The sequence below is a fragment of the Enterobacter sp. RHBSTW-00175 genome (assembly GCF_013927005.1).
GTDB lineage: Bacteria > Pseudomonadota > Gammaproteobacteria > Enterobacterales > Enterobacteriaceae > Enterobacter.
Map to the genome: position 1 here is coordinate 1,210,554 of NZ_CP055930.1, position 57,671 is coordinate 1,268,224.

General features: G+C 51.4%; 54 protein-coding genes (2 of these 54 cut by a window edge). 19 read left to right on the forward strand and 35 right to left on the reverse strand.

All coding sequences use genetic code 11. From position 1 onward, the window contains the following. From HV107_RS05685 to HV107_RS05725, 9 genes are all read left to right on the forward strand, one after another. Positions 1-769, forward strand: partial view of a hypothetical protein gene (locus tag HV107_RS05685; protein WP_182062398.1) — the 3' portion only. It extends 167 nt beyond the left edge of the window; the window shows 769 of its 936 coding nt (coding positions 168-936); its start codon lies beyond the left edge, outside the window; the stop codon is at positions 767-769. Between the two features lie 492 nt (positions 770-1,261). Further along, a complete protein-coding gene (gene radC / locus HV107_RS05690; RefSeq protein ID WP_052367192.1) occupies positions 1,262-1,696 on the forward strand; it encodes a RadC family protein in 435 nt (144 codons plus the stop codon). Positions 1,697-1,846: 150 nt separating this feature from the next. Further along, on the forward strand, positions 1,847-2,017 hold the full coding sequence (locus HV107_RS05695) for a helix-turn-helix domain-containing protein (protein WP_257589969.1): 171 nt from the start codon (positions 1,847-1,849) through the stop codon (positions 2,015-2,017). Positions 2,018-2,042: 25 nt separating this feature from the next. After that, the gene (locus HV107_RS05700; RefSeq protein WP_182062399.1) at positions 2,043-2,381 is read left to right on the forward strand and encodes a hypothetical protein; all 339 of its coding nucleotides are present in this window, start codon (positions 2,043-2,045) and stop codon (positions 2,379-2,381) included. 195 nt (positions 2,382-2,576) lie between these two features. Continuing rightward, entirely contained in the window at positions 2,577-3,587 is a 1,011-nt protein-coding gene (locus HV107_RS05705) for a DNA cytosine methyltransferase (RefSeq protein WP_106994007.1), read from the forward strand. Positions 3,588-3,632: 45 nt separating this feature from the next. Next, positions 3,633-3,896: a hypothetical protein gene (locus HV107_RS05710; protein ID WP_182062400.1), complete on the forward strand. Its 264-nt coding sequence runs from the start codon at positions 3,633-3,635 to the stop codon at positions 3,894-3,896. A 44-nt stretch (positions 3,897-3,940) separates the two neighbouring features. Further along, a protein-coding gene (locus tag HV107_RS05715) for an IS3 family transposase (RefSeq protein WP_172747731.1) occupies positions 3,941-5,088 on the forward strand; the annotation gives its coding sequence in 2 pieces (ribosomal slippage) (positions 3,941-4,178 and positions 4,178-5,088; 1,149 coding nt in all). After that, complete coding sequence (locus tag HV107_RS05720; RefSeq protein WP_182062401.1) at positions 5,051-5,545, forward strand: HNH endonuclease; 495 nt, start codon at positions 5,051-5,053, stop codon at positions 5,543-5,545. The genes HV107_RS05715 and HV107_RS05720 overlap by 38 nt, the downstream gene beginning before the upstream one ends. A 551-nt stretch (positions 5,546-6,096) precedes the next feature. Further along, positions 6,097-6,858, forward strand: coding sequence for a hypothetical protein (locus HV107_RS05725; protein WP_182062402.1), 762 nt, complete (start codon positions 6,097-6,099; stop codon positions 6,856-6,858). A gap of 211 nt (positions 6,859-7,069) precedes the next feature. Here HV107_RS05725 and HV107_RS05730 read toward each other — a convergent pair whose 3' ends face one another. From HV107_RS05730 to tssB, 18 genes are all read right to left on the reverse strand, one after another. Further along, positions 7,070-8,422, reverse strand: a complete 1,353-nt coding sequence (locus HV107_RS05730; RefSeq protein WP_182062403.1) for a VasL domain-containing protein — start codon at positions 8,420-8,422, stop codon at positions 7,070-7,072. Positions 8,423-9,032: 610 nt separating this feature from the next. After that, complete coding sequence (locus HV107_RS05740) at positions 9,033-9,551, reverse strand: hypothetical protein (RefSeq protein ID WP_182062405.1); 519 nt, start codon at positions 9,549-9,551, stop codon at positions 9,033-9,035. Positions 9,552-9,574: 23 nt separating this feature from the next. Then, positions 9,575-10,093, reverse strand: coding sequence for a hypothetical protein (locus HV107_RS05745; protein WP_182062406.1), 519 nt, complete (start codon positions 10,091-10,093; stop codon positions 9,575-9,577). Further along, positions 10,080-10,961: a hypothetical protein gene (locus tag HV107_RS05750; RefSeq protein WP_182062407.1), complete on the reverse strand. Its 882-nt coding sequence runs from the start codon at positions 10,959-10,961 to the stop codon at positions 10,080-10,082. The genes HV107_RS05745 and HV107_RS05750 overlap by 14 nt, the downstream gene beginning before the upstream one ends. A gap of 16 nt (positions 10,962-10,977) precedes the next feature. Then, complete coding sequence (locus tag HV107_RS05755; protein ID WP_259349701.1) at positions 10,978-11,409, reverse strand: Hcp family type VI secretion system effector; 432 nt, start codon at positions 11,407-11,409, stop codon at positions 10,978-10,980. A gap of 121 nt (positions 11,410-11,530) precedes the next feature. Next, positions 11,531-15,055, reverse strand: a complete 3,525-nt coding sequence (gene tssM / locus HV107_RS05760; RefSeq protein WP_182062408.1) for a type VI secretion system membrane subunit TssM — start codon at positions 15,053-15,055, stop codon at positions 11,531-11,533. A gap of 12 nt (positions 15,056-15,067) precedes the next feature. Next, complete coding sequence (gene tssA, locus HV107_RS05765; RefSeq protein ID WP_182062409.1) at positions 15,068-16,447, reverse strand: type VI secretion system protein TssA; 1,380 nt, start codon at positions 16,445-16,447, stop codon at positions 15,068-15,070. A gap of 4 nt (positions 16,448-16,451) precedes the next feature. Then, positions 16,452-17,120, reverse strand: a complete 669-nt coding sequence (vasI, locus tag HV107_RS05770) for a type VI secretion system-associated protein VasI (RefSeq protein ID WP_182062410.1) — start codon at positions 17,118-17,120, stop codon at positions 16,452-16,454. Next, on the reverse strand, positions 17,117-19,768 hold the full coding sequence (gene tssH, locus HV107_RS05775) for a type VI secretion system ATPase TssH (protein WP_182062411.1): 2,652 nt from the start codon (positions 19,766-19,768) through the stop codon (positions 17,117-17,119). The genes vasI and tssH overlap by 4 nt, the downstream gene beginning before the upstream one ends. Positions 19,769-19,776: 8 nt before the next feature. Further along, positions 19,777-20,532 carry a type IVB secretion system protein IcmH/DotU gene (gene icmH / locus HV107_RS05780; RefSeq protein ID WP_182062412.1) on the reverse strand — a complete coding sequence of 252 codons (756 nt, stop codon included), beginning with the start codon at positions 20,530-20,532 and terminating at the stop codon, positions 19,777-19,779. A 4-nt stretch (positions 20,533-20,536) separates the two neighbouring features. Continuing rightward, positions 20,537-21,880: a type VI secretion system baseplate subunit TssK gene (tssK, locus tag HV107_RS05785; protein WP_182062413.1), complete on the reverse strand. Its 1,344-nt coding sequence runs from the start codon at positions 21,878-21,880 to the stop codon at positions 20,537-20,539. A gap of 2 nt (positions 21,881-21,882) precedes the next feature. Next, on the reverse strand, positions 21,883-22,407 hold the full coding sequence (tssJ, locus tag HV107_RS05790) for a type VI secretion system lipoprotein TssJ (protein WP_182062414.1): 525 nt from the start codon (positions 22,405-22,407) through the stop codon (positions 21,883-21,885). Further along, positions 22,404-23,696, reverse strand: a complete 1,293-nt coding sequence (tagH, locus tag HV107_RS05795; RefSeq protein WP_182062415.1) for a type VI secretion system-associated FHA domain protein TagH — start codon at positions 23,694-23,696, stop codon at positions 22,404-22,406. The genes tssJ and tagH overlap by 4 nt, the downstream gene beginning before the upstream one ends. A gap of 4 nt (positions 23,697-23,700) precedes the next feature. Beyond that, a complete protein-coding gene (tssG, locus tag HV107_RS05800; RefSeq protein ID WP_182062416.1) occupies positions 23,701-24,747 on the reverse strand; it encodes a type VI secretion system baseplate subunit TssG in 1,047 nt (348 codons plus the stop codon). Then, on the reverse strand, positions 24,714-26,549 hold the full coding sequence (gene tssF, locus HV107_RS05805; protein WP_182062417.1) for a type VI secretion system baseplate subunit TssF: 1,836 nt from the start codon (positions 26,547-26,549) through the stop codon (positions 24,714-24,716). Before tssF ends, tssG begins: the two co-directional genes overlap by 34 nt. A gap of 5 nt (positions 26,550-26,554) precedes the next feature. Beyond that, on the reverse strand, positions 26,555-26,974 hold the full coding sequence (gene tssE, locus HV107_RS05810) for a type VI secretion system baseplate subunit TssE (protein ID WP_182062418.1): 420 nt from the start codon (positions 26,972-26,974) through the stop codon (positions 26,555-26,557). 5 nt (positions 26,975-26,979) lie between these two features. Next, positions 26,980-28,455, reverse strand: a complete 1,476-nt coding sequence (gene tssC, locus HV107_RS05815) for a type VI secretion system contractile sheath large subunit (RefSeq protein ID WP_182062419.1) — start codon at positions 28,453-28,455, stop codon at positions 26,980-26,982. A gap of 20 nt (positions 28,456-28,475) precedes the next feature. Continuing rightward, a complete protein-coding gene (tssB, locus tag HV107_RS05820; RefSeq protein WP_182062420.1) occupies positions 28,476-28,973 on the reverse strand; it encodes a type VI secretion system contractile sheath small subunit in 498 nt (165 codons plus the stop codon). 554 nt (positions 28,974-29,527) lie between these two features. Here tssB and HV107_RS05825 point away from each other — a divergent pair. From HV107_RS05825 to HV107_RS05835, 3 genes are all read left to right on the forward strand, one after another. After that, positions 29,528-30,046 carry an Hcp family type VI secretion system effector gene (locus tag HV107_RS05825; protein WP_182062421.1) on the forward strand — a complete coding sequence of 173 codons (519 nt, stop codon included), beginning with the start codon at positions 29,528-29,530 and terminating at the stop codon, positions 30,044-30,046. Between the two features lie 191 nt (positions 30,047-30,237). Next, a complete protein-coding gene (locus HV107_RS05830) occupies positions 30,238-32,232 on the forward strand; it encodes a type VI secretion system tip protein VgrG (RefSeq protein WP_182062422.1) in 1,995 nt (664 codons plus the stop codon). 31 nt (positions 32,233-32,263) lie between these two features. Further along, positions 32,264-33,226 carry a PAAR domain-containing protein gene (locus HV107_RS05835; protein ID WP_182062423.1) on the forward strand — a complete coding sequence of 321 codons (963 nt, stop codon included), beginning with the start codon at positions 32,264-32,266 and terminating at the stop codon, positions 33,224-33,226. 21 nt (positions 33,227-33,247) lie between these two features. Here HV107_RS05835 and HV107_RS05840 read toward each other — a convergent pair whose 3' ends face one another. Continuing rightward, positions 33,248-34,456 (reverse strand): IS256 family transposase, encoded by a 1,209-nt coding sequence (locus tag HV107_RS05840; protein WP_063054239.1) that lies wholly within the window; start codon positions 34,454-34,456, stop codon positions 33,248-33,250. A 1,533-nt stretch (positions 34,457-35,989) separates the two neighbouring features. Here HV107_RS05840 and HV107_RS05845 point away from each other — a divergent pair. Then, positions 35,990-37,099 (forward strand): hypothetical protein, encoded by a 1,110-nt coding sequence (locus tag HV107_RS05845; RefSeq protein ID WP_182062424.1) that lies wholly within the window; start codon positions 35,990-35,992, stop codon positions 37,097-37,099. 1,040 nt (positions 37,100-38,139) lie between these two features. On the opposite strand, the gene HV107_RS05850 is transcribed toward HV107_RS05845, so the two are convergent. From HV107_RS05850 to gss, 5 genes are all read right to left on the reverse strand, one after another. Next, complete coding sequence (locus HV107_RS05850; protein ID WP_182062425.1) at positions 38,140-38,769, reverse strand: NrsF family protein; 630 nt, start codon at positions 38,767-38,769, stop codon at positions 38,140-38,142. After that, positions 38,756-39,313 carry a sigma-70 family RNA polymerase sigma factor gene (locus HV107_RS05855; protein ID WP_182062426.1) on the reverse strand — a complete coding sequence of 186 codons (558 nt, stop codon included), beginning with the start codon at positions 39,311-39,313 and terminating at the stop codon, positions 38,756-38,758. Before HV107_RS05855 ends, HV107_RS05850 begins: the two co-directional genes overlap by 14 nt. A 22-nt stretch (positions 39,314-39,335) precedes the next feature. Then, positions 39,336-40,571, reverse strand: a complete 1,236-nt coding sequence (locus HV107_RS05860; protein WP_182062427.1) for a protein-disulfide reductase DsbD — start codon at positions 40,569-40,571, stop codon at positions 39,336-39,338. Positions 40,572-40,591: 20 nt separating this feature from the next. Beyond that, positions 40,592-41,143: a peroxiredoxin gene (locus HV107_RS05865; RefSeq protein WP_182062428.1), complete on the reverse strand. Its 552-nt coding sequence runs from the start codon at positions 41,141-41,143 to the stop codon at positions 40,592-40,594. A 158-nt stretch (positions 41,144-41,301) separates the two neighbouring features. After that, positions 41,302-43,164, reverse strand: coding sequence for a bifunctional glutathionylspermidine amidase/synthase (gss, locus tag HV107_RS05870; protein ID WP_182062429.1), 1,863 nt, complete (start codon positions 43,162-43,164; stop codon positions 41,302-41,304). Between the two features lie 155 nt (positions 43,165-43,319). Between gss and HV107_RS05875 the strand changes: the two genes are divergently transcribed. Then, positions 43,320-43,868: a thioredoxin domain-containing protein gene (locus tag HV107_RS05875; protein WP_182062430.1), complete on the forward strand. Its 549-nt coding sequence runs from the start codon at positions 43,320-43,322 to the stop codon at positions 43,866-43,868. A gap of 106 nt (positions 43,869-43,974) precedes the next feature. On the opposite strand, the gene HV107_RS05880 is transcribed toward HV107_RS05875, so the two are convergent. From HV107_RS05880 to HV107_RS05900, 5 genes are read right to left on the reverse strand one after another with little or no spacing between them, the layout of a single operon-like run. Next, positions 43,975-44,952, reverse strand: a complete 978-nt coding sequence (locus tag HV107_RS05880) for an ABC transporter ATP-binding protein (RefSeq protein ID WP_182062431.1) — start codon at positions 44,950-44,952, stop codon at positions 43,975-43,977. Next, the gene (locus HV107_RS05885; protein ID WP_182062432.1) at positions 44,949-45,926 is read right to left on the reverse strand and encodes an ABC transporter ATP-binding protein; all 978 of its coding nucleotides are present in this window, start codon (positions 45,924-45,926) and stop codon (positions 44,949-44,951) included. Before HV107_RS05885 ends, HV107_RS05880 begins: the two co-directional genes overlap by 4 nt. Beyond that, positions 45,919-46,764 (reverse strand): ABC transporter permease, encoded by an 846-nt coding sequence (locus tag HV107_RS05890; protein WP_182062433.1) that lies wholly within the window; start codon positions 46,762-46,764, stop codon positions 45,919-45,921. Before HV107_RS05890 ends, HV107_RS05885 begins: the two co-directional genes overlap by 8 nt. Positions 46,765-46,769: 5 nt before the next feature. Next, complete coding sequence (locus HV107_RS05895) at positions 46,770-47,723, reverse strand: ABC transporter permease (protein WP_182062434.1); 954 nt, start codon at positions 47,721-47,723, stop codon at positions 46,770-46,772. 60 nt (positions 47,724-47,783) lie between these two features. Further along, entirely contained in the window at positions 47,784-49,373 is a 1,590-nt protein-coding gene (locus HV107_RS05900; protein WP_182062435.1) for an ABC transporter substrate-binding protein, read from the reverse strand. Between the two features lie 245 nt (positions 49,374-49,618). On the opposite strand from HV107_RS05900, the gene yghU reads away from it, so the two are divergent. After that, on the forward strand, positions 49,619-50,485 hold the full coding sequence (gene yghU / locus HV107_RS05905) for a glutathione-dependent disulfide-bond oxidoreductase (RefSeq protein ID WP_014071737.1): 867 nt from the start codon (positions 49,619-49,621) through the stop codon (positions 50,483-50,485). A gap of 102 nt (positions 50,486-50,587) precedes the next feature. Next, complete coding sequence (locus HV107_RS05910; protein ID WP_182059485.1) at positions 50,588-51,742, forward strand: IS481 family transposase; 1,155 nt, start codon at positions 50,588-50,590, stop codon at positions 51,740-51,742. A gap of 111 nt (positions 51,743-51,853) precedes the next feature. Here the strand turns inward: HV107_RS05910 and HV107_RS05915 are convergent, their stop codons facing one another. Together HV107_RS05915 and HV107_RS05920 are read right to left on the reverse strand one after the other, a co-directional pair. Continuing rightward, the gene (locus HV107_RS05915) at positions 51,854-52,537 is read right to left on the reverse strand and encodes a molybdate ABC transporter substrate-binding protein (RefSeq protein WP_182062436.1); all 684 of its coding nucleotides are present in this window, start codon (positions 52,535-52,537) and stop codon (positions 51,854-51,856) included. Beyond that, positions 52,537-53,589, reverse strand: coding sequence for an ABC transporter substrate-binding protein (locus tag HV107_RS05920; protein WP_182062437.1), 1,053 nt, complete (start codon positions 53,587-53,589; stop codon positions 52,537-52,539). The genes HV107_RS05915 and HV107_RS05920 overlap by 1 nt, the downstream gene beginning before the upstream one ends. A 163-nt stretch (positions 53,590-53,752) precedes the next feature. Here HV107_RS05920 and HV107_RS05925 point away from each other — a divergent pair, with 163 nt between their 5' ends. Continuing rightward, a complete protein-coding gene (locus HV107_RS05925; RefSeq protein ID WP_182062438.1) occupies positions 53,753-54,103 on the forward strand; it encodes a glycine zipper family protein in 351 nt (116 codons plus the stop codon). 60 nt (positions 54,104-54,163) lie between these two features. Here HV107_RS05925 and HV107_RS05930 read toward each other — a convergent pair whose 3' ends face one another. The 3 genes from HV107_RS05930 to HV107_RS05945 all read right to left on the reverse strand — a co-directional run bounded on the left by HV107_RS05930 (position 54,164) and on the right by HV107_RS05945 (position 55,606). Continuing rightward, a complete protein-coding gene (locus tag HV107_RS05930; protein ID WP_182062439.1) occupies positions 54,164-54,436 on the reverse strand; it encodes a hypothetical protein in 273 nt (90 codons plus the stop codon). Between the two features lie 179 nt (positions 54,437-54,615). Next, positions 54,616-55,065: a hypothetical protein gene (locus HV107_RS05935; RefSeq protein ID WP_182062440.1), complete on the reverse strand. Its 450-nt coding sequence runs from the start codon at positions 55,063-55,065 to the stop codon at positions 54,616-54,618. Positions 55,066-55,360: 295 nt separating this feature from the next. After that, positions 55,361-55,606 carry a hypothetical protein gene (locus tag HV107_RS05945; RefSeq protein ID WP_182062441.1) on the reverse strand — a complete coding sequence of 82 codons (246 nt, stop codon included), beginning with the start codon at positions 55,604-55,606 and terminating at the stop codon, positions 55,361-55,363. 191 nt (positions 55,607-55,797) lie between these two features. Here HV107_RS05945 and HV107_RS05950 point away from each other — a divergent pair, with 191 nt between their 5' ends. Then, positions 55,798-56,781, forward strand: coding sequence for a sensor domain-containing diguanylate cyclase (locus HV107_RS05950; protein WP_182062442.1), 984 nt, complete (start codon positions 55,798-55,800; stop codon positions 56,779-56,781). Further along, entirely contained in the window at positions 56,778-57,494 is a 717-nt protein-coding gene (gene fucR / locus HV107_RS05955) for an L-fucose operon activator (protein ID WP_182062443.1), read from the forward strand. Before HV107_RS05950 ends, fucR begins: the two co-directional genes overlap by 4 nt. A gap of 45 nt (positions 57,495-57,539) precedes the next feature. Here the strand turns inward: fucR and HV107_RS05960 are convergent, their stop codons facing one another. After that, on the reverse strand, positions 57,540-57,671 hold the final stretch of the coding sequence (locus tag HV107_RS05960) for a methyl-accepting chemotaxis protein (RefSeq protein WP_182062444.1). It continues 1,506 nt past the right edge of the window; the window shows 132 of its 1,638 coding nt (coding positions 1,507-1,638); the start codon falls outside the window, past its right edge; its stop codon occupies positions 57,540-57,542.

A 57,671-nucleotide genomic window follows, 5' to 3' on the forward strand; every position in this document is an offset into this window, starting at 1 on the left:
ATCCGGCCTGATTGAAGGTGAAATTCCCGACAAAAACGGCTGGCTTACCGCTGGTGATGCCCTTACCCTGCTGACTTACAGTATCCACTCCAGCCAGAATGGGCTTCTCATAGATGCCATTGAGCAAAAATCTGGTCTGAAACTCCCGGTAAAGCCCGGCGAAAGCCGCCTTGAGGGGCAATTTGGCGTCAAATTACACGATTTGATCGTCGAACTAAGGCAACAACCACAATTCAGAAGCTATGAACTCGAACGGCAAAAGCAGGTCGGCCCCTACAGAGTGGATTTCTTCCTTACCGAGCAGTGGTATACCGATATGGCAAAAGGGGAAACTGCTAAACGCCAGTTCATCATTGAATTTGACGAGGAGGCTCACAGAACGACGCGTTATCAATTCAATGATAAACGGCGGGATCGCTGGTTACGGAAAAATCAGCCCGATGTAAAGTTAATCAGGGTCAGACATGCAGAACAGGAAGTATGGCTGGAAGCGGTTCGCCAGCTAAAGCGGTTCGTCAGTCTGGAGGATTGCTATGCCCACTGCCTGCGAATGGCCTGTATTAGCCTTTCAGAATCCACGTTAAAGATAAGCAGCGAGTCAGCCCGAAAAGCCTATGATGCAGCACATAATGAATGCAGTTTCCTTCTAAAAAGCCCACGGCAGCCTCTCAGTGAGATGGGTAAACTGCTGGACAGGCTGACAATCCCCTTTGATAAACGCAGGGACAGATACTTCCAGCGTGCAAAATTGAGGTCATACGGCATATAAACTGAAAAGTTGCATCAAAAGTTACAACAAAAGCCTAAAGGATTAGGCTTTTCTACCTGTTCAAACGTTGCAACCTTTGAAACCTAACCCCAGGACATTTATATAGATTTATAGGGTTCTATCAATTTTTATTACTCAAATTCATCTTACTCATAGCATCTTACAGATAATTATCCTTAAGCTATCAACGCTAACTCGCATTTACCAAAGGTGCAAAGTTACCGCCATATCAATACGTCGAACTGAGCGACAGCTTAATGATTTTGCTGCCTCCACTCCCCCAAAAGTTCTTTTCACGTCAGAAGTCACCAGACGTCCTGTAGGCCTCTCACGGCCTTTCTGCATTCAAGGCGTGAATCACTCCTGAACTCAGCTCAGAGGCCCGTACAGATCGTCAGGCAGGCATCCAAATCCGCTCGCTCAATCCTCCTTTCCAAGACTCCCCGCTCCGCAGGTACAAGAAATATGCAGATCACCACAGGAGGCTGAATCATGCATGATGAAATAATCACTCAGGCCCGCGAAATCCTCACTCAACGGCTCTACCGTACCGACACACTGGCATCACCGAAGGACACTGCGAGCTATCTGGCTTTACAGCTTGGCGATCGGGAGCAGGAAGTGTTCAGCGTGATATTCCTCGACAACCGGAATCACGTCCTGAACTATCAGGAAATGTTCCACGGCAGCATAGCAACAACGCCAGTCTACCCCCGCGAGATTGCCCGGCAGGCGCTTAAGCTCAACGCCGCAGCTGTTATCTGTTCCCATAATCACCCATCTGGCAACGCCGAGCCATCCGTTCAGGATAAAGCGATAACGCTCAACATTCAGAAAGTTATGGAGCTAATCGAAGTCCGACTGGTAGATCACATCGTCGTGGGCGGCGGTCAAACAGTTTCATTCGCAGAAAGGGGCTGGCTATGAACTGGAAATCCTTACTTGTTGAAGCCCTGATAATGGCTCTGACAACCTTTGCAACCGTCTTCTTCCGGGGAATGGCAGCACGCTACGCCTCAGAAGAAGATTTCCTCTAATCCCCTACTACCGCTAGACCCATACCAATAGCCCATAGCACTGGCGAAGCTCAAAGGTAAGTATAAAGGCAGAAAGGCCACAGCCCGCAGCAAATCGCAGGAAGTAATCGAGATGCTGGACAAGGGACTGAGCAAACCCGAAATCTCTCGCCAGCTAGGGATCGGTATCACCAGCATTTACCGGATTGTGCGTACGCAATCTGAAGACTAATCAGGCAATCAAAAGGGATTATTCAATGAGAAAAACAATCGGCTTAATCGCCATATTGCTAGCAAGCATCTCCACCACCGCAAAAGCCGCCGACAACGTATATGTGAAGCTCTCATGCGAAAACAACATCACCGTGAACATCACGTTAAAGAAGCAGGAAGAAGTTGGGTGGGCCGAGTTAACTACCCCAAATGGAACGCGACGAGCTAGCTTCTTGATGGGAGGTGGGAATGATCAGGGAGGCGATAGCTTAACATTTGCCAGTCGCGGTATTGGGTTCAACGTAGACTATACAGCGGATAGAAAATTCACTCTCAAGATGATCAGTGGTGGGAGTGGTGAGTATTCTTGTAACGTCATTTAGAATGGAGCAGATTGCATCCCAGCAAGCCAAATAAGGCATTCTTCCACTTCAACGGCCTCAAGCGAACCTTCTTACTCAGGCTCTGACAAAGTTCGGAGCCACACCGCAATCACTGGTTATCCATACACGTAAATATTCTTGCCATATAGCTAATGGCTGGTATTCTTCTGCCTATCAGAATGAGGATAGAACAACATGTACACATCACTTGAGCTTTGTGCCGGTGCAGGCGGTCAAGCACTCGGCCTACATCAAGCCGGCTTTAAACATCTGGCGTTGATAGACAACGATGCTCCGGCGTGTGCCACTCTTCGCCTTAACAACCTTGAACATGGTTTAGAATGGGCTGAGATCATTGAAGCAGACTTGCAGGATTTTGCCCTGACAAAAGCAGTTAGCTTTGAAGGTAAAGTTGATTTGGTTGCCGGTGGTGTTCCCTGCCCTCCCTTTTCTAAGGCAGGCAAACAGCTTGGCAAAGACGACGAACGTGATCTTTTCCCAGTAGCACTTGATATCGTATCCAAAGTTAAGCCAAAAGCCGTGTTAATCGAAAACGTCGCAGGTCTTCTCGACGCTAAGTTTGCTGAATACCGAGAGTATATCGACCAGCAGTTTGAGGCTCTTGGATACAAAACAACATGGAACCTGCTACATGCCAGTAACTATGGGGTTCCACAACTACGCCCTAGAGTGAACCTAGTGGCACTTCTCCCTCAGTATTTCGATCATTTCAAATGGCCTGAAGCATCTACAACGCCAGCTCCAACGGTTGGTGAAGCGTTATATGACCTCATGGCTTTGAATGGTTGGAAAGGTGCTGATGAGTGGAAAGATAAAGCAAATAGCATCGCTCCAACCTTGGTTGGCGGCTCCAAGAAACATGGTGGGCCTGACCTTGGCCCAACTAGAGCCAAACGCCAGTGGCAGGCCTTGCATGTTAATGGACATCGTATTGGCAATGAGCCTCCAGAGAAGGACTATAGCGGGGTTAGAGAAGGGTATGAGAATATGCCATTGCTAACGGTGAGGATGGCTGCACGAATTCAGGGTTTCCCTGATTGGTGGCAGTTCTCAGGGAAAAAGACCTCTTCCTATCGCCAAGTAGGTAACGCATTCCCGCCACCTGTAGCAAAAGCTGTCGGCAAACAGATCTACAAGGCGCTTTCAGCCATTGATCAACAAATCAATACTGCTAAGGTAGCTTAAGGCTACCTTTTTTTATATTGTTATCCACAAAAAGAGGATGGCAATGTGAATTTTCAAGAGTTTGTTGTAGTTATCGGCCAGCGACAAGCTGAGTTGAAGGCTAAAGGTCTTAAGTCAAACATTACCGCAGCACAGTGGAAGATACTTGAACACCTTTTCAAACAAGGCACTGATTTCCCGAGGGATTGGGTTCCACGAGATGTACTTCACGATTTAGTTAAACAAAGTGATTACAGAAGGCGAATTACGGAACTCGGCGATGAGATTGGTGTAGATATCGAAAGACAGTCTGAATCGCCATGGGTTTAACAGACACCTCAGAGTCATTTAAGATGGCTTAAAGAGAGGTGCCCATGAGCGGTAAGCGTTATCCCGAAGAGTTTAAAACTGAAGCAGTCAAACAGGTTGTTGATCGCGGTTATTCTGTTGCCAGCGTTGCAACACGTCTCGATATCACCACCCACAGCCTTTACGCCTGGATAAAGAAGTACGGTCCGGATTCTTCCACTAATAAAGAACAGTCAGATGCTCAGGCCGAGATCCGCCGTCTCCAGAAAGAGCTGAAACGGGTTACCGACGAACGGGACATATTAAAAAAAGCCGCGGCGTACTTCGCAAAGCTGTCCGACTGAGGTACGCCTTTATCCGTGACAACTCCTGTTGCTGGCCTGTTCGCCTGCTCTGTCGGGTGCTGGATGTTCATCCTAGTGGTTTTTACGCCTGGCTTCAGCAGCCGCATTCACAACGCCATCAGGCAGACCTGAGACTGACAGGACAGATTAAACAGTTCTGGCTGGAATCGGGATGCGTCTATGGTTATCGCAAAATCCATCTGGATCTGCGGGACAGCGGGCAACAGTGCGGAGTGAACCGGGTCTGGCGACTGATGAAACGTGTCGGGATAAAGGCTCAGGTCGGATACCGGAGCCCGCGGGCACGTAAAGGCGAGGCCAGTATCGTGTCGCCCAACAGGCTCCAGCGACAGTTCAATCCGGATGCTCCGGATGAGCGTTGGGTAACGGACATAACCTACATCAGGACCCACGAAGGCTGGCTGTATCTTGCCGTTGTTGTTGATCTGTTCTCACGCAAAATTATCGGCTGGTCCATGCAATCCCGGATGACAAAGGACATTGTCCTGAACGCACTGCTGATGGCTGTATGGCGGCGTAATCCCCAAAAACAGGTGCTGGTTCATTCGGATCAGGGCAGTCAGTACACAAGCCATGAGTGGCAGTCGTTCCTGAAATCACACGGCCTGGAGGGCAGCATGAGCCGTCGCGGTAACTGCCATGATAATGCGGTTGCAGAAAGCTTTTTCCAGTTGTTGAAACGCGAACGGATAAAGAAAAAGATCTACGGAACGCGGGAAGAAGCCCGCAGCGATATTTTTGATTACATCGAAATGTTTTATAACAGTAAGCGTCGGCATGGTTCTAGCGATCAGATGTCACCGACAGAATATGAAAACCAGTATTATCAACGGCTCGGAAGTGTCTAGATTTTCCGTGGCGATTCAGTCGGGAACAAATGCTTACCGTCTCAAATCTACAGGTCTGAATCCGGCCAACCCAAGAACCTACCTAACTGCTAGCCAAAAAAATCAATTACTTGCCCGGCAAAATTATACATGCCAAGTCTGCTCTCTTCACGACGAAGGCAACAGTACAGGTACTCTACAGGCGGATCACAAAATCCCTCTTGCTCGTGGAGGGGGTCATTCAAGCGACAACTGGCAAACGTTATGTCATGTTTGCAACGTGGGAAAACGTAATGCGTGCCAAGACTGCTTGAGAGATTGCAAGCAATGTCCATGGGCATTTCCTGAAGTGCACGGCATCAAGATTATGACCCCCTTAAGCCCAAGCGACATTCAAGGCATCATGGCACTTGGTATACCTAAAGAAGGCATTGCCAACTGGTTAGTACAACTGGCAAAACGTGAATTGAAAAGATAATTCATAGCTGACAAATGGTACAAAATGGTGGTACATTCGGAACCGAAGCGTAAAGGTAACTTACTGTTATTCGGTGATTTCGTTTATGTAGAAACGAATCCTTGGTTCGATTCCGAGTCCGGGCACCACTATTCAGAAAAACCAGCCTTAGGGCTGGTTTTTTGCTTTGTGGGGTTCCGGTCTGGTTTCTGGGCGTACAAGCGTAGCGGCCTTTTCCAGTCAGTCTGGGAATTCCATAACAGGCATCATGTGTATTTTGTTCTGCTATCCCCCTCCTCTATTGTGATAATGCCCTCTTCAGATAATGAAAAAATGTAACCACTGAGCAAATGCCTGTGGCAGAAACTGATATTTAACTCCCTCCGCAATTTTCAGAATATAGTTATAAATAATTCACCAAAACAATATCATTCATTAATCTGGATTATTTTAGTGAATGCATACATGTAAACTATAATTTATATAAAACAACAAACAGCATATAATCCAAGCAACATCTCAGGCTGTTAACCCCATAATAAACACTTACCATCATTGCGAGACAAACATATATGAACATCAGGCTGACCCTGTTTTTATGCACATCGTTATTTTTATTAAACGGTTGTGTACACTCTCCCATTGATGCAAAAAAAACAGGTCTTAAACGTGCAGATAGCAGTTTCAGCAAAAATGCAGCAACTCAACTCACTGATAAAGATATTTTCGGCAATGAAACCACGCTGGCGGTATCAGAAGAAGATATCCAGGCTGCAATTAATGGCGATAAATTCAGAGTGCCGTTGAGTTCTTCAGTTATTCTGGTTCAGTCAGGTAGCCATGCACCGGAAATGACCATGCAACAGGAGATAGGGAAATACTATCAGGTATCAACATTCTCAGGTATTCCGGACAGGCAGAAACCGCTTACCTGCAACACGGTAAAAACGGAAGAAGGTGACGCAGTACTCAGCGAAAACATGAATTATATGCAGGCGTTGCGTTATATTGCGGCAAAAGGGCAGCAAAAAGCCGTGATTGTTTATTGGGATACATTACAGACTGGAAGATATGACACCACAACCAAAACAACTCTCTGGGCAGATTACCATGGGGAAACATTGTCCGATTCCGCATCATTACGCTATCTGATACGTTTCGCCCTGGTGGATGTGGCGAGCGGAGAATGGGCCACCTGGACACCGGTTAATTACGAATACAATGTCCTCCAGCCTCAGACGGGAAAAATACCGCTGACCGAAACACAAATCGGCCAACTCAAACAAAAAACCTATGCTGCCGTGGTTAAGGATCTGGTAAATAGATATCAATGACTATTTAAATGTGAGCCTGTTTGACACAACGAAATAAAAGGCGACGTTGCTTGTCGCCAATACCAGCTTATCACCTTCACCATTTCTTCCGTATTTTCATTAATCACGTTGATCCCATGGATACCATCTATGAACATCCTGCCGGGATCATCTTCTGCCACTGCCTGTCCAGCGTAAGATTAGCAAGATGTTCCATAGTGATATTCCTTCTTTATTTACCCGGGCTACCTTCCTCTACTGCCGGTAACGGGCTTTGCTTCAACAGTAACCAACGGCTTAATACCCCATCCAGCCTTTCATCAATCTGTTTTTCCAGCATATCGTTGTTTTTTCCGGTGGAGCGCGCCTGCTGGTACTGCGTCAGCACATATTCCAGCGGGGTTTCCTGATTTAGCGTGCGCTCGGCCTGATAGATGATGGTTTTGATATAGGAGAGCGTGAACCCCGATTTCGCCTGTTCGCGCTGGACGAGCAGTTCGGCGAAGGAACGTAAATCCATTCGTGTCTGTTGCCATCCCTCTAACTTCGGGCTGCCTGCCGCCCGCTCTTTCAGGGTGGCATTCCATTGCGCCGTGACCTGCTGCTGTTGCAGACTTCCCGGCCAGCGGCTCTCTGCCAGACGGGCCATCTGCTGACCCGCCTCCAGCGGCTGTAACGGAGAAGAATGGGTTAGCTGGCGTAACCGCTGCGGATAGTCATTCAGTTTCGGTGAGGCCAACCAGAGCATCGCCGCCCCCTGCGCCGTGTCACGCACAGAGGCAATCTGTTGTTGCAGAGGATAAACCTGCCACCACCAGACAACTGCGCCAACCACAGCACTACAGAGCACCCCAGCTGCAAAACCCTTCACCGCGCGACCCGGTTTGGCTGTCACGATGGGTTGCGGGTTCATATTAAGGCCATGAACAGCCACCCTTACCTCCGGTACTTCCGGCTGTGGCGGCTCCGGTATCGTTGTGGTCTCAGTGCTTTCAGGCATATAAACCAGCGTCCGTATCACCGTTTTTGCCGACATGTCTGTCACATCCGATTCCGGCTGAGGCTCGCAGCGTTTTCGCGTGTTCTGTACAAAATAAAGCAGGTTTTCCACTCGCGGCTGGCGCTTAAGCTCCACCTGCTGAAGTTTGTCACATATTACCTGCAACGCCCGTTCCACCCGATACAACAGTGGCAGGTCTGCAACGGAATACGCCACCTGCTGGCGCAAAATATTACCCGTACGGACGTTGAACCAGTCCAGCATTTCAGTGCGCGCCAGACCTTCCTTCGGCCAGAACTTATCCCATTCACAGCCTATCAACGCCGCCAGCAACTCCACCCCCTCGCAGAACCCCGACAGCCCCTGAGTACGCGTGCGGGCCAGTGTGTAATACGTGGCGGTATGTAGATCCACTCCGTTCGTTTTGAAAATGCTCAGCGCCAGTGATTCCACGAGTTTCCAGTTCATTTCCGGATGCGCTGGATGACTGACCTTATTAATTTCTTCACGCATTGCACTGAACTCCGGCAGACCGCGCGGGTCTTTGCCAGTGATAATCGTCTGAGTTTGTATAACATTACTCATCAAAACACCTCTCTGCCGTAGTAAACTTACCCTTGTGATCAATATTTATTACTTTCGGAACCCGTCCCGGATGTCATATCTAATATGGCAGGGGATTTTTTCTGTTCTGTTTTGTCTGAATATGCTCGCTGCTTACATATTTCTTTGGTTCTGGCATAATAACTGCCGGATGAAACGATGCTTGTGGAACTACACTGGTAGTACTTGGTACCAAGCGGATAAATAGAAATTGCCATTGATAGAAGAAAACCAACGATCAATGCCCCAATAGTATTGGGTGTCACTGGAACCAGTGACTTTTGTATAACCTTTCCCGTCTTTTTTTTGTGCTTTTGTTCCACGCATGGTAAAATCAAAAAAAGCATAAAAATAAAAAATAAGTCTATCAAAACCATTACCGGAAGCAAAAGTAGAACTGGGATTTGTTTTGGATCATAGTAGACATAATCCTCCCCTCTTACTAAATCTAGTATTGATGTACTACCCATCTTGTAGAAAAAACTATAGCACTTGTTAAAGAAAAAATGAGTAACACTCCTGACAGAATACCTTTTAGATTATTCATATTCATGATATTTATATCACTCAGTTATTGTCGAACAGGTAAGGGTTACCGTGCTTGAGGTTCCAGCCTATCCCTTTCTGGTGCACCGGGAGACAATTTCCCTTCAGTTGTTGGTATATATGCCCTCTGCTTACACATTTCTTTAGTTCTGGCATAATAACTGCCGGATGAAACGATACTGGTTGATTTGCATTGATAATAGTCTGTACTAAGCGGATAGAAAGAAATAACCATTGACAAGGGTATGCCAATAACAAACGCAGCAATGGTGTAAACCATCGTCGGGATAAACATTTTTCTCCTGATAGCATCTGTTCTTTCTCTGAATGGTTTCAGAAGCAGCACGATGGATAATTCCGTAACAGCCATAGAGGGAAGCAGAATAAAAAGAGTAATTTGTTTAGGGTCATAGTAAATATAATCCTCCCTTTTAATTATCCCCATGATGGTTGTAATTCCTGTATTGTACACAAAAAACATCATACCACTCAGAGCTACAATACTAATAATAACGCAAACATACCCTTTTATTTTAACTATATTCATAATATCAATAACACCCATTCATTATCAAAAATAGGTAAGAATTACTGTACTGGAGATTCCAGCCTGTTTTTTCCTGGTTTGCCAGGAGAGCGCTCTTCTTCATTTGTTGATATATAAGCCCTCTGCTTACACATTTCTTTGGTTCTGGCATAATAACTGCCGGATGAAACGATGCTTGTTGATTTACACTGATAGTAGTCTGTACCAAGCGGATAAAAAGAAATCACCATTGACATAAATATACCAATAGCGAATGCAACAATAGCGTAAACCGTTGTAGGAATAAACAACTTTTGCATGATTACATCCGTTTTCTTTCTGAACGGCAACAAGAGGCAAATAACGAATAAATCTGCAACAACCATAGCAGGAAGCAGGAGGAACAGAGGGATTTGTTTAGGATCATAGAGAATATAATCCTCTCCTTTAATTATCCCCATAATGGTTGTGATTACTGTATTGTAAACAAACACCATTATACCAGTCAGACATATAATAATAATAATACCGTAAACATACCCTTTAACTTTTACCATATTCATAATATCAATAATGTCCATTTACCATCGAAAACAGATAGGGATTACTGTGCTGGAGATTCCAGTCCGTTACTTTCTGGTGTTCTTCCAACCCCTTTTTAATGCTTTTAATTAAACGATCTGATAAATGATATTTTTCATCCAGAACATACAGCCCATAAGTAATCAAAAAGCCTATAGCAGCAACAATCGCTATCCCTATGGCTACCGGAATAACGACACCGAATGCAGCAGCCACTCCAGTTATCACGCCCATCGCAATTTTCGTCACAAACATCGTAACAATCACCTTCGCTACATCCATCGTAATATTACCGATAAAGGTCGCAACATCGTGCTCAGATGAAAAAATAAACTCTACGACCCGCTGTGCCGCAGAAAAGTAAATACAGAAGCGGGCCCCGCTTAAAATCCCGGCATTTATTCCGGCCTTGCCAATACCTAGATCCAGTATTTTAGGGTTATTCACCGCGTAACGGGTACCATTCAAAATTCGTCGAACTGAAGGATAGCCGGTGATTTTAATATAGGTCACACCCTTATGAACGTAGGGTACCGCTTTGATACCCAGCCCTTTTAAGTTAATGACCAGTTTCCCGGCATCTTTATAGCTTACCAGTTTCGAAATATTTTTCATGCCCGATGTCGCATCTTTAATATTTCCGGAATAGGTTGTCCCTTTGTTGTAGAGCGCATTCAAAACAGCGTAGGCTTCATCTGTGTTCAGCAGCAGAATATGCTCGGTATTTTTATGCAGGACTTCTTCCAGTTTCAGCGTATCGAGCAAATAAGGATGCTGGGGAACGAGCTGATTAACAGGAACATCACCCCGTAACATATCCCCCAGATAGTCATGCCATGCAGGCTGATCGTTATTAAACCTGTTCATTACATTTTCTCCCTGGTTATAAAATGCGCTCATCCCATAGACTGTATCCACTGGTTCCCGCTGTATAATGCTCCCAGCTAATTGATTCATACGTAAACTCAATGGATTCTTCAGGCTGCCCTTCACTGTCATTGATAGTATGGGGTACCTGAAGATGAATTCCCGCAATACGGGCATTAATTAAGGCCAGCTTGTAATAGCATTCGTTCAAACCTGCACGATTTGTACGATAGAAACGAAACTCACAGCTCAGGCACTCATTTTCATTGATTGCTTTTCCCAATAACGGGGAAGATTTATCAACAGGCTTTGCTATAGTTAATACTTGGTGATTAACATTCTGCTGACGTGTCATTCCATGGGTTAACCCCAACACCATTATCTGATCGGTGTGCTCAATTTGCGCTTTATTCCCGATGGAACTCTGCGAAGAACACCCGGCAGAAATTAACCCCTGTAGTTATCCATTAAGTGTCAGATAAATTAAATTTGCCATTTTTGCTCCGAATTATCAGTTTAAATACTGAATGAAACCTTCATCAGGCACATGTCCTGACAAAGGTTTTTCCTTAGTAAAGCGTATCCGGCAGGCGGAACTGACTGAACAGACCGCCTGCAAACGGGTTATCTTGTGTGTCTGTATGGACACGGTAGGTCATCGTGCCACCGTCCACGCTGAAGCGGGCCGTAAAGGAACCGTCCTGCACGCTGGTCAGTTGTCCTGCACCAAACAGGCGGAACTGTGCCCATGGGCCGTTGAACGCGATACTGCGCGGGGCATTCCCCCCCACGCCAACCAGCGTCAGTTTGCTTTCGTTACCCTCCCGCATACTATTAGGCCACACCAGATGCGCCGTAAAACTACGCCCCTGGGTGTAATCCACCAGTTGACCATCGAGATTCAATACACTGCGGCGCTTGTTGCCCGACATCGACAGAGTTTCCACTGCAAACTGTGTCCCCAGGCCGTTTTGGCGGCTGAAGAAGATGTCGCGAATTTTCTGCGCAGAGTCTAACTGTGTGAGAACATCCTCACGGATAACGACATTGTCATCCTCGTTAATCACCTGACTGTTTTCCACGAAGAGCTTCAGGTTCTGCTGATAAAAGGTATCCAGCACACCCTCTGGTTTAAAGAAACGCTCAAACGCATCCAGCGATGCATCGTCTTTTGCACGAGGATTAAACGGATATTTATCGGCCAGCTGACTGTTAAAGGTTTTAACCACGTTGTCACGCCAGTCCAGTTCCATATAGTGAACGGCTTCAATCAGCACCACATGCCAGGCCTGATCCGCCAACTTGCTCACCCAGCGTTCAAGCGGTGCAGGCAGTGTTTTCGCCATCTGACGGGTGGTGAAAATAGGATCGCTGCTGTTCTGGTCGAGCCGCAGTTGCACGGCCTTCAGGGCTGATTTGCCGGGCACAGGTGCATTCTGTATCGCCAGCAGATAACGGTGCAGTTCGGTCAGTTGCTGGTAAACCGCCTGTAATGTACTGCCCTTATCCTTCTGCTCCTCAAGCGTGCTGTTTTCCTGGGCAAACTCATGCCCGAGGCGATTAAACAATCGCCAGTCCGGTTCGGCCTGAGCCTCTGCACGGGCTTTCTCATCCAGTTTTTCTGGCAATATCAGAGAGCGGGTATTGTCACGCAACGCCGTCAGCACCCGCTGGAAAGGCTGGTCACCACTGATAATTTGCTCCAGTGCACCCGTCACTTCCTTCAGCGATTCATAATTTCGGACGTTCAGGTTATCCATGCCAGCCCGCCAGGTGGCGGTGTAGTCGCTGATATACTGTTCTGTAAGCTGGCGTTGAATTTCAGTACGATCGGCATCGCTGTATGTCACGTTGCGCGTGAGGGCAAGTACCCAGGAGTCCATGGCAGTAAGCGTTACCAACTCATCACGCTGCTTCACAAAATAGCTTTGCAACCCGTACCGGGTCAGAAACTGAGGGATAATCAGTCGGGTATCGTCAGCAGAAACAAATACCTTATCGAAGGTCGGGCCAGTCTGGTCGCGCAGGCTGAGGTCGGCGGGCAGCACGCCCAGCGCCCGTGTTTTCAGGCTCTGGTAAACACGCTGATAAACCGGCAGTTTGCTCAGCTCTTTTTGCGCGGCCGCCACAGTTCTGTCATATGGCATCCACAGATTGATTGCGTCGGCATCGCCAATCTGGCGCTGTGCGTGCCAGTCGGTGTGCGCCAGCGCATAGTCAAGGTGGGACATCAGTTGCGCCTGAATATCCTGCTTTCCGTGGAACTGCTCGCTCCAGCGCCGGGCCATAAACTGCTTCACCACTTCATCATTGCGCCCGCTTTTGTCTTCCAGCATACGGATAACCCGCAACACGGCTAGCTTCTCTTCCGATTCCGGCGGCGCATTATTCAGGTCCTTCATCAACCCGTTGAACAGCGAGGGAAGATAGCGCTGCTCCAGCAGATGCAGGTAGGTCTGCTCCACATATGGGCCAACGCGCCTCCCCTGATACAAGCCCATATCAGCAAACCGGCTTCTGTCACCCCAGTCGCCGTAGGCCAGTGTGGCATCACGAACAGGGTTCAAAAGCGGCAGTTGTAGCTGACCGGATTCATCGGTTCCTTGCGGCGGCGGGACATCCATAAACGACTTCGCCTGTGCGAGCACGTTAAGCCCGGCACGATAGTTTTCGTTGTACCAATGATGCCAGCCTCCGGCGAGCACAAGTGCGATAACCGCGCCACACCCGGTGAAGATACTCATTCGACGGCGGGATCCTGCAAGCCACAGGCGGTTTTCTCCGGCAAAATTCGGCTCGGCAAGCAGGACTTCCGAAAACAGGGTACGGGAAAAATAGGGGGTGCTGTCCACCAGCGGCCATGCGGTCAGCGAATCACTTTGAAGACCATACTGCCGGGCGGCTGACTGGGTGAAGATATCGTCCATCTGCCCGCGTTGCAGGGAAGAGGTCAAATACACGCCGCGAAGCCAGATATCCTGATGTTCGGCATCCAGCAGTGCATCCAGCAGCGAAGCGATGACTTCTCCCGCGCCCTGTATCTGGCGAGAAAAGCTAAATGCCGCACTGCGCGCCGATGAGGACTGGATGAGCATCTGATCCACCAGCGCCTCGTTCATCTGCAGCCCCCATGCCTCCCAGAAAGCGTTCAGTTCAGTACGCCAGTCGTCGCTTTCATGGGCATTACGCGTAAACGTGACTCCCAGAATGCGGTCACGATCACGACGGTCCAGAGCCTGGAACCAGGAAGAAAATCCGGTAAGCAAATCCAGCTTCGTCAGCACAATGTAGACCGGTAACCGGGTATGAAGTGACTGGCGAACTTCCTGTAAGCGAGTTCGCAGCATCTGTACCAGCTTTTCGTGACGCCGTTTGTCTGCTGTCAGTAGATCCGGTAAATCCAGCGTCAGGATCAGGCCGTTCAGCGGCTGGCGCGTGCGTTTCTGCACCAGCCATCCCAGCCATTGTTCGCGCAGGCGTCGATGCAGTATGTCACCGTCGTTCGTTTCCGTCAGTGCTCCGTCGGTATCGAAAACCACCGCCTGTTTGCCGACATACGGTGTGATGCAAACCCGATGCTCTGTTCCCCGCAGAGCATCAGGGGTATAAATGATATCCGCCGGAAATCCTTCTCGCAGAAGCGAGGTTTTTCCACTGCCCGCCGGGCCACTCACCACGTACCAGGGCAGTTGCCACAAGTAACGGCTACTATCCAGGTGACGGTGGAGCCGCAACAACCAGCGGTCAAGATAATGCTGCTGGCGGTTAATCGCGATCGCTAGCGGATCCTGCACTTCCTGGCGCTGCTGCTTCTGCTGTTTCTCAATAAATTGCAGGCGCTTCACCACCCTGACGGTCAGCCAGATAAGTGCCAGCAACCCCCAGACGGTGGTTGCCAGCCAGCGGTTTGTCAGCGGTTTCAGCCATTGCTCACCGTAGAGCGTCCACGCAGGGCCTTTCCACCAGATCCACACCAGCAGAACAATCCATGCCAGCGCCAGCAGCCAGCCCGCTGACACCTTAAGTCGGGGCATTGCCGGTCTGAGCATGGTTCTCATTCCGCTAAACATCCGAGGGGTAGGTATTCTGAACACAAACGCTCCTTGTTATCCTCTGGACCTGTTTTCAAGCTGTTGCAACAGTTCCGGTTCCCAGTCCGCGAGTGTGTAGTGTCGCGCGGCCTGGTACAGAGTGTGGTAATGCTGACGAGCTGTCGTCGCCATGCCGGAGGCATCAAGCAACTGCGCCGTCAGGTATTCCCGGTAAAAATGTATGCGGGGGCCACCCGCCGGTAGCTGTTCGAGCCACGCCAGCGCCGCTTCCAGCCCCTGCTCCTGATGACACTGCCAGACCTGTTGCGTCGTATCATCCGCTGCGGCGACAGACGCCACTGATGCCTGCGACTCATCACTCAACCACTGCCGAGTGGCGTTGCCGATAAACGGCGAACGGTCGTTAAACAACAGGGCATCAAGTGCAGGCAGGCGCATCAGAAAATGGCGAGCCTCATCGCGGATAGCCTGCGCCACCTCGCGGTGCCCCAGGCTCTGCGCAATGCTTGCCGAAAGATGGTGGCCATCCAGCCAATACGGGGCCAGCAGCAGGCTCTGTTCCACCTGTTGCCAGAGAGTGATATCCGCCCGGACAAAGCGCGCCTGATAATCCGCGACCATATCGGTGGAAACGGCGGCAAGCTGCGTCCGCCCGTCACTTTCTGCCTGTGGAGCACTGGTAATGTTTTGCCACAATGCATGGCGGCGCAGGCGGTAACCATGAGCCGATGCAGGCAGGCGCTCGCAAAGGATGGCTGCCACTTTCAGTAGGGTATCGCGCCAGGCTTTGTCATCATGACTTTCGACCGTCACCTCCGATACAGGGGCCTTCTCAACGGTTGCTGCGGGAATGCTCGCGGGTGTAGCTGCGGATTGTGCAGATACTGCTGGGCCACCTTCGTGAAACACTCGTTGATACAACCCGGAAAGATTATCGGTAGAGGTGGCAAGCTCCTGTGCCCCAACCTCCTGCCAGCACAGTGCCAGCTTCGCCAGCTCTCCTAAGAGGGCATCACACAGGTCAGGTGTCGCTGTCGTTGCAAAGCCGGCGATACCGGGTTCGAAACGCTTCAATATTTGTTCGGCAAAACGCTTCTTATTCACCGCGCTCTGCGGCCAGGCGATGGCCCAGTAATGGCTGACATACTGCGTCAACATTCTGAGTGCGAGCAGATAATCGCCTGCATGTTGCAGCGTGCGCAGCAAATGCGACACAAGACGGATGTCCTTGCTCTCAGAGGCAAGAAGCGCCAGCCCTCGTTGCTGAAGCTCCGGTACATCAAGCTGCGCATGATTCAGTGAGCCCAGCTTAACAATCTCACTATCGATGTATTCCCACTGCGGGTTATCGTCACTGAGTTTGCTCGCCTGCTTATCTTCCGGCAGATTTTCCAGCAGATGCGATAGCCAGACCTTCGGGTTTTGTATATCCATATCGTTATTCTCCCGCCCAGTGGCATGCGTCACGCAGTGGCGCAATGGTCTGCGCCAGTCCGTCAATGTTAAAGGTCAGCTTTCCAGCGGCATTGCCAACCCCGGTATCAAGCGTCAGCGTTTTTGCACCGAACAGCTGTTTGATTTCGTCGATACCGGATAGCCCCCTACTGGCTTCCAGCAGAAAGCCGTTCTCACGCACAAACCAGCGAGAACGGAACTGACCCTTGTCAGTTCTCAGCACCAAAGGAATATCGTTTTCACGACGGGGGACAGCGAGCGCCACCTGCATCCGGGTGATGTTATCGACACAACTGAACATCAGCACCGGGCGCGGCGGCAGGCTGCCTATGGCGGGCGTAGTGATAATCACCGTAGGACGCTCGCCCTCAGTGCGGGTTATCAGCAATCCGGTGGAGTTATCCATGCGTTGTTTTTCCTGCTCAAGCGCACGCGTCCACGCCTCACCGTCGTAGCGCGCCTTCACCAGTGCCCCAGCAAACCCCTGTGTCTGCACAGGGGTCAGAATTCGGTCATAGCAGTCCAGACGTTCCAGGGCGGCAGACTCTTTCCGGCAGACGTTCATGGCATCTAGCGTCACCTGTTCATCCCCGGCAAATAAAGGAGATGTCACTAACAGCAGGGGTAGCAGCCAACAGGCTGAAAGTCTCATACCGCGCCTTCTTCCTGTGTTACCGCATCCTCTACTTCGGCGGTAAACACACCGTCCTGCACATCAAGCGTGATAAGGGCAACTGCGGTGTTCGACGCCATTTTCTGCAACAACAGCAGGGAGAGCGGCGGTAACATGTCACCATCGATAACCGACTCCAGCATCCGCGCCCCGTTCTCTGTACGAGTGATGCGGCTCATTATTTCGTCCGTAACTTCAGGTTTAATAATAACTTCAGCACCAAAGCGACTGCGCAGCACTCGGTCCAGTCGCACGAGTTTCCAGGTGATAATCACGGAAAGCGTCTCGCGTGATAGCGGCAGGTATGGCACCACTTCCATACGAGCCAACAGTGCCGGCTTGAAGAAGTCAGCCAGCACCGGATACAAGGCGTCGTGCATCGCGTCCGGGCAGTCCGCATGTTCCACAATCACCTGGTAACCAAGGTTGGAGGTGAGGAAGAAAACGATGTTTTTACAGTCGATTATCCGCCCTTCACCATCGGCCATTTCTCCCTTATCGAAAGCCTGATAGAACAGGTTGAGCACGTCCGGATGCGCTTTTTCCACCTCATCCAGCAGCACCACAGAATAGGGTTTCTGGCGAATAGCTTCGGTCAATATGCCACCCTCGCCGTAACCGACATAGCCAGGCGGCGAGCCAATCAGACGCGAAACAGTATGCTTCTCCTGGAATTCCGACATATTGATGGTCGTGAGATACTGACGTCCGCCATAAAGCAGTTCCGCCAGTTGCAGCACGGTTTCGGTTTTACCTACACCGCTTGGCCCGGCCAGCAGAAACGCACCGAGCGGGCGCCCTGGGCGGCGCAGATCAGCGCGTGCCGTGAGCAAGTGTTTATGCAGATGTTTAATGGCCAACTCCTGGCCCTTGATGGTCTCCCCCAGCCACTGTGGCAGTTCGGTAATGACCGACATTTCGTTCTGTGACAGGCGGTTCAACGGCACACCGGTCCATTCGGCGATAACAGCAGCGATCTGTTTTTTATCCACATGGGGCGATACCAGCTGTTGCGTATGATGCAGCACATCCAGTTCTGCACTCAGTTCAGCCAGGCGAACCGCAGGGATGGTGTTAGGTTCCGGTTGTTCACGCTCTTCGTCGCTATGCGATTTCGCATCTTCAAGTAAACCTTTACGCAGGGCGATAATCTCCTGTACCAGCGTCTGCTGCTGACGCCAGGCAGCGTCCAGAGACCTAAGTTCCGTTTGCGACGTTTCATGCTGCACGCGGACCTCATCAAGCCGAACGCTCTCCGTGCGTAAGCCGATACGGATTTCCCGCTCAAGCTGGCGGATTTCCGCATCAAACTGATGGCACAGGGTAGTTAGCGCAGAAATTTGCTTCGGCGGAGAGGAAAGGTTAATCGCCACGCGGGCGCAGGCAGTGTCTAGAACGTCGATAGCCTTGTCCGGAAGCTGACGGCCGGAGAGGTAGCGCTCGCTTAATGTTGCCGCAGCCTGCAATGCATCATCATCAATCAGCACGCCGTGTGACTGCTCATACACCGACGCAAGACCACGCAGAATAACCGTCGCCTCTGCCGACGTCGGCTCACTCACCTTCACTAACTGGAAGCGACGCGACAACGCAGCATCTTTTTCAAAGTATTTTTTGTACTCGCTCCAGGTTGTGGCCGCGATGGTTTTCAGTTCACCCCGTGCCAGCGCTGGTTTCAGCAGGTTGGAGATATCCAGCCCGCCTTGCTGATTACCCGCACCGATCAGCGTGTGAGCCTCATCGATAAACATGATCACTGGCACTGGCGACTGAATCACTTCCGACATCAGCCCTTTAAAACGTTTTTCAAACTCACCCTTTACGGAGGCGCCAGCCTGCAACGCACCGAGATCCAACGTCATAATGTCGGTATTTTTAAGTTTGTCCGGCACTTGACCGGCAACAATACGTAGCGCCAACCCTTCAATCAGCGCGCTCTTGCCTACACCGGCTTCACCGACTACCACCGGATTGTTCTTACGGCGGCGGCAGAGAATATCAATCATCAGATCAATTTCATTGTCCCGGCAAAGCACCGGATCGAGCTTGCCGTTTCTGGCATCTTCAGTCATGTTTTTCGCGTAACGGGCAAGCAGACTGTCATCCGAACCCACAGCCCTGGTAATGCCGTTGTTGCTGCTCATATCCACCGATTCAGCCGACTCACGCGTCCAGTCAGCGAAATCCTGCTGCAATCTTTCGCGGTTGATACCTGTCAGGAGACGGGCGGCTTCTGGCGGTACATAGCGCGAGGCAGAGTGCAACAGAGCCAGTAGCAGAATACCGCCGCGTAGATCGCCGGACTGCATCTCTGTCGATGCCAGCAACCAGCCATCGCGCAGCCAGTCGACCAGCAGCGGCGAAAAAGCCGGATAGCTGTCCGCGTAACGAGTGGTGGCATAATGTTCCACGGTCAGCGCCTGTTCCAGCTCTGCCACGTCAATTTCCGCTCTCTCGATAATGACACGCAGATCACAACGAGGAATGGCAAGCATCTGTGACATCACATGGCTGACGGTGATTTCTGTTGACTGCTGGCTCATACATGCCGTTGCCGCCATTTCAAGCGCCTGGCGGGAGAATATGTTCAGCCGTTTTACCAGCGAGGAGATATCAATCTGAATCATAGGTGTCCTTACCTGGCAAGCAGTCGGTTTAACTGGTTAAGAATGTCCTGGGTCTGGCCATTCAGGCGAAGAAGATAAAACAGATACACCAGCGCCAGGACAGCGATACCGCCCAGCAGAATGTGTCTGATAGTCAGGCGCTTTATCAGTCGGTAACGCCCTCCCTGAATTTTTTTATCCTGATGCAGTAGCGGAAACGGCGCATCGCCGCGAAGCCCATGCAGAACATGATGCAGACGTCGGTAAATCTGCTCGAACTCATCCTGACCCTGCTCTGCGACCTTATAACGCCCGCGAAAACCCAGTGAAAAACAAAGGTATAAAAACTCCAGCAAATCCTGGTAGCGCTTTGGTTCGCGCATCAAACGCTCCAGCAGGATGAACACCTTCTCTCCACCCCAGGCTTCATTGTGGAAATGGACCAATAGCGATTGTTTGATCCATTCATTTTTATTTGACCAGCCGTTTCCCAGTGCAGCCTCATCAATAAAGGTGCAGAGAATGTAACGAAACGACACGATAACGCCCGGCTCGTAGCCCTGTTCCTGCAACAGCTGCTCCACCGCCTGGACGTCCGTCACTACCTGCGCGAACAGGTGTTCAGGCATCATCTGGCTATTCATCCCAGACAGACGCATCACCATTCCGAGCAGAGGTGTGGCAGCATCGATCATTGGATTGAGGCTGTTGCCGCGAAGAATCAGGCGATACTGACGACCAGGCGGGAAGCTGTCTGATTCAGGAGGGAGAACGAATTCACTCATCGTCTTAACCTCTTATTGCCCACAACTGCATATCCAGCTCCGGGAAATTACCGGAAATATGCATTGCCAGCGCACCCGCTTTCACCACGTCCTGCCATGCGGAACTGCCTTTTTCCAGTTCAAAATAAACATAGCCGTCGTGGTAAGGTAGCTGTCGGGGTGCCGCTGGGAGTGTGCGCAGTGCTATGCCTGGCACCTGTACGCTGACCATGCTGCGGATTTTGTCGGTGGCGGCGATTTTTGACTGTTGGGTAAACTGGAGAATAAGCTGGTTGTGTGGCATCCGGGCGCGGACCGCAAGGACGAATGCGCCAGACTGGAACAGCCCCGGTTCGTTGACAGTCGCCAGATACACTCCTTCGGTGTAAACGAGCGGTAGGTTCTGGGCTCGGGGTTGCAGGACAATATTGAGTGCCCGCCGTAACTCCGGGATTACCGTTTTGAAGGAATACGTCAGATCACGATGATCGTAGGGCTCCACCTTGCAGGGCAAACGGCTGTTCTCAGTAAAAGTCATCAGCTCACCCAGCAACTGAGTAAGATCCAGATAAAAAGTCTCAGGGTGCAGAGTGTGCAGGCGAGCGCGATGCGAGAAATGCATCTGGCTGCGGTTAAGCAACTGTAACATCATAAATTCCGCCACATCCGCGATACCACTCTGCTCCGGCGAGCCAATACGTTTCGCCAAATCTACCGCGCGGGTAGCGATCATCCCCTGCACGTCTCCGGCAAACCGGTTCAGCACGGGACTGACGCGCAGCGTCTGGCAGGTCGGGATAAAATCCTCGTCCAGCACTAGCGCTCCCCCAGGTTGTCCGCTGCGGATACGGCACAGAGGCAGCACAACCATTGCGCTAAGATCCTCCGCACCGCTGACAATTCTGAACGCCAACTGGCCCAGCGTCAGCGACTGTACATCGCCATCATCGGTATGCACGTCGCGCACCTCAGTCAGCATCACACTGTAGCGTTCCGAACTCTGACCAGCGCTGCGTAACCCCTTAACTTCACTGATGTTATGGGAGGCAACAGGCAGCGCCAGATAGATATCATGACTTCCTGGTGTCGTTAGCGCACCGGGCTGAAACGGCAACGGTAGCAAATCTTGATCGGGAATACGGAACACTGTGCCGTCAGGCATACAGCCTGCCGCGCGATCAATCATCACCTTTCCTTGTGCAAGCAATTCGATGTTCAGCGACAGCGTCGTGAATCCCCAGGAAAAATCTCCCAGTGCCTCCAGCCGTTCACACAGCATGGCATCGTTATGGCGCTGCTGTTGCTGAAAATGCTGTGGCAGTGCGAACATACCCTCCTGCCAGAGCACCCGGTTTTTCATTGTAGCCATCGTCAGTTATCCTCTGATTTCATTTCAATACTGTTCTGTCGCACATGAACCAGCAGGCGGTATTGATGCCCGGTTCCTTCCACTGGCGTTATTTGCTTCCATTCACTGGTCTGATCGTCGGAAAAGTAAGCAACGATGCTGATAAACCGTGTTTTTGTATCCAGCTTTACGGCTGGGAGCGTTTTTAGGGTATCCGGCAGCAGGGTAAAATCCTGATGGTCGAGATAGTTTTTACCCAGCGCATCAGGTAGCGGTGTGGAGGCCAGCAGGTCGTAATCCGCTGCCTGTAATTTCGAGTCATCGCTCAGGTACACCAGCTGTACATCAACGGGGGCGCCCTCACCTGCACTATTCAGATTGGTGTCCGGTTCCGTCAGCAGCGTGACGGTCAGTTCAGAAGGTTGTTCCTTCATGTCGCCGACCTGAACATCAGGATCGGCGATGACCTGGCCTATCTTTTTGCTCATTGTGCAACCGCTCAGCGCGCCCGCTAGCACAAGCACCAGCATGACGAAAACCCATCTCATCCTTCCAGTTCCCGCTGCTTTTCGCGTAATACCCGGTCATAAACCTGGGCGTAAACCTCGTTAAAAAGCATGGCAAATCCCTGCTGGCGGTCCGACGACAGCTCATCGTAATAATGACGGTACATGCTCCATGCCCCGGCATCGTCCAGTTCCCGGCGCAGTTCATGACTGCGCCGGTACTGAACAAAACGGCGTAACAGGCTCTGTGGCGAGAACGCGTCAAGCATCACCCGCAATGCTTCAGAAATCGCCGCCCGATTGGCCTCTTCATGATGACGGACGTTACGCAGGCTCTCGCGAATGGCGGCAGGAGCGGCAAGATGCACCGGACTTTTGCCTTCGGAAAACATCACTTCCAGCGCAGTGGCGTAGTCCAGGCTGAGGCGCAGCGGGTTATCCTCCAGCGGACGCAGGTGTTTGTCCGACAAGCTGTTCTGGCTGTGTTGCAGGTCAAGAAGCCCTTGAATGGCCGCCTGCAAAGCTCGTCCGGTCTCTTCCAGAAAGGCATCGGCATCCTGTGAATTTTGTATGCTGAGCGTGCTCCCCAGCCCGCGCAGCAACGGCGTCACTGCAAGGTGCTTTTGTGCCATCTCCTCTGGGGAGAATTCATCACCCTCTCTGGGATCGGCGTAAACCGGTGGTAGATCCATAAATGACATATCGATCCCACCATTCGCCTTCAGATCGGACAGTGGCACCGTACGCTGCCCATAAGTTGCAGCTGGTGACGCTGTCGTCAGACTTTCACTCTGTAATACCTGTAGAGGATCGGAAGAAAAACTATTCACCACATTGGAAGTCAACTGATGGCGCGGCTGCATCCCTGGATATTCCGGCTGGCCATCCGTGGAAATCAGCGCCTCCACCAGACTTTCGCGATGCGTCACAATGCTTTCCGGTGTTGCCATCTGCTCGTCATAACTGACGCGCTTCCCCTCATGCAGGAAGACTTTCAGTACCAGCGCGCCGATGCTTATTTCATCTCCCTGACGAAGACGTACCAGACCTGCATCAACTGACACCGGTGCAAGGTTGATCATCAGCCCCGGCATCAGGCAACGTAGACAGAATGCGCCATCATGTCGGACAACGGCGCAAGCGTGTTCCGCAATAGATCCCGTGGTGTCCTGCACAGACCAGTGGCAGCCTTCTGCATGACCAATCTCGCCACCATCGCCGGAAAAAAGGCACCTCGCGGCACGCCCGCTTTCCAGTTCATTGCCATTCATCACCTGTAATGTCAGTGATGCATTGCCGCGTTGTTGTTCCGTAACCACAGACTGCTCCATAAAATTACTCCCTGATGTGGAGTGTGACGTAAGGCGGTGTCTTTGGCTGACCGATGAAACCAGTGCGGCCCAGACAGGTACTGGATTTGTCTCCCAGCTGCATTCCCTTCGCCTGCTCCGGAGCCAGGCACAGCTGTAAATCCCACGCAAACTGGTCGCGCAGCAAAAAAGAGATAAACATCTGTAGCGCCTGATGGTGTTCACCATCAGGCAAAAATGACAGATAACGCTCCATCGGCAGGTTACCTATTCGCAGCAGGAACTTACCGCTGCGATCGGGCACCCGTGCGCCGAGCGTGAAATTGATACCCAGCACGGAGCGTCCGACCACATACCCGGTGGTGCGCGTCTTAGGATTACGCGACCCCAGCTGATTCTGCTGCGATGGTTCAATGGCAACCTTACGCAGTTGCCAACTGTCAATCGTGACATCTGGCAAATCAAAACAGTGAGAGACCAGGTTACATACCACATCCGGAGACCGCCCTGGCGTTGCCAGCACGCCAGCATAGGCCAGCATCTTGCTGTGATTGATAGCCAGCTTATTTCGCATCTGCGGATCCCCCAGCCCCACCAGGGAGTACATGCGCTGCGAAAACGTATCCGTTCCACCATTGCGAAAACAGATGTAATAGCGATACTTACGCCAGGCGTGGTAAGCAAACTGTGTCCAGCGATGGCTAAACAGATCGAGGAATTCTTTCAACCCCTCTTCATTCTGAGCTGACTCCCGCGCCATCCGATCCAGGTAATAACCCGGCAGCGGCGACTGGCTACCGGAAAAACCGAGAAACCGCGTGGTTAACGCAAACTGTCCGACCTCAGTGCGCTCAAGCGTAGTTAAATCGTTGCCAGGGAAAGTAATGGCGGCATCAGATTTGAATAGCACCACCTCCTTTTCAGGCTCGGTCCGCAGGGAGGGCTCCTGGCTGGGTTCACCACAACGTCGATACAGCGACTCCAACAGCACATAGAAATTCATGCTGCGTACATCTTCCGGAAGCGGTATTTTCTTCGCTACATCAGGGCGTGCTGACCACTGCTCTGCCATTCCCAGGCCTCCTGACTTTCCGTGTTTATAATTTTCAGACAGTGGAACGAGTTGATACTTGCGTACAATGCAAAGAACTGTGACAGCACAGTTCCCAGCAGATACACCTCACCCTCACAGACAAACGGAGCGGGATTGATCCACAGCGTGGTGGCAAGCCCTCTGACTGGAACGCCTTTAAACAACCTGTCCACAGGCGTTGTTTCCATCTTCTCAATGGCATCAAGCTTTTGTCGGGAGAGTCTGGCCTGCTGCGGGTGATGAACGCCCGGCAGGTCAAAGGTGCGCAAGATCTGCACCAACGCATCCCTGTCCAGCAGAGATAGGTAGTTCAGGTTCATACTTGAGATCAGCGACCAATGCATATCGCCGTCCATGACCGGATATAGCGGCCGCGTCGGACGCGTGATGTTGCGGAAAGAAGCCACTGACGGATTTTTACCGATGGCAACGCAGATATCGCCGGTATGCAGTTCCGTTGGGAGCATCCGATTGGTGCAGACCAGCGAAACACTGAGAGTTTCACCACCTAGTTGTGAAGAATTTGGCTGGCTACCGTCCGCATGAACAAGTGCAATACTGTGCTCCAGACCACGATGAAACAGCGAGGTTTTTGCCCGATGATGCCAGTAGATAACCTCACGCCGACGACTGTATTCTGTCTGATGATTAAAACTCTCAAACTCTGGCCAGGGACGCGATGCACCTGAACCCTTCTGTCCGGGGATAACTCCGGATGCCACTACTTTGCTTGAGACGGACTGCACACGGAAAATATCGTAGGCTTCCGGATGCTGATGGCTGGCACGTAACGGATATACAGGTGAGCGGCTATCCGGAGTGACTGGCTCTGCATGATGCAAAAACAGATTAACCGCCGGAGCACAAAACAGATTCAGGGAACTCTGCCGTAATTTGACATTCACGGGTAATGGTTGATTAAAACGCAGACGTAACGTAAATGTGCCGCCGTGAAAATCATCCGGCAACGAAGTGGCATCACGCAGATGAAAGAAGAAAAAGCTCTCTGGGTAACAGAAATACTCCTGGAGAACCCGGTAGCCATTGTGAACATTTTTAGGCCACGGTAATAGAGCATCATCACGCTCAAACCCGGCGGGGTCCAGCCACAGACTTGGTAACGGTATGCGGCGTTCGTCCATAATGAGTTCAGCATTCTTCAGACGTTCACTGAACCACAAGTACAGCTGGTAGCGAGTATAATCATCGTTATTACCTAGCCAGAACGTGATTTTGTTTAAATCCAGTGCACTGGAAGACACACCATCTTCAGTAACAAAATCAACATCAATAATACCTTCTTCAAGACTGCTAATATTGCGCACATCCATTATCCGCAAAGGTTGCAGCCACATGTCACGTGCCAGCGTAAAATGGCAGACGGGAGGGAGAACAGTCTCAATATTTTCCAGGACTTTTCGCCCTGACGAGGACATTCGGACGGCGCCTGAGCTGATCTGCTCATCACGTAATATCTGAACAGGTGCTTTTATATTGTTTTCAGGTTCGTACTCAATCACCGACATAGCCGGAACCGGGCGCAGGTAGTTAGGCCATAACATCCGGATGATCCCGTGCGTAAACTCCGGAAACTCATCCTCGAGCTTTTGCCGCAGTGCACCAGACAGAAAAGCGAACGCCTCAAGCAAGCGCTCCACGTCCGGGTCGCCCTCTTTCTCGGCAAGAAAACGGGCCAGGTACGGTTTTTCCTTCGCCAGCAATTTGCCCAACTGGCGAAGATAATCCAATTCTTCCTGGTAGTAACGTTCTTCAAAAGCCACAATACTCACTCCACCTGATAGCGCTGGTGGTTATCCAGCAGGATGTCAAATTCCAGGACATCCGTTGCATCAGCAAAACTAACCTGTGCCACAATATGAAAGCGCAGCTCCAGCGGAGAATAACCATCCGCTGTGGCGGCAATCACCACCGTCTCTGCGATCCGCGGTTCATAACGCAGAATACAGTCACGGATCCCCTGGCCAACCGCTTGACGAAAATCACTGGATACCAGAGCCTCATCATTTAAATCGGCGATCCCCAACTCTGGTGAGCCATAACAGCTGCCGGAACGGGTATTGAAGATGTTTTGCAAATTATTCCTGATGGAATGCAGCAATGCCGTCTTCGTGTTTTGGCGCGGCGATAACGCAACTGAATCACCAATACGCTCAAACAAACTTCCCCCGATACTCCGTTCCGTCATCACGACTACTCCTTGTCCAGACGGCCGACCAACGACAGCTCAAAGCTAGCGCCCATATACTTGAAATGTGGACGCACTGAAAGCGCTACCTGATACCAGCCCGGCTCACCTTCAACATCCAGCACTTCTATTTTCGCCTGGCGCAGCGGCTTACGACTGCGAACATCTGCAGGCGGGTTCTCCTGGTCAGCAACGTACTGGCGTATCCAGGTATTCAGCTGGTTCTCCAGGTCCCCACGCTCCTTCCACGAGCCAATCTGCTCGCGCTGCAACACCTTGATATAGTGTGCCAGGCGGTTGATGATGAAGAGATAAGGCAGTTGCGTACCCAGCTTATAGTTGGTCTCCGCTTCCTTGCCTTCAGGGGTATTTGGGAACACTTTCGGTTTCTGCACCGAGTTGGCCGAGAAAAATGCTGCGCTGTCACTACCTTTACGCATAGTCAGAGAAATAAAGCCTTCTTCCGCCAGCTCGTATTCACGACGGTCCGTAATCAGAACTTCGGTTGGGATTTTTGCCTGTATCTGCCCCATTGCCTCATACAAATGGACGGGTAAGTCCCTCACCGCGCCGCCGTTCTGCGGACCGATGATATTCGGACACCAGCGGTATTTTACGAAGCTCTCTGCCATATTTGCGGCCAGTAGAAACGCTGTATTCCCCCAAAGATAATCATCGTGGCTGCGGCTAACGTTCTCGCGATAGTTAAAGCTCTTCACTGGATTTTCACCTGGTGCATAAGGCTGACGCAGCAGGAAACGCGGAGCCGTCAGGCCCAGATAGCGTGAGTCCTCAGATTCGCGCAGGGAACGCCATTTGGTGTAAACCGGGCCTTCGAAAATCAGACTGATATCCTTAATACCCTGCAACTCAGTCCAGGACTCAAGGCCGAGGAATTCGGGGGCAACCGATGACAGAAACGGTGCGTGTGCCATCGCACTGACCGCGCTGACATATTGCAGTAGTTTCAGATCCGCCGCGTTATTGGCAAACGCATAATTGCCGACAACCGCTGCGACAGGTTCACCGCCAAACTGGCCGTATCCGCTGGAATAAACATGCTTATAGAAACCAGACTGGGTGATCTCTGGGGCGAATTCGAAATCGTCGAGCAATTCTTCCTTCGTCACATGCAGCAGGTGGATTTTGATATTTTCCCGCGTATCTGACCGCTCCACTAGCATCTTCAGGGAGCGCAGAAACGACTCCAGTTCCTGAAACTCTGAGGAGTGGAGAATAAGATCCAGTTGCCGGCCCATACGCTCATCGATATCAGCAATCATGGCATTCACCGCCAGAATATCGGCGGATTCGGCTTCATGCTGCAACAACGCGGAGATAAAGGCGGTTACACCCTGACGGGCAATATCGTAACTTTCAGACTCAGGCTGAAAACGGCTCTGGGCCATAATGTTATCCAGCAGAGACCCTGTGGTCGCAGGTCCGGCGCTGACGGGGGTAACTTCTTCCTGTAGAGACATAGTGAAATCCTTGTGCAAGATTATTTCTGACCAGCGAGGCCCAGTTCCCGAATCAGCTGTTTGCGGGTTTCTTCATTCCCCAACAACGCCTGTAACTGAGCGCGAAAAGCAGGAATATTGCCCATCGGACCTTTCAGTGCGACCAGCGCCTCGCGGAGCTCCAGCAGTTTTTTCAGTTCAGGTACATTGGCGGCAACATTGTCCGGTGAGAGATCGGCCATCGATTTTACTTTCAGGCTGATGTCCATCCGGGCGTCAGCAGTATCACTGAGTGCCGACGACACAGTGAAATTCCGTCCGATACCGGACTCTGCAATTACCGCATCAAAGTTATTTTTGTTAATAGAAACTGGCTGGCGCTCATCCAGCGGTGTGTTATCTACCTGACCTTTCAGGTCGCCAGTGATCAACAGATTAAGTGGCAGTTCCACCTCTGCCGTTTGTCCCTCAACCCTCGGAAGATATCGAATATTAATACGTTCTTTAGGTGCAATACTGCCATCTTTATGGTTGCTCATAATGATTTGTCCATTTGGTTATCTATGAATTCCGTTCAGGCCACAGAAAGGTATAACTACCCGCACTACAAAGGCATTCAGGATACTATTCTCGCGACAATAAAAAGGTAAAGCACAATTTTCAAAACATATGATACTCGCAGCACAAAAATTATAAAACACCTTTACATAATTCCTTAAATGTTTATTGTGCTGATTAAACCCTATATCAGAGCCTATTCAAAGAAAGACGACACACAAAGAACAAAATACGTAACATATTGTTTTTTATGTTAATTAAAAAATATGAAAAATAATCGAGATGTTGATATATAGTTTTCATAAATAATTACCACGTATTTCATTCGCAGTGGTTTTGGTTGATAACAAAAAAATCCACATCAATATAATATTTTTCATGATACTGCTATGGTTTTTTTGTTCCTGACGTCCGTTTTTGTACTTTTTGTTTCCATAAAAAACAGACATTAAGAAAACCCTTATATTCTGGAAGCCATGGAAATAATTTCCAGTAGTGATGCTCACTCCGAGCAAATTAAGCAAAGGAGCTATATATGCCAACACCATGTTACATTTCAATTAAAGGACAAACCCAGGGACTTATTACTGACCGGGCTTTTACCGCAGAATCTGTGGGTAATATTTATGTCCAGGGCCACGAAGACGAAATGCTGGTTCAGGAGTTCAGTCATAAGGTAACTGTGCCGACGGATCCACAGTCCGGGCAGCCTTCGGGCCAGCGTGCGCACAAGCCCTTCATCTTTACCGTAGCACTGAACAAAGCCGTCCCATTGCTGTACAACGCGCTGGCTTCAGGTGAAATGTTACCTACCACCGAACTGCACTGGTATCGCACTTCTGTTGAAGGCAAACAGGAGCACTTCTTCACCACTCGTCTGACCGACTCCACGATTGTGAATATCGACTGCAATATGCCGCACTGTCAGGACGATACCAAACGCGAGTTCACTCAGTTGGTTGAGGTCTCGCTGGCCTATCGCAAAATCGAATGGGAGCACGTATCAGCCGGCACTTCCGGTGCTGACGACTGGCGTGCACCGCTAGAAGCATAAGCGTTAATCCACAGCATTCCGCTTTAAGGGTGGAATGCTGTTTTTCCATATCACGCGACAAAAGTTGTTTCAGTATAGGGTTACGTTTTATCACGGGAGATGGCGGACGCCGGAGACTTCGGCGGTAGCGTGCCTGAAAACGAGCATAACACTTTACGGTCATTTCATTGTTGCACGTCAGGGAGGAATATATGCCATTAAAAGGCTTACGTTTTACGCTGGACGTAGAGGGGCTGCCGGAAACCGCAACCGCCGTCGTCAGCTTCACCCTCTGCCAGAATCTCTCCATCCCCTTTTTACTCCGTGTCGATATCGCCGGGGACCAGACCGGCCTCTCCGGACCGGATTTCCTCGAAAAGAACGCCACACTCACCCTCTGGCAGGGCTCCGTTCCACAGCGCTACCTCCACGGCATCATCACCGGAGTGGAAACACGGGAAAACAACCACTGGCAGATGAACTATCATCTGACGCTTTCTTCCCCGCTCTGGCGCTGCGGCCTGCGTCAGAATTTCCGTATCTTTCAGCAGCAGGATATCCAGGCCATCTCCTCCACCCTGCTCACTGAAAACGGTGTCACTGACTGGGTGCCGTCCTTTTATGAAGCCCATCCGGCACGGGAGTTCTGTGTACAGTACGGGGAGACCGACCTCAGCTTTCTCAGTCGCCTCTGGGCCGAAGAGGGCATTTTCTTCTTCGACTGGCTCCACCCGACCGGTCCCGGACAGAAACTCGTTCTCTGTGATGATGTCGCCGGTCTCTCCTCCCTGGGCTCCCTGCCCTTTAACCCCAATATCCGCGAACCCTCCACGGAATGCATCAGTGAGTTCCGCTACCGGGCGCAGATACGCCCTTCATCAGTGGAAAACCAGGATTACACCTTTAAAACCCCCGGCTGGCCCGGTTACTTCAGCCACCACGCCGAAAACCTGAACGGCCAGCGCAGCCAGTATGAAATCTTCGATTACCCGGGACGCTTCAAGGATGTGCAGCACGGTCAGGACTTTGCCCGCTACCGGGCCGGAGGTTACCGCCGTGATGCTGAGGCAGCGACCTGCGTCACGAACTCCCCGAAACTGTGGCCCGGAAAACGTTTCACCCTGACCGGCCACCCTTCCCCGGCCCTCAACCGGGAATGGCAGGTCACGGGCTGTGTCCTGAAGGGCGAACAGCCTCAGGCCCTGCACGGCAGCCAGGGGGAAGGCACCACGCTCAGAAACACGGTTAACGTCATCCCGGCAGACCGGACCTGGCGTCCCTTCCCGCCACCCAAACCCGCTGTCGATGGTCCGCAGAGCGCCATCGTCACCGGTCCGAAAGGTGAGGAAATCTTCTGTGACGAGCACGGCCGGGTCCGGGTGCGTTTTCACTGGGACCGCTACTGCCCGGGAAACGAGGACAGCTCCTGCTGGATACGGGTATCCCAGGCATGGGCCGGAACCGGCTTCGGCAACCTCGCCATCCCGCGCGTGGGTCAGGAGGTGATAGTCGACTTCCTCAACGGTGACCCGGACCAGCCCATTATCATGGGCCGCACTTATCATCAGGACAACCGCTCGCCGGGCAGTCTCCCGGGAACCAAAACGCAGATGACCATCCGCTCGAAAACCTACAGGGGCAGCGGATTTAACGAACTGCGCTTCGAGGATGCGACAGACCAGGAGCAGGTGTATATCCACGCGCAGAAGAACATGGACACCGAGGTACTGAACAACCGCACCACTGATGTGAAAGTGGACCATACGGAAACCATCGGTAATAACCAGAGCATCACCGTCGGACTCGGGCAGACAGTGAAGGTGGGAAGTAAAAAGAAAAGTGGTCATGACCAGACCGTAACGATAGCTAATGACCAAACAATAACGGTTATTAATGATCGAACGATAGAAGTTACTGAAGGAAATCAAAAGACTGATATCAAAAAAGGAAACCAAGAAATCACTCTTTATGAGGGGGAGCAAACCATAAAAGTGAAGAAAACCATCAGTGTAAATTCTGAAGAAAAAATAGAATTTATTTGTGGAGATTCAAGTATCACATTACTGAAAAATGGTGAAATCACTCTTAAGGGGAAAATAATCACAAACAAAGCAGAAAATGAATATCATGTCAACAGTAAGAAACTATTGGCAGATGGTAGTGAAGAACATTTATTAACAGGTGGTATGTTGAAGTTAAATCCATAAATCAATAAGTTGTTTCATAAGAGAATATAACATGGAGAAGAATGCAGCAAGGCAGACAGCAGACAAAGCTGGGCATGATGGTCCAATCACGACGGGAAGTCCTAATGTTACAACCGGTGGATTCCCGGCTGCAAGAATGGGAGATTCGTTTATTTGTAAGGAGCATGGGCCGGGAGTAATTAGTGAAGGTTCAAAAACAGTTACTATCAACGGAATGCCAGCAGCCAGGTATGGGGATAAGGTCATCTGTGGCAAAGAAGCATTACCACCAACAAAAGGCCCCAAACCACCGGAATATCATTACGCAACATTGGCCAAAAATACAAATGAAGACGGTTCAGTAAAGGTAAAAAATCCAGAAGAATTTCAGATGAATGTGTTGCTGGCCTCATCACAACTATCAGATTCAGATGGGGACGGGAATTTTGATACCGCAAATAATAAAATTGTGTTTGAGGATTTTCAATTAAACCACCAGATGGGTGACAGTGGTGATAATTTAAATCTAGGAGGCACTATTGGTAAGGCTGAAATGGTAGCGGGAACGATATCAAATGAGAAAAATAGTTCCAGTAGTATTAATGCGAAACTGACGGGAGTTTCAGGAAATGTAGGGATTAGTTCAGGGAAAGAAGGAACTGGTGATTATGCGGGAGTAAAAGCTGGAGGGACAATTGGAACAGCAGAAGGAAAGGGGGAAGTTAGCACAACCCATGATAGTGATGAATTAAGTTATGGGGCAAGTTTTGAATTGGGGGCGGAAGCTGCCGTTGCAAAAGGAGAACTTTCAGGGATCATGGAATCAAAATATTTAAAAGTAAAAGGTTCTGCTAGTGGCTCTGCTGGATCGATAGGTGCAGGAATAGGAGCGGGAGTATGGACAGATCTTGATAATATTATGCTAAAGTTTAAATTAACAGGTGAACTGGCGTTCGCACTAGGGTTAAAAGGTGATGTTGAGGTTCAACTTGGACCATTTAGAGCCTGTCAGTAATTCTGTGTAACTGCCAATGTATTAAAGGTGATCGCTCAGGCGGTCACCGAACTCGATAATAAAACGGCTCATTGCCAGCCGCCAGTTCTGGATCGGCATACTCCATTTTTTTGACGCATCCTTGATCGCCAGATAAATAACCTTTCTTACCGAGTCATCCGTCGGGAACACTTTGCGTTTCTTAATCGCAGCCCGGATCACGCTGTTCAGTGATTCGATTGCGTTCGTGGTGTAGATGGCCTTGCGGATATCCGGTGGATAGCTGAACAGCGTATTCAGGTTTTCCCAGTGCGCACGCCAGCTTTTGCTGATTTGCGGATATTTATCGTCCCAGACTCCCGCGAACGCATCCAGCGCCATCAGCGCCGCCTCTTCGGTCGGAGCCTGATAAACTACTTTTAGCCCGCTGGTGACGGCTTTGTAGTCCTTCCAGGATACGTATTTCAGGCTGTTACGCACCATGTGGATGATGCACAGCTGGATGTGAGTCTGCGGGTAAACGCTGTTTATCGCATCCGGGAAGCCCTTCAGACCGTCCACGCAAGCAATCAGGATGTCCTGAAGGCCCCGGTTTTTCAGCTCCGTCAGCACGCTCAGCCAGAACTTTGCACCTTCATTTTCGGCCAGCCACATCCCCAGCAGCTCTTTCTGGCCTTCGGTGTTGATGCCCAGTGCCAGGAACACAGCTTTGTTGATTACGCTGCCATTCTGACGGACTTTGACAACAATGCAGTCCATATAAACAATGGGATACAGCGCATCCAGCTGCCGGTTTTGCCACTCAGTGACCTGCTCTTTTACGGCGTCGGTGACCTTAGATATCAGCGTGGGTGACACATCGGCGTCGTACATCTCTTTGAAGGTGGCAACGATTTCGCGGGTGGTCATGCCTTTGGCGTACAGGGACAAAATCTGGCTGTCCATCTGCGTAATACGCGTCTGGTGCTTCTTAATCAGCTGGGGTTCGAAGGTATTTTCACGGTCACGCGGCGTGTTCAGTTCGATCTCGCCATCATCGCATAGCAGCGTTTTTGACGAGTAGCCATTGCGGGTGTTTGAGCCTGTTTTGGGCGCATTTTTCTCATGCCCGAGGTGGTCAGTCAGTTCCGCATTGAGCGCCGTTTCGACGGTAAGCTTCGTCAACATGCGGGAAAAAGCATTGAGATCGGCTTCGGTTTTAAGGCCCTTAGCCAGTTCAGCTGCCAGTGCTTTGAGTTTCTTTTCGTCCATAATTTGCCTGTCTCCGTTGTTGGAGTGAACATATCAAAAACAGGCAGATACACAATTTAAATTACAGCCTCACCATTTACTGAAATTCCTGTTCAAGAACTATTGGGGTTATCCAGTTCCAAATCTGGTATAGTGCTATCGGGTGCACCGACTATCATCATTGGTGGGTAATATGAAAAAAAACTTTTTATATTAAAATCTTTTTTGCCATTATACAACAATATTGTGTTTAGGTTTTTTTTAGGTATAACCCTGTATTGCTTGTCAGCTTATATAATACTTCATTACGTTCGAGACATGTTATCATTCAAAATAATAGCATTAATGGGGGTTTATGCTGGGATTTATTATACATTTTTTTCGATGCTCGATAGTGGCATTGAAAGAATAGCTTCATTTCAAAAACAATAAAGACAACATCAATAAGCAACCTATAAGATGGTTTTTGTTGCATAAAGGAGACGTGTCCAGATATATTAAGGTAGTAGTTAATATTTTATTTGTATATATTTGCTTTGATGTATTGATTAGATCTTACATTAATTAAATACAGATAACATAGAGGTGCAACCACTCAGAACTCATTAAAGAACGGTAATTATCGGTAGATAGCATATAAGCGTAGTAGATTCATTTGAAATTTATCTTTAGTTTTTAGAACAGGCTATATAACCAATGCGTTTATATAGGAATAAAATCTTCAGAATTATACTTGGTATTGTTTTATGCTTCTTTTTTATTAAGATAGCCTTATATATAGGAAGAACATACTGGGGTACAATAATGTTCCTGTCTGGTGCATATTTATTTTTTTCTATACGTTTTTTAGTATCATTGACAATGGGATTGAAAAAGCTGTGAATTCTCATGGAAAATACAATAAAGAAAATATTAACCGACAACCATTGAGTTTTTTATGAAAAACAAAAAATGATAGCTAAAACATATAAATTACCATTTAATCTATTATTTGCATATTGCGTGATTAAATATACAATTAATACATTTTTTTAACCTGACTGACGAGGTGAATCGGTATTCAGCTTGTGATAATGTTGATTATGTGGTCGGAAGGATACATGGGAATTCAACCCAGACCTTTTGCACACCCGCCTATTGGTAGTTCTGGGAGCGTTCTTTGTGGTTTAGGAAACGTGATCATAGGGGGATAAAATGAAACAATATGGTAAGGGATATAAAATATTATTTGGAATAATTAGTTTTTCATCGTTTATTTATTTCAGAGTGCAGTTAGGTTATTATCCACGACCCCCCACTTTTATCAGACATATGCTTTTTTATTTTCCGACTATTTATTTTATTATCTTTTCCTTGATTGAATCAGGTGTTGGAAGAGTAACTTCCTTTCATCAAGAGCATAATCAGCAAAACATTCATAGGCAACCACTTAAATACTTTATCAAGAATAAAATCCTGATAATTGGCGGATATAAATTTATATTTAACCTGGAATATTTATTGATTGCTTTCCTTGTGTTAAAACACTATATATCAAAATAATTCGAGAGTATTATGAAGGAAAACAGCAGTAGTGAGATCCTTTTCCCTGAGATAATCACATTTAGTTCCGATTATCAACAGAAACAGTTATGGCGTTGTCGTTATACTTCTACTAGCTCAAGGAGTCTACATTATAAAATACTACTCCCACTAAATGTCAAACCTGTCAATATAGAGCCTAAACCTATCAAAGGACTTCATGGTTTCTATACTATTGGTTGTTATAAAACAGTCCCTGAGTCTGAGTTTCCATTTATGGAGACAGAAGTTATTTATGAGTACATAACGAATGATATCGATGCCAGTGACTGGATTGATTACATATTGCCCCTTCTTGAGGAAGAAGTCATTCACCGAAAAGATTATTATAGTGTCGGTGGAAAATATTCGGATATTCTAACAAAAAATAATTTTGATGGGGAGATAGTGATATCCAGAATTAGAGTGTTTAAGAATTATGATTTTGAACACAAAGATGCTAATCTGATTATGGTAAAAGCCAGTTGTCCTCTAGTAAGTTATGATTTACTAGCTGAATATCTGCTTCACTGTGTAAAGTTCTTCACTTTAATTAATGATTCTGGATGGCATCTGGCAGAAGAGTTAAAAAGCATAAATATTAACTCACCCACAAGTTATTCATTTTATTATCCTGCATCGTGGCAGTATACTGAACGATATAATCACGAGAAGATGAGTTATCATTCGTTATCGTTGAAAAAGGAAGGGAAAACTCATGGAATTATTGATGGTTACTTTTTATGTCATGATGCGGCAATAGATAAAGAACATATCTACAGCCTGATTGTTAGCAAATTAAAAGAAAACAATCACTCTGAAATTAAAGAAACCCCTCTAAAAAAAATTAAAAATATTTTCAATAAAAATATAACAGAATTATGGACAGGAGAGTTTAAGGTAAATGATGCAAAGAATGGAGAATGCACATTGATTGTCTGTGCAGGCAAAGTTCAGGAAAATTGGTTCTATGTAATTGGATCGCTTACGCAAAAAAAACAAGATTTCAAATTATGGGCTGCGGGAAAGCGAGCGATAGACATTGTGTTAAATTCATTAAATAATTATGAACTAGCCTATGAAGAAAAATTCTATAAGGAATAAGCCACATATTATTACTTACAATTTGTGCAGTTATTGATGGTGCTGAGTGATGGGAAGAAATTCAGGATTTTGGTAATGTGAATCTGGACTGGTTAAAAACGGATGCCAGTACATGACAACAGCACGGGTAGTCAGCGAAGTTAATGCTAAAAAATCCCAGGAGTGCTTTATTAAATGGATGCAGGACTGTAATGTAATAACTAATAGAAAAATTTATTGTCGTTTACGGAAAACTGTCAGATGCTCATATGATAAAAGTCCTCACAGGGGAGCAATTCATATGGTCAGTGCTTTCTCAACAGTTAATTTTGCAGTAATCGAGCAGGTAAAAATAGATTAGAAACAAAATTAAATTACGGCACTCCTGAATTACTTAACATGCTGGATATAAAAGGCAAACTGATAACCACAGATGCAATTGGATACCCGAAGAAATCAAATTTATAAAGATAAACTATGGTTCTATGATGACGTATCTGATTGCGGAAAGGTTGGGGCTAACAGAAATTGCGGTTCGGTGGACAATTCTCAGTCTGAACATCCCATTAATCGAAAAATATCGACCATGGACAGAAAAGGAGAAAAAGATTATTCACACATATTCCCCTCGTGTTGACTGAGTTACTTTGCTGGCATTAATACTGCCGTGGCGTACACGTAGCGCTATATTTCGGATGATGGATAAATCAGGAGTTATCAGAGCAACAAAATGGAAAGAGCAGGAGCATCGGATTCTGGAGTAGTATTATCCCGTTGAGAGGATTGCAATAATGGACAGACTGCCCGGCAGAACGCACTACGCTATCAGGAGTATGGCTAATCAACTGGGAATAAAGCTTATAGGCAGTTGTACGAGTCAACAAAAATTGACACAGGAAGCATGGCAGCTGCTGGACGAGAACTGATCCTCCCCATGTAATGTGGACACGGTACTAAGCGAGGTTCTGGGTTACCAGGCGCACACCTTCAGCCTGCGTGTACGCAAGATGTTCTAATCGTGACTGTAAAACGGGGCCACTAATGGCCCCGTTTTTTTATCCTCAACGTAGCGCAACCCACTTCCACCCCACGCCCATCGTCCCCAGTACAATCGTCACCACCGCCGCCACATGCAGCAAAAAATCCACCGGATGCACCTCTACGGGATGACAAAACGAAAGCAACGTTAACGCCATACAGGCAACGCCCGCTCCCGCCACTGCAAGCGTTCGCAGCGGATACAGCGCCCGGGTTCGGCGCAAATAACCGATTACCAGCACCATCATCGGCACGCTCACCGCCATCATAAAGACATAACAGTTCACCTCATCAGGATGATGGGCCTGCGTATTCGTCTGGCCGAGACTTAACCCCACGCTGCCCAGCCAGAGCACCACCAGCGGCACAAACCATCGCCAGCTCAAGGGTTTTCGCCCGGCGATGCTGAGCAAAAACGCATTACGAATAGCCAGCGTGCCGGTAATAAACACCAGGATTAACTGAAGCACAGCTAACACCGCGCCGGGTTGTGTCCAGTCGGTGGCGACACGCTGAAACATCAGGCTACTCAAGGCACCGCAGGGCAGCGCCATCATCAGCCAGGCAATGACTCTCCTGCTGTTTGTCCAGGGACGATAGACAGGCTTCGCGTCCCGACTCAGCTGTTCAATTAACACCTCATGACTGCCCATGATTCGCTCCCATACGGCGAAGATTGGTTAATGCCCTGTGAAGTAATGATTTCACGGCTGCAATGCTCAGATTATGGCGCGCAGCGGCCTCCGCAAGGCTCATCTCCTGCAAATGGATATGTTCAACAATTTGCCGCTGTCGCGACGGAAGCTGGTCTAATATCCGCGCCAGCTGTTCTTCATTTTCCCGATGTTCCGGATTTTCTACCGTGGCACCGTCATACGCCCTTTCGTCATCCGTTTCTCGTTGCTGATAACGCCCACGGCGGCGCAACGCGTCAACAGCACGCGCCTGCACGATGGCCATCAGCCAGGGAAGAAACGCAAACGCCGGGTCGTAGGTGTGGCGAACCCGATGCACCGTCAGCAGGACATCCTGGATAACATCGTCAACCAGTGCGCTATCGGCAATCTGTCTGCGAACCAGCACCCGGATGGCCGGGACGATGGCCCGCAGCAGTTGCGTATAGGCTTCGCGATCCCCCGCCTGGGCGGAGGCCATTAGCGCGGGCCAGCGCTCACGCGGGGCGAGATCGTTATCCATAGTCCGCCACGATATTGTTACCTCATGCTTTTTTACCGGATGCCTGATTCAGGGCATTCACCACAATCGACGGCGTAAGCACCTGCGGCAGCACTTTCGGTGCGCTGCCATCCGCCGGGTAGACCACATACAGCGGCAGCCCGCCCTGCCCAAACGCATTCATCGCATCATCGATATCAGCATTAAATTTAGTTGAATCGGCGACCATATAGACAGTTCCGGTGCGGGAAATCGCCTGTTTCACCGCCTGGGTGGATAACGATGTGCGATCGTTTACCTGGCAGGTAATACACCAGGATGCGGTGAAGTTGACGAAAATGGCTTTGCCGTGACCGCGCATTTCCGCCACAGTCTGTGGCGACCATTTCACCTCGGTAATGTTATCCGCAAGCGGGCTTTCCGGCTGGGCAGTTTGCGTGTGCATAACGCCCGGCAACGGCGTTATCGCCGCCAGAAACAACACCACCGTCACCGCCAGTAGCACTTTATAGCTGTGTCCGGTAAATCGCCTGCGCTGGGCAATACCGTACAGCCACGCGGTAAAACTCACCACCACGGCACAGGCCAGCATCGCCGCCAGCGCGGTGGTTCCCGCCTGCTGCGCCAGAACCCAGACGAGCCAGGCAAAAGCGCCAAACATGGGAAAAGCGAGGCCGCGCTTGAGGATATCCATCCAGGCTCCCGGGCGCGGTAAGCGTTTTGCCATCCCCGGAAAGAGCGAAATCGCGGTAAATGGCGCAGCAAACCCAAGCGCCAGCGCCAGAAAAATGGCCAGCGCCACGACAGGCGGCTGAACCAGCGCGTAACCCACGGCCCCCGCCATAAACGGTGCCGAACAGGGGGTAGCCACCACAATACCCAGTGCGCCAGTTAAGGCTGAACGCACAAACGCACCGCGCCCTTCGGCGTTGATTTCCCCTGCCCGCTGAAGCGACAACCCGACTTCAAACACCCCCAGCAGGTTCAGCGCCGCCCCCAGAATGATCAACGCCAGCGCAGCAATCACCAGCGGTGACTGGAGCTGGAATCCCCAGCCCACCGCCGTTCCTCCGGCGCGCAGTGCCAGCAGCACGGCCGCCAGCGCCATCATGGTAAATATAACGCCAAGCAAAAAGCCCAGCCCTTCCGTACGGGCGCTCGCGCTGTTGCCCTGATGACGTAAAAGCCCCAGCGCCTTCAGCGAAATCACCGGAAAGACGCACGGCATAAAGTTGAGAATAATGCCGCCCGCGAAGGCGGCCAGAATAGCCGTTAGCATAGAAAACCCCGGAGGCTAAGTTACGAGTGCGATTGCGCGTATTTTTTCACGGCATCCATCGTTTTCTGGATATGTTCATCCGGGTTACGGTCGGTGTAACTCAGCAGGATTTTGCCGTCCGGGGCGATAACGTACGAGGTGCGGTCAGACAGAGTTTTGCCATTCATTTGCATCAGCGTTTTATACTCTGCCGCCACTTTTGCTCCTGGGTCGGCCGCCACCGCAAATTTGTCGCGACACTCCAGTTTCGAGAACTCATCCACCTGGTCGACATTCCCGGCGGTCACTCCCACCACGGTTGCCCCGAGTTTTTTAAAGTCATCCGTGGCTTCGGCAAAGGCGTGGGCTTCCAGCGTACAGCCCTTTGTAAATGCCGCCGGGAAGAAATAGAGCACCACCGGCCCTTTCTGTAGCGCCTGCTGCAACGAGAAGGTCAGCGGTTTACCGCCCAGCGCCCCTTGCAGGCTAAAGTCCGGGGCTTTATCCCCCACTTCCAGCGCAGCATGTGCGCTCATGGCAAAAAGAGAAAAGCTCAGTACAGCGGCGGCAGACAACGTTTTCAACGGTTTCATGGTCAGCTCCATCAGGAAAAATGTATTACCTGAAGAGTAGTTCGCTAATGATGTCGAAAAGGTTTCGCTGACCACGAAATTTTATTCATTTAGTGGGGATGGCGCGCAAGCAGGGAGACATACCGCTCCGGGGAAACAACCCCGCGGAGCGGTTAGCATTACTTATTTTTCTCGACAATTAACGGCTCAATGTCGCTCTCTTTTTTCACCACCAGCGTATCGTCCCCGCGCAAACAGGTGCCGCCATAGTTCCCGCCCACGGTAAAGGTACACACCTGAATATACTTGCCATCGACTTTTGGCAGGCACCACAGCTGCTGGTAGATATTTTTACGGTCAGCAAACTTGCCGCTGGATTTGTCCAGCAGTTCATCCTGCGGGCTTATCAGGTCGATGTTGCTGCCGCAGCGCCCGGCAATCGGTTTAGCGGCATAGCCAGTCTGTTTCAGCAGGGCGTTCACCTCAAAATCGGTATCCAGAAGGTAACGGTGGTTCGGGAAGAGCTGCCACAGCACCGGCAGGATCGCCTTGTTGCCAGGAATAACCGTCCACAGCGGCTCGAACACCAGCACTTCCGGGCGCAGCAGCACATCGATCAGGCGCACTTCACCTTCAGGATGCCCGGTGCGGATCGGCACCGCAGCGTATTCGGTTTCGCTCACTTCACGGATTTGCTCAATCGCCGTTTCCCAGGCCCAGGTTTTCCACACGCAGTTCACGTGGCGGCCTTCATTGTCGACCAGTTGCCCGGCGCTGTCCCAGCTTAGCGCGCCAAGTCCGTGCAGGATCCGGGTTTCAAACCCGGCCTGAATGAGCGAGCGCTGGATAAACAGGGCGTGATAATCCTCTTCGATATCGTTGTCCTGCATGATGTGAACAAACGGCCGGGCGTGGCTGTGTTTCCACGCGCCAGTAAGTTCTTCCAGTAGCCCTTCAGCCGGGTTGTGGCCATTCCCGCGATAGCCATTTTTCACCCACTCTTCAAGGATCAACCCGCCCTCGGTGTGGCAGGAAGCGGAATCGGCGTTGTACTCGTATACCTTCAGCCCGCGCTCATCCATACAGAAATCCATACGACCGGTGATCATATGGTGACGACGCCATTGCCAGGAAAGACGCAGACGCGGCCAGAGGATTTTCGGGATGTCGAAAAGCGCCAGTAAGTTATCGTCTTTCAGCACCTTGTCGGTGGCGTGCAGGTACATCAGATGCAGTTCGTTGGTGGCTTTGATAAGTTCCTGCTCGGCGCTTTCAGTGATGGTGAAATACTGGCAGGGATCTTTATTGATAAAGTGACCGTTCGCCTGCACGTAGGCCTTCTGAAGGGCATCGTCTTCGTTGAGCCATTTCCCGTCGAACTGACGTTTGTTTTTCAGCCGCGCACCGCTGATTTTAAGCAACTCGCCGTCGATTTCCGGCTGCGGCAGGCTGTGTTCGGTGTCATCGGTCTGGATCATCCAGCCGAGGATCTCGGTGTCATTGAAGGTGTCATGAAGGGTGTAACACCCGTTCTCAACGCTCAGACGCAGTTCACGCGTCCACTGCTGCCCTAACGGGAGCGGGGAGTGAATAACGTTCTGCTCCGCAATGCGGATCTTATCATCCAGCAGCTGGGTAATAACGGCAACGTGCCCGGTTTCATGGAACTCGCCGCCCTTTTGCCAGATAAGCAACGCCCCGGCCTGCGGCGCGCGTTTTGAGCCATTGGCAAAGGCCTGCAATGGCAAGATGTTATCGTTCACCACTTCGCGCAAAAAGCGCAGAGAGAAGATCTCCCACGCCATGCCGACATCGGTAAAAATCACACCGTAGTTGAGGAACAGGAAACGGCGGGCGAACTCAACACACTGCCACTTGTGGCCCATGTATTCGTTGCTGATATAGCTTCTGAAATCCGCGTCTTCAGGGTAGTTACGTGGATCGAGGCTGCCGTAATTTGAAGAGTAAATCGCCACGCCACCCGGCGCATAACCTAACAACGTCCCGAACGGAGCGTCACTGCTTAACTTTCCTTTACGCATGTATCCAACCTAAAACAGGCAGGCGGCAATTTTTTGAAGGGTTGTTGTCGTCTGCACGTTGTAATTAACCTGACAGAGGTGGATTTATCATACACCTGCGTGGCAAATTATTCGTCGCGACAATAACTAAAAAATTCACAACATCAGGAGTCAACATGAGCTTACAGGCGCAACCGCTTGAATGGGGTCACGGCCCACACACTTTCGAAGTGTTCCTGGAACCAACCTGCCCTTTCTCGGTTAAAACATTCAACAAGTTAAACGCGTTCCTGGAACAGGCGGGTGCAGATAAGGTGACGGTCAAAATCCGTTTACAGTCTCAGCCGTGGCATCTGTTTTCCGGCGTGATTGTGCGCTGCATTCTGGCGGCGTCCACATTGCCGGATGGCAAAGCCGCAGCGCACAAGGTGATGCAGTCCGTGGCCGATCATCGCGAAGAGTTTGAGTTTACCGACCACTGTAGCGGCCCGAATATGCAGGCGACGCCAGAAGAGATCGTCGCGCGCATTGAACGTTACAGCGGGGTACAGGTTGCAGAGGCGTTTGCCCGCCCGGAATTGCAAACCGAGATTAAGTGGCACTGTAAATATGCGCGCCAGAACGGTATTCACGTCTCCCCGACGTTTATGGTCAATGGCCTGGTGCAGGCGGATTTGGGCAGTGGCGATGACGTAGAAGTGTGGGCGAAACGGGTTCTGGGATAGCGTTGTGCAGCCTGTCATGTCGGGTGGCGGCTGCGCCTTACCCGACCTACAAAACACGAAACCCTGTAGGTCGGGTAAGCGAAGCGCCACCCGACACGTTTAAGGCTCAAATCTTAAACAACCAGCACGCCGTAAAATGCCCTGGCGCTATCTCCTGCATCGCGGGCTCCTGCGCCTGACAAACCGGCATGGCATGTGGGCAACGGCTGCAAAACTTACAGCCCGGCAGCGTTGAGGTTGGCCCGGGAATTTCACCGCGCAAAGTCGCTTCTTCGAGGTTACGAATACGCGGGTCCGGCTGCGGCACCGCCGCCAGCAGCGCGCGCGTGTAAGGATGCGCCGGATGCTGATACAGCTCGTTTGCGGGCGCAACCTCCACTAGCTTACCGAGATACATCACCCCGATACGGCTGGAAATATGGCGCACCATCGACAGGTCATGAGCGATAAACAGATAGGTCAGATCCAGCTCCTGCTGGAGATCCTGCAATATATTTACCACCTGCGCCTGCACTGATACATCCAGCGCCGACAGCGGCTCATCACACAGCACGAATTCCGGGCGCACGGACAACGCCCGTGCGATGCTGATACGCTGACGCTGCCCGCCGCTGAACTCATGCGGGAACCGCTCAAGATGTTCCTTTTTAAGCCCGACCTTATACAGTAGTGTTTCAGTCCGCTCCCGCTGCTCTTCCCGGCTGTAGCCGTGGATCTGCATTGGCTCAGCCACCAGCTGTTGCACCGTCATACCGGGGTTAAGCGACGAATACGGGTCCTGAAAAATCGCCTGCATTCTTTTACGCAGCGGCTTCAGCTCTTTTTCGCGGGCGTGGGCGATCTCTTGCCCGGCAAAATGGATCTCGCCCGATGTGATATCGAACAGGCGCAGGATGGCGCGCCCGAGGGTCGATTTCCCGCAACCGGATTCCCCGACCAGGCCAAAGGTTTCACCACGCTGAATATCAAAGCTCACCCCGTCAACCGCTTTCACCGCCACGCCTTTGCGCAGCAGGCCGCCGTTAAGCTGATAATGTTTGCGCAGTTCCCGTACGCTCACTAAAGGCGAATGTTGCTCGCTCATGCCTGAACCTCCTTATCTGCCCATAACCAGCACGCGGCGCGATGGCCTTCTCCTGTGGTGTAAAACGCTGGCTGCCTTTCGCACTGGGGCATCCGTTTTGGACAACGTTCGGCAAACGGGCAGCCCGGGGGCGGGTTGAGCAAGCCTGGTGGCGAGCCTTCGATAGGCGAAAGGCGATGATTCACCTCGCCGGGGCGCGGCAGCGAGGCCAACAGCCCCTGGGTGTAAGGGTGCGCCGGACGATAGAAAATGTCCTCCACGCTCCCTTCTTCCATCACCAGCCCGCCGTACATCACCACCACGCGGCTACACACCTGTGCCACCACGCCGAGATCGTGAGTGACCAGCAAAATGGCGGTCTGCGTTTTCTGTTGCAGGCTTTTCAGCAGACGCAGGATCTGCGCCTGAATGGTCACGTCCAGCGCGGTGGTGGGCTCGTCGGCAATCAGCAGTTTTGGGTTACAGGAGAGCGCTATCGCTATCATCACGCGCTGGCGCATCCCGCCGCTGAACTCGTGCGGATACTGGCTATAGCGGCGTTCAGCCTCGGCAATGCCGACCTGCTCCAGCATGTCAATCGCCGCAGCTTTTGCCGCTTTTTTTGACAAACCTTTGTTACGCACCAGGATCTCTGACATCTGTTTGCCGATGGTCAGCACCGGGTTCAGGGCCGTCATCGGATCCTGGAAAATCATCGCAATGTCGTTGCCACGAATGGCGCGCAGCTGCTCGGGGGTTTTCTGTGCCAGATCGTCGTTCTGAAAACGGATACTGCCACCGGTTATCCGCCCGTTGCTGCCCAGAAGCTGAATGATCGACTTACAGGTGACGCTTTTGCCGCAGCCGGATTCACCGACGATGCCGACAAGTTCTCCAGGCTGAATCTGAAAGCTCACGCCGCGCACGGCATGAACATCGCCATCGCGCGTATGAAAGGTGGTTTGCAGGTTATCGAGTTCTAATAAGTTACTCATCGCGGTTCGCTCCCGGCTCGAAGGCGGTACGGAACACATCGCCCAGCACGTTAAAACTGAACACCGTCAGCAGGATCAAAATACCGGGGAACATCGCAAGCCATGAGGCTTCACCAATGTACGACTGCGCATTGTTAAGCATACTGCCCCAGGACGCTGCAGGTGCCTGGACGCCAAGCCCAAGGAAGCTGAGCGTCGATTCCATCAAAATGGCCGACGCGATGTTGAGCGTAGCCGCCACAATAATGGTCGGCAGTACGCCAGGAATAATATGGCGCACAATAATACGCAGCGGGTGTTCTCCGGATGCGCGAGCATAGAGCACATACTCGCGCTCTTTCACCGACAGGGTTTCCGCACGCACCAGCCGCGACATGCTCATCCACGTCAGCAGGCTGATGATAAGGATAATGTTATCCACTCCGGGCTTGAGGTAGGCGTTCACCACCAGCAGCAGGAAGAAGGCCGGAATAGCCATCAGGATATCGACGGCGCGCATCATCAGGTTATCGAGCCAGCCGCCAAAATAACCACTTACCGTGCCGACGACCGTGCCAATCAGCGTGGAAAAAACCATCGCCAGAAAACCGACCATCAGTGATATCTGCCCGCCATACAGCGCGCGGGTGAAGTAGTCACGCCCGTATTCGTCGGTGCCAAACCAGTGCGCGGCATCCGGGGGTAAGGTGCGGGCACCCAGCGCCATCTGGTCGGGATCGTAAGAACTCAGCCCAGCGCACAGGGCCGCGATGACGAAAATAAACAGAACAAATAATGAAAACTGCGCCGGACGATTGCGGCGCAACTGGTGACGAACCTGTTGCCAGCGTCTGCTCATCCGGGTTACCTCAGTGTACGAATGCGGGGATCGGCGAAGCGATAAAGCAGATCCGCTACCAGGTTGCCGAGGATCAGCATCATCGAAGAAAGCATGATGATCGCCATGATCAGCGGGTAATCCAGCGAGGTGATCGACTGGATCCCAAGCAGGCCCATTCCCGGCCAGGAGAAGACACTTTCTGTCACATACGCACCTACCACCAGTTCACCAAACGACAGGCCAAACAGGGTTATCACCGGCAGCAGCACGTTTTTCAGCACATGATGGAACAGAATACTGGAACGTGTCGCGCCGTAGGCGAGCTGGGTTTGCACGTAGTCGGCAGAAAGCTGTGAAATGGTATTCGAACGGATGTAACGCACGTAGCTGGAGAGGTTGTAAAAGGTGAGCGCGATACACGGCAGCACGCCGTGGCGCAGGACATCCAGCCAGTTGTCGTCCATGCCGATGGTGCGCATTCCCATACTGGGGAACCAGTTCAGCTGCACGGCAAAAACGGTAATGAGAAGAATACCAAACCAGAAAATCGGCACCGAAATACCGATATAGGCGAATAAGTTCAGCACGTGATCCAGCCAACGGTGCTTAAATGCCCCAGCCAGCAGTCCCAGCGGGATGGCCAGCACAATCGCCATCAGCAGCGAGGCGCCCATCAGCCCTAACGTTGCCGGAATGCGCTCGCCGATCATCTCCAGCACCGGGCGGTGGTAAATCAGCGAATAGCCCAGATCGCCCTGTAAAACGTTCTTCAGCCACAGCACGTACTGCGTCACCAGAGGTTTATCCAGCCCCATACTCTGGCGAATACGCTCAATATCTTCCGGGGCCATACGTGGCGTAATGTACGCAGCAACCGGATCGCCGGGCGCGAGTTTGACCAGCAAAAAAGCCACCAGCGAAATAAAGAAAAGCATCGGTAGCAGTTGCAGCAGCCGACGCGTGAGTAATGTGTTCACGACATGCCCTTACACGACTTACCATACGAAAAACCCCGGCCAGGTGACCGGGGTAACTGCTTATTTTTGGTAGATTTTTGACAGATCCTGGAACAGATAAACCGGCTTCGGTTCCGCTTCCTGAGTGCCGCCAAAGCGTTTATCCACGGCAACGGTCGCGTTGGTGTAGGCAATCGGGTAGTAGGTCATGTCGTTTGCCACGGTCTGCTGAATTTGCTTGTAGATATCAGCACGTTTCGCGGTGTCGGTTTCCACTGCGCCTTTGTCCCACAGGGCATCAAACTGCGGATTTTTGTAGTGGGCATAGTTGTAGGCTTCGTTGCTCATAAACAGCGATTTGTAGCCATCCGGCTCTGAACCCATGATGTAACCACCCAGGTTCAGCTCCCACGCGGTGTTGTTCATATCCAGGCTACGCTGGGACATGGCGTTGGAGTCCAGCGGCATCAGTTCGACGTTCACCCCAATGCCCTTCAGCGCCTGCTGAATGTAGAGCGCCATGCTCTCCTGGGTTTTGTTGGTGTTCACATACGCCAGATGCAGCTTCAGGTTTTCCGGCGCACCGGAGGCCTTCAGCAGATCTTTGGCTTTTTGCTGATCGAACTTGTACTGCTCTACGTCGTCAGTCTGATACAGCGTATCCGGCGTCAGGAACGAAGTTGCCGGTTTGGCGTAGTCCAGCGAGGTAAACGCGGTCTGGGTCAGCTCGTCTTTGTTGATGGCATAGGCAATGGCCTGACGCAGCTCTTTGCTTTTCATGACCGGCACGTTCTGGTTAAAGGTCATGTAAGCCAGACGCCCTTCCGGGTACACCACAAAATCAAATTTACCGGTGTTTTTCAGGCGGTTCACGTCCTGCGGGTCAACCATCTTGAGGTTGATTTCGCCGTTTTGCAGCGCCAGGTTGGCGGAGTTGCTGTCTTTGGCAAAACGGTAGGTCACGGAATCGAGCTTCGCTTTACCGTTCCAGTAATCGTCAAAACGGGTCAGGGCGAAATACTGCCCGGCGCGGTACTCTTTAAACTTGAACGGCCCGGAACCCACCGGCGCATCGTTTTTGGTGCTTTTTTCCAGATCGCCTTCATTCGCGAACACGTGCTGTGGGATTGGGTAGATCTGCACCAGGGTTCCGGTAAAGGCTGCGCTCACCTGCGGTAAGGTGAACTTCACGGTGCGATCGTCAACCTTGCTCACTTCTACGGGTTTGCCGCCGTAAGTGAACATGCTGCGGAAGAAGCTGTGCTGTTTGGCATCCAGCAGTTTATTGAAGGTGAACACTACGTCGTCCGCCGTCAGCGGCTGGCCATCCTGCCATTTCAGATTGGGTTTTAAGGTCAGGGTGTAGCTCAGGTTATCGGCGGATGGCGTCAGGCTTTCTGCCAGTCCCCATTCAATTTTGCCGTTGTTGAAGCTATACAGCGGGGCATAAAGCGCCTGCATGATGGTTAAGGTGGTACGGTCGCTGGCATAGAGTGGGTTAACGGCTAACGGGTCACCGGAGGTAATACCGATAATCAGCGAGCCCCCCTCTTTTGGGGCGTCGCTTTTCGCTGCTGGCGCATTACTCGTCTCTTTATTTTTCGCATCATCACAGCCTGCCAGACCTAACGCGAGCGATACTACAACTGCGGATAACAGAAGCTTACGCATCTCACTAACTCCTTGCCTGATAAAGTATTTACTACTGATAATTTTCTTTATATGACAGCATCATATTCAGCTTTGCGGTAATACGCATTAACAATGAAAATGCGATTTTCGATTAAGCTTATAACGGTTTTGATATATATAAGCGCCAGAAGGAATAGCCGCGACTCTAATGCGCTCAGTTCGTTAAACCATTCACAAATCTCCTGCTACACTGCCTCAACACATCACTCAAAAGGCAGGCCAACATGTCAGACAACACTTATCAGCCACCGAAAGTGTGGGAATGGAAACAGAACAACGGCGGTGCGTTCGCCAACATCAACCGTCCGGTATCCGGTGCAACCCATGAAAAAACGCTGCCGGTAGGATCGCACCCGCTGCAGCTCTATTCCCTGGGGACACCGAACGGCCAGAAAGTCACTATCATGCTCGAAGAGCTGCTGGCGCTGGGCGTGACGGGTGCAGAGTATGATGCGTGGCTTATCCGCATCGGTGAGGGCGATCAGTTCTCCAGCGGCTTTGTGGACGTGAACCCGAACTCGAAAATACCGGCACTGCGTGACCACTCAACCACCCCGCCAACGCGCGTATTTGAATCCGGTAATATCCTGCTGTATCTCGCAGAGAAATTTGGTCACTTCCTGCCAAAAGATCCGGCGGGCCGGGTAGAAACCCTGAACTGGCTGTTCTGGTTACAAGGCTCTGCGCCGTTCCTCGGCGGCGGTTTTGGCCACTTCTACAACTATGCGCCTGTAAAGATTGAGTACGCGATTGACCGCTTCACCATGGAGTCAAAACGTCTGCTCGACGTGCTGGACAAACAGCTGGCGCGTAGCCGCTATGTGGCGGGAGAAGAGTACACCATTGCCGATATGGCTATCTGGCCGTGGTTCGGCAACGTGGTGCTCGGGAACGTGTATAACGCCGCAGAGTTCCTGGATGCGCAGCAGTACACCAACGTGCAACGTTGGGCAAAAGATGTGGCACACCGTCCGGCAGTGAAGCGCGGCCGCATGGTTAACCGCACCTTTGGCGAGCCGAGCGAACAGCTGCATGAACGCCATGCGGCAAGCGATTTTGATACGAATACCGAGGATAAGCGTCAGGGCTGATGCCCTCACCCTAACCCTCTCCCACTGTACGGTCCGGGGACATAGTGAACACTTGTTCGGGGACATGGTAGACACTTACAACTAAGGCATAAGAACCCGTTTATGGAGTCGCTTATGTCCTGGGATGCGAGAGATACCATGTCATTACGTACCGAGTTTGTTTTGTTCGCCTCGCAGGACGGGGCGAACATCCGTTCCCTCTGCCGTCGCTTCGGCATTTCACCTGCCACCGGCTATAAGTGGCTTCGCCGCTGGGCGGAGGAAGGGGCCTCCGGCCTTCAGGACCGCCCGCGCATACCGCACCATTCCCCGAACCGCTCATCTGACGACATCACTGCCCTGCTGCGTATGGCGCATGACCGCCATGAACGCTGGGGCGCACGCAAGATAAAGCGCTGGCTGGAAGACCAGGGGCACACCATGCCCGCCTTCAGCACCGTCCATAACCTCATGGCCCGTCACGGTCTGCTGCCGGGCACTTCACCGGGCATTCCCGCCACGGGACGGTTCGAACATGACGCGCCGAACCGCCTCTGGCAGATGGATTTTAAGGGCCACTTTCCCTTTGGAGGCGGCCGCTGCCATCCGCTCACCCTGCTGGACGACCACTCCCGATTTTCCCTGTGCCTGGCGCACTGTACCGATGAACGGCGCGAGACCGTGCAGCAGCAGCTGGTCAGCGTGTTTGAGCGCTACGGCCTGCCGGACCGGATGACGATGGACAACGGTTCTCCGTGGGGAGACACCACCGGCACCTGGACGGCGCTGGAGCTGTGGCTGATGCGTCTGGGTATCCGGGTGGGGCACTCCCGGCCGTATCATCCGCAGACGCAGGGTAAGCTGGAGCGTTTTCACCGGAGCCTGAAGGCAGAAGTGCTGCAGGGGAAGTGGTTCGCGAGCGGGGGCGAACTGCAGCGCGCCTTCGACCACTGGCGGACAGTCTATAACCTTGAACGCCCGCATGAGGCGCTGGATATGGCGGTACCGGGGTCGCGGTATAAGCCGTCAGAGCGGCAGTACAGCGGCAACACCACGCCCCCGGAATACGACGAGGGCGTGATGGTCAGGAAAGTGGATATCAGCGGAAAGCTGAGCGTGAAAGGGGTAAGTCTGAGCGCAGGCAAGGCGTTCAGGGGAGAACGGGTCGGGCTGAAGGAGATGCAGGAAGACGGCAGCTACGAGGTGTGGTGGTACAGCACGAAAGTGGGGGTGATCGACCTGAAGAAAAAGTCGATCACCATGGGTAAAGGATGTTAAAAAGTGTTCACCATGTCCCCGAACACCTGTCTACCATGTCCCCGGAACGTACACCCACGGGGAGAGGGAATAAAAAAGTAGGCCGGGTAAGCGCAGCGCCACCCGGCTAAATTACGCCCCGAACCCTGCCTGTTGCAGGATCATCTTCGCCTCTGCTGACACCAGATATTCCGCGAGCGCTCTGCCCTTCGGCGTCACCACCGCACACGCATACTCCGCGCGCGGGTTATACGCTGCGGGGATGTCGATAACCATCAGCCCGTCGACTTCCCGCAATGTTGCGGCATAGCTGGCATAACCGATAAACACCTCCGCCTGGCCGCCATGAATAATCCACTCAGCCGCCAGTTTGCCCGTCGGAATCGGCGCGGAATTTCGCCCGCCCACCAGCGCTTTCGCCCGCATTCTTACCCCCTCACCTGCTTCGCCCATGCGGGTAAACAGCGCCTGGGTGTAATCCCCGGACGGATCGGTTCCCGCCGTAGAGGTCGCGATACGCACATCATCACGGGTAAGCAAAGTGAACCAGTCATCCCCCGCGTGCAGCACATCGCTGCGCACCGTCAGGCAAAGCTGATTGCTGGCAAAAGGCACCACCGATAACGCCTGCCCGGACGCGAATAACGCCTGCGGATGGGCAAGATTTGCCGAAGCAAACAGGTCGCACGACTCACCGGTTTCAATACGTTCCCGTAACAGCCCGGCCGGGCCGAACTGGGTTTCGACCGGTTCAGGAAAGTGCGCCATTAAATTCTGCCACACCACCCGCAGGCTGCCCGCTGCCAGCACGCGCATCAATCAATGCCCTGATACGTGGTGCGATAAAAACGCTGATACCAGTCGTTCGCGACCTTGCGCATATCCACGTCTTTAAACTTCTCCGGGTAGAGCTTTTTCGCCATCCACAGCTCACCAATGCCCATTGCTTCCGGCATTGGGTAGCCCCAGGCTTTGGCGTAATCCGGCATCAGGTAAACGCGCTGATTTTTCACCGCGTCGATGGTCTGCCACTGCGCACCGGTTTTGATCTCGTTAACCACAGACGGGTAACGGTCCTGCACGAAGATCACCTGCGGGTTCCAGGCAATCACCTGCTCCATCGCCACGGTTTTAAAACCCTGAATGGTGGCCGCTGCCACGTTAACCGCGCCCGCGTGCGCCATCATCAGGCCGGTATATTTCCCGGAGCCGTAGGTGGTGAGTTCCGGGTTAGCCATGTAAGCGCGAACACGTTTTTCCGCCGGGATATCTTTCAGGTGGTCGCTGACCATTTTGCGGCCATTGTCGGTCGCTGCAATCAGGGCTTTCGCTTCTGGCTGTTTATTAACTATTTCGCCAATCAGGGTGATCCCTTCTCGCAAACCCAGATCGTAAGCCTGTTCTTCATCTGCCATCGTTGGGTTCAGTTTGGCTTTTTCACCGGCAGCATCGTGGCGCAGGGAAATGGCGACCACCGGAATACCCAGGCTGCTGATCTTGTCGATCATCTCCTGCGGCGCGTAGTTAGTGACGAACACCACCTGCGGCTTCAGCGCCACCAGTTTTTCCGGGTCGACGTGGGTGAGGTCGCCAAGCGCGGCTTTCTGGTTCAGCTCTGGTGCCAGGCGCGCGTAGCCGTCGCCCAACTGCTGTTTCCAGTTCGCCATCACACCGACGATTTTGTCGGTGGCATTCATCTGCACCAGCAGATTCAGGGTCTGGTGCTGGAGCACAACCACACGGTCAACTTCATCAGGAAGAGTGACGGTACGACCAATCTGGTCAGTTATCTGGCGGGATGCCTGGGATGATAACGGGAGTAAAATCAGTACGCTAAACGCGACTGCCTGCCAAAAGCGTTGTTTCATATAATCCTCACATTTTCGTTATGCAAAAGATTATACAGCGATAGTACATCGGAGTCGTGGTGTGCTTTGGGGGTAAGTAAACAAGCATTATTGGCCTACCAGGTATTCGGGCCGACTGACAGACTTCACGCCGATGTTTGATTTACGACTACAAGGAACCGTCATGAAATACCTGAAAACCACGCTTCTTCTCAGCACCCTTATCGTTTCTGCATCCACCATGGCGATGGATAAAACCGCCGCTGGTGCGGTAGCAGGCGCTGCCATTGGCGCCGTTGCAGGCAAAGATGTGAAGTCTACTGTCGGTGGCGCAGTCGTCGGTGCGGGTACAGGGGCGATGTTCAAAAACGGCGATAAAGGTAAAGCCGCGCGTAAAGGCGGAGCTGTCGGCGCTGCCGTTGGCGCGGGCGCTGCCGTTGGCGCGGGCGCTGCGGCTGTAACCGGTAAGAGCGTACTGAAAGGTGCAGCCGTGGGTGCTGGCTCTGGCGCGCTGATTGGTGAAGCCACGCACTAAAAACCTCGCCGGGCGGCACTACGTTTGCCCGGCCTACGAAGACATTCCCTTCAAATAAGATTAATGGTGATCATCATACTGATGTTCAATCACCATCCCTTCCGCCACGCTCGCCACATGGCGTGCACGCGGGTGATAAACCGGCGCAGGTGCGGCATAGGTGGTAGGTGCGGGCGCTGGCGCAACGACCACTGCCTGGGGGACCGTGGTCGATGACGGGACAATCACCACTTTATAGCCGCTCGGCACATCCACGGTGACGCTTTGCGCCATTGCCGAATTGGCCATGGCTAACCCGGCCAGGGCGGCCAGTAAAATAAAGAGATTTTTCATAGTAAATTATATTCCAGGTACAATTCAGAAATATAATTATGGCGAACCTTTCTTAAGACAATATTAATTTTCGTTCTTTGCAATGTGCAGAAAATGCCAAATTTATTGTTACATTAATAAATAGAAAAAATAGCACAGGCCGGGTAAGGCGCAGCCGCCACCCGGCAACTTACGGCTTTTTAATTAATCGCGATATTCCCTTCCAGCGTATTTATCCAGCGTGGTGCTTTCAGCGTATCGGCGAAATAACCCACCAGCTCGCAGAGCAAACTTTCCATAACCGCTGCCATCTCTGGTGGCAATGCCCGGCTTATCAACAACTGCGTTAATACCTGGCAATACTGCGCCAGCTGGTCACTTTCAGGCTCAAAAGCAGGCAGGCGCGACGGCAAATCGTCCACGATGAAATGCGGGATTAAGTGCGCCGGAACAGGCTCGTGCAGCGTGGGTTGCAACAGTGCGAGGCAGGCGGAGAGACGCCCGCAAAGCGCCAGTTTTTCGGTGATGTCGTCGCATTCCACCAGAGAATAAGCGTACTGCTCGCAGTTGTCCGCCAGCTCGGTGAAATCGGTGGTGTTGGCAAAGGGCGTGGTAAATAACGCGTGTGTCTGGGTTGGGATCGTAGCCATGATGGCAGCCTCCTGTAACGGTATAAACATCTGCCATCGGAGAGGTCAATCTCACGGGTGGCAGAACCAGACGAGGTTGACCTTACCGGCGTTACAGGAAACCGGCGCGTCTTGCGACGCCCCCGCCCGGCCCGCCATTGAGGTGAAACCGTGCGCGCGACATAGTAATCCATGTCGCCTGTAACTTGTACCAGGAGGTCAATCCCGACGCCTGATTTTGCAGGCGCGGCAAAAAGATACTGCGATTAACACGAGGCGACAAGGGGCATTCCCGGAAGCCGCCTCGCAAAACAGATCAATACTTTATGTCCCGTGCTTTTTGTCGTCCGGCCTGTTTCATTTGCCGCTTGTCCTGACGGCAGTCGTGATTACTTTGGTTGTTGTTAACCACGCAGGTTTGCTTCATATGACGTGAGGCTTCGCGGGTATCCTGTCGGGTGTCGCGCGCTTCACGTCGTTGTTGTCCCTGCTCGGTTGCGTTAACGGTAAAAGAGCACAGCATAATTAAGAGGAATGTAATGGCAGACACGGATCTGTTCATAGCAACACCTTTTAAAGGATGGGCAGAAAAAACATCGGAGATTGCCAAAGAATAGCACCTGCGGAGATAGCAAAAGGGCGAGTGAATCACCTTGCGCACCCTTAACGCAAATCAGCCTCTTTTTTCAACATCATATTTACAAGCACGTCTAAACTGGCAAAAATCATTCTTATTTCCCGAAGAATCGTCGCATGTCAGAACAGGCGCTAAAACAGCAGATCCAGAATCTGAAAAAGCATAACGCCAGGCTTGCCAGGCTGGCGCGTGACGCCCGCAGCAAACTCAGCGCCGCTCTCGACGGCACGGGTCTGTGTCTGTGGCAGCTCGACGTGCCTACGGGAAAACTGATTATTTATAATCGCCGCTGGGGTTCTATGCTCGGCTACCAGCCAAAAGAGCTGAGCGCACAGTTTGATGTCTGGCGCGAACATCTTCACCCTGAAGATAAACAGCAGGTACTGGACGCATTCTACGACCACCTGAACGGCAAAACGCCCTTCTACGAAGCGCTACACCGGATGCAACATAAAAACGGCACCATTACCTGGGTGCTGGACCGGGGTCGCGTCAGCGAATGGGACGACGAGGGTAATCCCATCAAGGTTACCGGCACCCACATCGACATGACCAAAGAAAAGCAGTACGAAGAACAGCTCGCACTACTTGCCAACCACGACCCGCTCACCGGGCTTGCCAACCGCCATGCGTTGATTCAGCATTTTGCCGAGCTAAAAGCCGCCGGTCCGCTGTGCGTGGCGTTTATCGATCTCGATGACTTTAAGACCGTGAACGACACCTTCGGCCACCGCAGTGGTGATGAACTCTTAATTCAGCTCAGCCAGCGCCTGCGCGGAAGCTGCCCGGAAGGCACGATCGTCGGCCGACTGGGTGGGGATGAATTTGTGTTGCTGCTGCCCTTCCCGCTCTCCAGCTTGCTGGTCAACAGTGCGGCGCACACTTGCCTGCGGGCGGCGCTGATGCCGTTTGAACTCGATAACGGCGAAGCGCGGGTCGGCGCATCAATCGGGATTGATGAAGTACACGCGCAGGATGATTTTGTGAATGCGCTCAGACGCGCGGATCAGTCGATGTACCAGATTAAACACACCGGGAAAAATGGCGTGGCGATTGGCACAACGCTTATCTCTATCTCACGCACCGGAACCGACGCATGAAGGAAAGCAGACAGCAGAGCATCGTTAAGTTGCTGAGCAACAGCGACTGGCTCACCACTGACGCGCTTGCCGGGTATCTCGGCGTCAGTAAAGAGACGATCCGCCGCGATCTGAGTGGCCTGCAACAGCAGGGTAAGATCCTGCGCCACCACGGACGGGCGCGGCTGATCCACCCCGACAGTCGTGATAGCGGCGAGCCTTTTGGTGCGCGGCTCAAAAGCCATTACGCCGATAAAGCCGATATTGCCCGGCACGCGCTGGAATACATCAGTGAAGGAATGACGATTGCGCTGGATGCCAGCTCAACCTGTTTTCATCTGGCACGACAGCTGCCAGACCTGGAGCTGACTGTTTTTACCAACAGCCTGCCCATCTGCCATGAAATGGCCCGTCGCGAGAAAATCACGCTGGTCTGTTCGGGCGGAACACTGGAGCGCAAGTACCGTTGTTATGTCAACCCGGCGCTGGTTACCCAGCTCAAAGCGCTGGAGATAGACCTGTTTATCTTTTCCTGCGAAGGTGTGGATGAGCAGGGCATCATGTGGGACCCGGTTGCACACAACGCCGCGTTTAAAGCACAACTGTTAAGCCGCGCCAGCCAGTCTTTGCTACTGATAGACAAAAGTAAATTTCAGCGTTCGAGCGAAGTGAAAATCGGCCAGCTTTCACAGGTGACGCATGTCATCCAGGGCTGTCAGCCTACCAGACGATAGCCAGAGATAATTAAGGCCGCACAAGGCGGCCTTCAGGATGGGGATTTAGAACGAAACCCAGTCGTCCGGCGTCGTCGCAGGTTTAGCTCGTGCGGGAGTTTTGAGCGGGGCGGCAGCAGTCTGAGCTTGTGGCTCCTGGGCTGATAAGCGGAATTTCTGCACCGAACGTTGCAGATC

Excerpts from the sequence above, each read along its gene's own strand:
- radC (WP_052367192.1), top strand. The coding sequence starts at position 1,262 with ATGCATGATGAAATAATCACTCAGGCCCGCGAAATCCTCACTCAACGG.
- HV107_RS05700 (WP_182062399.1), top strand. The coding sequence starts at position 2,043 with ATGAGAAAAACAATCGGCTTAATCGCCATATTGCTAGCAAGCATCTCC.
- HV107_RS05705 (WP_106994007.1), top strand. The coding sequence starts at position 2,577 with ATGTACACATCACTTGAGCTTTGTGCCGGTGCAGGCGGTCAAGCACTC.
- HV107_RS05720 (WP_182062401.1), top strand. The coding sequence starts at position 5,051 with ATGAAAACCAGTATTATCAACGGCTCGGAAGTGTCTAGATTTTCCGTG.
- HV107_RS05725 (WP_182062402.1), top strand. The coding sequence starts at position 6,097 with ATGAACATCAGGCTGACCCTGTTTTTATGCACATCGTTATTTTTATTA.
- HV107_RS05730 (WP_182062403.1), bottom strand. The coding sequence starts at position 8,422 with ATGAGTAATGTTATACAAACTCAGACGATTATCACTGGCAAAGACCCG.
- HV107_RS05740 (WP_182062405.1), bottom strand. The coding sequence starts at position 9,551 with ATGGGTGTTATTGATATTATGAATATAGTTAAAATAAAAGGGTATGTT.
- HV107_RS05745 (WP_182062406.1), bottom strand. The coding sequence starts at position 10,093 with ATGGACATTATTGATATTATGAATATGGTAAAAGTTAAAGGGTATGTT.
- HV107_RS05750 (WP_182062407.1), bottom strand. The coding sequence starts at position 10,961 with ATGAACAGGTTTAATAACGATCAGCCTGCATGGCATGACTATCTGGGG.
- tssA (WP_182062409.1), bottom strand. The coding sequence starts at position 16,447 with ATGGATATACAAAACCCGAAGGTCTGGCTATCGCATCTGCTGGAAAAT.
- vasI (WP_182062410.1), bottom strand. The coding sequence starts at position 17,120 with ATGAGACTTTCAGCCTGTTGGCTGCTACCCCTGCTGTTAGTGACATCT.
- tssH (WP_182062411.1), bottom strand. The coding sequence starts at position 19,768 with ATGATTCAGATTGATATCTCCTCGCTGGTAAAACGGCTGAACATATTC.
- icmH (WP_182062412.1), bottom strand. The coding sequence starts at position 20,532 with ATGAGTGAATTCGTTCTCCCTCCTGAATCAGACAGCTTCCCGCCTGGT.
- tssK (WP_182062413.1), bottom strand. The coding sequence starts at position 21,880 with ATGGCTACAATGAAAAACCGGGTGCTCTGGCAGGAGGGTATGTTCGCA.
- tssJ (WP_182062414.1), bottom strand. The coding sequence starts at position 22,407 with ATGAGATGGGTTTTCGTCATGCTGGTGCTTGTGCTAGCGGGCGCGCTG.
- tagH (WP_182062415.1), bottom strand. The coding sequence starts at position 23,696 with ATGGAGCAGTCTGTGGTTACGGAACAACAACGCGGCAATGCATCACTG.
- tssG (WP_182062416.1), bottom strand. The coding sequence starts at position 24,747 with ATGGCAGAGCAGTGGTCAGCACGCCCTGATGTAGCGAAGAAAATACCG.
- tssE (WP_182062418.1), bottom strand. The coding sequence starts at position 26,974 with ATGACGGAACGGAGTATCGGGGGAAGTTTGTTTGAGCGTATTGGTGAT.
- tssC (WP_182062419.1), bottom strand. The coding sequence starts at position 28,455 with ATGTCTCTACAGGAAGAAGTTACCCCCGTCAGCGCCGGACCTGCGACC.
- tssB (WP_182062420.1), bottom strand. The coding sequence starts at position 28,973 with ATGAGCAACCATAAAGATGGCAGTATTGCACCTAAAGAACGTATTAAT.
- HV107_RS05825 (WP_182062421.1), top strand. The coding sequence starts at position 29,528 with ATGCCAACACCATGTTACATTTCAATTAAAGGACAAACCCAGGGACTT.
- HV107_RS05830 (WP_182062422.1), top strand. The coding sequence starts at position 30,238 with ATGCCATTAAAAGGCTTACGTTTTACGCTGGACGTAGAGGGGCTGCCG.
- HV107_RS05835 (WP_182062423.1), top strand. The coding sequence starts at position 32,264 with ATGGAGAAGAATGCAGCAAGGCAGACAGCAGACAAAGCTGGGCATGAT.
- HV107_RS05840 (WP_063054239.1), bottom strand. The coding sequence starts at position 34,456 with ATGGACGAAAAGAAACTCAAAGCACTGGCAGCTGAACTGGCTAAGGGC.
- HV107_RS05845 (WP_182062424.1), top strand. The coding sequence starts at position 35,990 with ATGAAGGAAAACAGCAGTAGTGAGATCCTTTTCCCTGAGATAATCACA.
- HV107_RS05850 (WP_182062425.1), bottom strand. The coding sequence starts at position 38,769 with ATGGGCAGTCATGAGGTGTTAATTGAACAGCTGAGTCGGGACGCGAAG.
- HV107_RS05855 (WP_182062426.1), bottom strand. The coding sequence starts at position 39,313 with ATGGATAACGATCTCGCCCCGCGTGAGCGCTGGCCCGCGCTAATGGCC.
- HV107_RS05860 (WP_182062427.1), bottom strand. The coding sequence starts at position 40,571 with ATGCTAACGGCTATTCTGGCCGCCTTCGCGGGCGGCATTATTCTCAAC.
- HV107_RS05865 (WP_182062428.1), bottom strand. The coding sequence starts at position 41,143 with ATGAAACCGTTGAAAACGTTGTCTGCCGCCGCTGTACTGAGCTTTTCT.
- gss (WP_182062429.1), bottom strand. The coding sequence starts at position 43,164 with ATGCGTAAAGGAAAGTTAAGCAGTGACGCTCCGTTCGGGACGTTGTTA.
- HV107_RS05875 (WP_182062430.1), top strand. The coding sequence starts at position 43,320 with ATGAGCTTACAGGCGCAACCGCTTGAATGGGGTCACGGCCCACACACT.
- HV107_RS05880 (WP_182062431.1), bottom strand. The coding sequence starts at position 44,952 with ATGAGCGAGCAACATTCGCCTTTAGTGAGCGTACGGGAACTGCGCAAA.
- HV107_RS05885 (WP_182062432.1), bottom strand. The coding sequence starts at position 45,926 with ATGAGTAACTTATTAGAACTCGATAACCTGCAAACCACCTTTCATACG.
- HV107_RS05890 (WP_182062433.1), bottom strand. The coding sequence starts at position 46,764 with ATGAGCAGACGCTGGCAACAGGTTCGTCACCAGTTGCGCCGCAATCGT.
- HV107_RS05900 (WP_182062435.1), bottom strand. The coding sequence starts at position 49,373 with ATGCGTAAGCTTCTGTTATCCGCAGTTGTAGTATCGCTCGCGTTAGGT.
- yghU (WP_014071737.1), top strand. The coding sequence starts at position 49,619 with ATGTCAGACAACACTTATCAGCCACCGAAAGTGTGGGAATGGAAACAG.
- HV107_RS05910 (WP_182059485.1), top strand. The coding sequence starts at position 50,588 with ATGGAGTCGCTTATGTCCTGGGATGCGAGAGATACCATGTCATTACGT.
- HV107_RS05915 (WP_182062436.1), bottom strand. The coding sequence starts at position 52,537 with ATGCGCGTGCTGGCAGCGGGCAGCCTGCGGGTGGTGTGGCAGAATTTA.
- HV107_RS05920 (WP_182062437.1), bottom strand. The coding sequence starts at position 53,589 with ATGAAACAACGCTTTTGGCAGGCAGTCGCGTTTAGCGTACTGATTTTA.
- HV107_RS05925 (WP_182062438.1), top strand. The coding sequence starts at position 53,753 with ATGAAATACCTGAAAACCACGCTTCTTCTCAGCACCCTTATCGTTTCT.
- HV107_RS05930 (WP_182062439.1), bottom strand. The coding sequence starts at position 54,436 with ATGAAAAATCTCTTTATTTTACTGGCCGCCCTGGCCGGGTTAGCCATG.
- HV107_RS05935 (WP_182062440.1), bottom strand. The coding sequence starts at position 55,065 with ATGGCTACGATCCCAACCCAGACACACGCGTTATTTACCACGCCCTTT.
- HV107_RS05945 (WP_182062441.1), bottom strand. The coding sequence starts at position 55,606 with ATGAACAGATCCGTGTCTGCCATTACATTCCTCTTAATTATGCTGTGC.
- HV107_RS05950 (WP_182062442.1), top strand. The coding sequence starts at position 55,798 with ATGTCAGAACAGGCGCTAAAACAGCAGATCCAGAATCTGAAAAAGCAT.
- fucR (WP_182062443.1), top strand. The coding sequence starts at position 56,778 with ATGAAGGAAAGCAGACAGCAGAGCATCGTTAAGTTGCTGAGCAACAGC.